The following is a 57,671-nucleotide window of genomic DNA, read 5'->3' as shown; positions in this document are numbered from 1 at the left end:
ATAAAGGAAACCGCAATAATACCCTGCGGGCTCACCGAATCAGCCATCGCCTCCAGCACCTCATCGGTCACCACACGCATAAAGACGCGGCGGCCCTCCTCCGGGGTGGGGGTGCCGTACACCTGCTCCAGCAGCTCTGCAATATCCTCATGACGGTCAAAAGCCGCCTCCGTGACATACACAGCGTCCAGGATGGGGCTCTTCAGGTGCGCCTTCAACGCCTCACGCACAGCCTGCGGGCCTTCCACCAAGAACTGGCCCTTCTTCGTGCGGGCAGCGCGGGTACGCAGCTTCGCAATATCGCGCACACGATCTGCCTGCGGATTGGACATCACAACGGGGGTACTAATACGTTCAAAAAAGTTCACTCTTAAAGGGTACAGGCAAAGGCACACCCCAAAACGCAGAACAGCCACACGCACAACCTCGGATACGCAGAAAGCGGCCGCCCACACTCAAAAGTGCAGACGGCCGCTCATGACGCTTAAGTATCCTACCCCGAACCTAGATCTTCGAGGTAAGAACACAACCTAGGCTAATTAAGCCTTGGGAGCCGAGGTGTCCTCGGGCAGGTTGTTCTTAGCAATCTCAACCAGTGCGTTGAAGGCAGCGGGCTCGTTAACAGCCAGCTCAGCCAGCATACGGCGGTCAACCTCAACACCAGCAGCCTTCAGGCCCTGGATGAAGCGGTTGTAGGTCAGGCCCTGTGCGCGGGAAGCAGCGTTGATACGCTGAATCCACAGGCGACGGAAGTCACCCTTCTTCTTACGACGGTGGTCGTAGCTGTAAACCAGCGAGTGAGTGACCTGCTCCTTAGCCTTACGGTACAGGCGAGAACGCTGACCGCGGTAGCCGGATGCACGATCGAGAATAGTACGGCGCTTCTTGTGCGCGTTAACCGCGCGCTTCACACGTGCCACGTGTGTCTCCTTCGTCTTATGTCCTGAACAGCTCACATATCACGCTGAACAGGAGCGAGTCTTTAATCAGTGCGCACCACTATCGGTGCGCCAGGTGCAGAGAGTAAGCGTTGCTTACTTACCCAGCATCTTCTTGACAACCTTTGCCTGGCCGCCGGTAACGATCTGGTCAGAAGCCAGACGACGGGTCAGACGAGAGGACTTGTGCTCCAGGTAGTGGCGACGGTTCGCCTGCTGGCGCTTAACCTTGCCGCTACCGGTGAGCTTGAAGCGCTTCTTAGCACCAGAGTGGGTCTTCTGCTTCGGCATAGCTGCCGTTCTCCTTACATTCATCCCCCGCCACAACGGCGGGGTAGCTTAGTGGGGTTGAGCGATACACGCATCAGCCCCAAGGACCAAAGGTGAGGCACCCCCAACGAGGTGCCTCGGAACCGGCACCGGGTGAACCCGCAACACCCACCCAACGGTGGAGGCGCGTGCCCATCCTAAAGTGACGACCCGGTTCCCTACTCGGCGGAAGCCTGTGCCTTCAACTCGGCAGGCATAGCGTCTGCCAGAGAATTAGTTACGGGCTTCGCCTTGGTCGTGTCAATACGCTCGCGACCCTTGCGACCGCCGGCGCCCTGCTCACGGCGAGCCTCTGCCTTACCGCGAAGCGGAGCCAGAACCATCACCATGTTGCGGCCATCCTGACGGGGGCGAGACTCAACGGTGCTCACCTCAGCCAGCTCAGCCGCCAGACGCTCCAGCAGACGCACACCCATCTCGGGGCGCTGCTGCTCACGACCACGGAACTGAATCATTGCCTTGACCTTGTCACCACCGGAAAGGAAACGACGAGCGTGTCCAACCTTGGTTTCGTAGTCGTGGGTATCAATCTTCAGGCGGAAACGGATCTCCTTCAGAACGGCATTAGCCTGCTTCTTGCGGGATTCACGAGCCTTGATTGCGGCTTCGTACTTGTACTTACCGTAATCCATGAGCTTGCACACGGGCGGCTTCGCGTTCGGGGCAACCTCGACCAGGTCGAGTTCGGCGTCCTCAGCCAGACGCAGAGCGTCCTTCAGAGGGACAACGCCTACCTGCTCGCCACCGGGACCGACAAGACGGACCTCGGGAACGCGGATACGATCGTTAATGCGTGGTTCGCTAATGACTAGCTCCTGTGCTCTGTGGGTTTCCCCGTGAATACTATCCGTTGCGGGCACTAAAAAAGCCCCCGCAGTTACACAAGCGGAGGCACAAACCAGCGTACGCCGAAAGTAGCGTACGAACCCGTTCACCTCAAAACTCGCAAACTAACGCCTGCGGCGGTCAACCGGGTGGGAGGCATGCTCCACTTGCAAACTGCCTACAACCATACCGCAGAATCCCCGATAGACGCAAGGAAATAGACGCAAAACACCATAAAAATTGCGGGGACTCCCCCAGAAAGTCCACAGAAGCGCCCACTCTTAAGGACGCATTTACCGAAACAAACGAAATATGAGATTCTAGGACTATGAGCACTGAAAACACGAGTTTCCGCTTCACCGCGGAAGAAGAAACCCCCGTACACGGCCACACCGAACTCACCGAAGAGCAGGTCGAAGCCGTCAACGAACAGCTGCGCGACATCGCAGACGTACCCGCCATCGAAATCATCAGCTCCGCAGCCATCCACATGATGAGCGCCGCAGCCGTCAAGTGCGGCCTCGCAGCCGAAGAAAACGCCGACGACCTCAAGGACCTCGACGAAGCACGCAAGCTCATCACCGCACTGGCAGGCCTCGTCACCGCCGCAGCACCCGAAATCGGCTCCCAGCACGCAGCACCCCTGCGCGACGGCCTGCGCACCCTGCAGCTCGCATTCCGCGAAGCATCCCCCTTCCCGGACGAACCCGGCAAGGGCCCCGGCGAAAAGCTCACCGGCCCGGTGTACTAAACCAACTGGTGTACTAAGCCAGGACGTGCGCTAAACCAGCAGGCCTACTAAGCCATATCTGGTGTATGCCATCACGAAGCCCCGCATCCCTCGTATTGAGGAAGACGGGGCTTCGTCATATATAAAACCTATGCGGATAAGAAATCTACGCGGGCTAAAGCAGAGCGGTAGCTTTAGCGGGAGCCAGCGACCTCAAGAGCCTGTTCAAAACTAAAGTTACCCACATACAGCGCCTTGCCAAGCACCACGCCCTCCAAACCATAAGGCACCATAGAACGCAGCTTCACAAGATCAGCCAGCGACGCCACACCACCGGACGCCACCACCCGACAGGCAGTCTGAGCCAGCACCTCATCCAGCAGCTCCGCACCCGGGCCCGCCAGAGAACCGTCCTTACTCACATCCGTGACGATATAGCGGCGCACACCCGCGCTCTCCAGCCACGCCAGCGCCTCCGCCAAATCAGGCCCCGACCAATCGGTACCGCGAGCCACCGTCACCCAGCCCCGCTCGGGGTTATAACGGGCATCGAGGCCAAGAGCCAGAAGATCAGAATCGGCATAATGAGCCAGAACACCTTCAAGCCAGGAAGAATCCGCCAGAGCCGCACTAGTCACGTTCACGCGGTCCGGATTCAGGCTCAGGGCGCGCTCCAGACTCTCAGCATTACGCACACCGCCACTGACCTGAACACGAACCGGAGCGGAGCCGGTCATCCAGGCATTCTCGGCGCGGACAGCGGCAACCACCTCAGCCAGAACCTCAGTATTCGTGCCACGACCAAACGCCAAATCAAGGTCAACCAGGTGAATCCAGCGAGCACCAGCCTTCACCCAGGTCAGAGCCGCCTCAACGGGGTCGAGGCGCTGCTCACCACCGGACAGGGTGCCACCCACCGGGCGCACCGCGTAGCCTTCAGAAATATCAACGGCGGGCAGAAGTTCAAGAACGGGTGCAGACATTAGTTACCTCCCGCAGCAGTAGCGGAGTCACCAGAAGACAGGCGACCGGTCGCCGCCAGGGATGCAACCCAGCGGCGCATAAACTCCGCACCCAGCTCACCAGATCCCACCGGGCAGAACTGCACCGCCGTCAGCGGACCGTTCTCAACCGCCGCGATATAGGCGGGCTCGGTGACAGTCCACGTCACCGCCGGAGGGGCAATATATTCAATGCTCTGATCAAAAGCCCACTCAAAAACGCCGTGCTCAGACTTGAAGTGAGCCTCACCCTCAAGATCCTTGAGCAACGTACTATCGGAGGAAGAACGCAGGGCAGAAGCACCGGGCGCCAGGTCTCGGGCAGAAAGCTCCACGCTCTCACCGGGCCACTCCCCCATGCACTGCACCTGAACCTGCCCCATCTGCGGATGCTCCACCGTCACCGAGTCGAAGAGGCAGCTCAACGCCGCACCGGCAACCAGCACCGGACGACCGCCAGCAACACGGCGACCAATCACGCGCTCAGCGTCCTTAGCTTTCAGGTCTTCGTACGCCTCGAGAGAGCTCACACCGCCGGTCACCACCATGCCGTCAGCTTCACGCAACTGGTCGGGCACAGCGGTCACGATAACGTCCGCCCCCGCATCCTGAAGAAGCTTCACCAGAGGACCACGAGTTCCGGGTTCCCCCAAAACGGCAACCACGGGACGAGCGGGCTGAGTGGTCTGTACAGATTCAGTTTCGACGGGTGTGGTTGCAGCGGGTGTGGGTTCAGCGGGAACAGGCATCGGTGCGCTCCTATTTCATAGGCTCAAGAATTCGACTCAAGCGCTCAGCTTGAGAGATAGCGGGTTCGGAGTCAAGACATCAACCTCATGCAGAAGCCAACCACGTACGTGTCCATGCTTAGCGCTGAGTCTGAGGAATTTCCAGACGCTGACCGGCATCAACAGAGGTGCTGGTCAACGAGTTCAACTCCATAATACGAACCACAGTATCACGGGTGTCACCCTGCGGATCCACCGCCTGAGCAATATCCCACAGGGTCTCGCCATGCTTGACCACAACGACGGTTCGAGTCACCGAAGCGTTCTCCACAGAAGCAGAAGCCGCCGGGCCAAAGAAGCTAATAGCACCGAGCACAATCAGCGCCGCCAAAGTCAGCAGAGGCAGCCCCTTCAGGAAACCGCGCACAGTACCAAGACGACGAATAGAAGCGGGAACCGCGCGCAGAAACTCGCCGCCCTTAGCCAGAAGAACACTCTTCACGCTAGGGGTCTGCGCATCAGAAGCAGTCTGCGCGCCAGAAGCTACAGAGCGAACCGGTGCCTGAATAGAGCCAGCAGGGGCAGAAGCGGCGGGAACACGAGTAGGCTGACCCACCTGAGCGGGGCGAGGCGCATGAGCCGCACGAGAAGAGCGAACAGACTGCGAAGACGCAGGCACACGAGAACGCCCCTGCACGGTGCTGGCGGACGCAGTGCGGGCGGGGTGAAGTACCACCAAACCTGCCGGAAGGTGTGCAGAAGTGTCACGAGAAGCAAGAGGTGTTGCAGTAGTCATTGTGGTTCCTTTCTCTTAGCTCGCCCCGGGGTTACCCCGCGGGTCTAGCAATGCCGAGCGATACCCGCTCGGAGGTCCTAGTTGAGTGATAACTATGGAGTGGTGATTGTTAGGCGATAACTATTGGGTAGTTATTCTCTAGTTAGGTCAGAGCGCCGGATGCACCGGGTTGCGCTGGGTCGCCCCAACACCCCATCCCCTGCGCTCTCTCTTCGCCGGATACTCCCTAGAGCATCCGGGGTAGATCGTGCGAAGAGAGAGGCAGAGGATTCGAATACATTCGAACACTCCTTCACTCGCCCCTCCTGGAAGACTCCGGGTCGAATCTTCGAATATTTTTCGAACATTCACCCGTAAATCCTGAATTTCAGGAGAGATTCAAGAGTATATACGAACTCTTGTTCTAAAGTCTAGCAGAGATGTACTAAAAATTTCTTCGAGTTTCGAAGAAAAAATCTAGAATATTTGTTTGAGTTTTTCGGTGTAGTGTTCTACACTGGTGTCAAGAGACGTTCCACACGCTCCTGATGAGTCCTACTCACAGCAGGTTTCTGTACCCGTTACAGCTTGGTTCTGTATCTAAATGCAGGTGCTGCTGACTGAGTTTTATAGGGCGGAGGCGCATACTCGTTGCCCGCGTATCGCTCCGGCACGGATAGAATTCCTCCACCCCCTGACGAGATAAGACCAATTTCAGCAGAACCAAAAAAATTTTTAGGACACCATCGGAAAACGTGTGAAGCACCCATCCGTGCCCCGACCGGGATACAAGGTCGGAGTACAGACCGAAGGAAAAGAAATGGCAACAGCACCCCGTCCGGCGCTGACCGCGCGCCAGCAGAAGATTCTTGACGCGATCCGCACCGAGATTGAACAAAAGGGTTACCCGCCGTCCATGCGCCAGATTGGTGACATGGTGGGTCTTGCGTCCCTGTCTTCGGTCACTCACCAGCTCGGCCGTCTCGAGACCATGGGCTACATTCGCCGCGACCCCAAGCTCCCCCGCGCCATTGAGGTGCTGGATGAGAACGGCGTCGGCATCCACGGTAGCGCTTCCTCTTCCCTGCCCGAGCTGCCGAACTTCGAAGTCGGCGATGAGGACCTCGTACCCGTTCCCCTGGTTGGACGAATTGCAGCGGGCGGCCCCATTACCGCCGAGCAGTCCGTGGAGGATGTGCTTGCCCTGCCCCGCCAGCTGGTCGGTAGCGGCAAGCTCTTCATGCTCAAGGTCAAGGGCGATTCCATGATTGACGCAGCAATCTGCGATGGCGACTGGGTGGTTGTCCGAGAGCAGCACACCGCAGACAACGGCGATATCGTTGCTGCTCTGCTCGACGATGAAGCAACCGTAAAGGTGTTCCGTCAGGTTGACGGCCACACCTGGCTCATGCCGCGCAACTCTAACTACGAGCCGATTATGGGTGACCGCGCAACCGTTATGGGTAAGGTCGTCTCCGTGCTGCGTAGTCTCTAGAAGATACAAGTCTCTAAAAGTTGCAGTCTCTAGAAGACGCGGGCTCTCAACAGCACAGCTTCTAAAAGAAGCTGGTTCTAAACAGCACGGCTTCTAACAGACATAACCGTTAGGGCTCTTAGCTCTCTATAGAAATCACCCCGGTGATACGTAAACGTTCACGTATCACCGGGGTGATTTCTATATGTCTAAATTTATATGCCCAAAACGGGGCGGCGGCGCGGCAAGGAATGGATCTCGCCCGAGCTAACGCTCAATACTCGCCGAAAGACGAGCCAGCGCACCAATCACGGCTGCCTTATTCTGCGTCGACCACATCGGCGGCATCGCCTTCATCAAGAAACCGCCGTAACGTTTAGTCGCCACACGAGAATCCAGTACAGCCACCACGCCGCGGTCAGACACCGAACGAATCAGGCGGCCCGCGCCCTGCGCCATACGAATCGCCGCATGGTGAGCAGAAACCGCCATAAAGCCGTTACCGCGGTGACGGTTCACCGCCTCCGTACGAGCCTGCGCAATCGGGTCGTCCGGGCGGGGGAACGGAATGCGGTCCATCACCACCAGGCGGCAAGAGTCACCCGGAACATCCACGCCCTGCCATAGGCTCATCGTTCCGAACAGGCATGAGTCAACGTCCTCGCTGAACTCCTCCACCAGAGCCTTGAGCGAAGACTCACCCTGCAGAAGAATGTTCAGGTCGCTATGCTCACGCATGTACTCGGCGGCACGCTCAGCGGCACGCTTCGAGGAGAACAGGCCCAGGGCGCCGCCCTCCGACGCCTCGCACAGCTCACGCAGACGCTCCAGCTGACCCTCGTGCACACCAAATCCCGGAGGCTTCAAATCTCCGGCAACGTACATGATGCCCTGCTTGCGGTAGTCGAAAGGTGAACCCACATCGATACTCGTCCAGCGCGGCGCACCCTCCCCTTGCAGTCCCAGGGCAGCGGCTGCAACATCAAAAGAGTCACCCACCGTCAGGGTCGCACTCGTCAAAATCACGGTGCGGTCAGCGAACAGGCCGTCACGCAACTGCAGGCCAACGCTCAACGGAGCGATATTCAGGGTCGCCGGGTCGGTATCGGAAGCAGCCACGTAGCGGCCGTTCTCCCAACCGCCCTGACGAGAAATCCACAGAACGTCCTGCTCGCCCGAAGCCTCCAGAATGCGGCTGCTCATATCGTGCACCTCAGAGACACGCGAGCGCGCCATCTGCAGGCCGGCGTCAACGTCCTGACCGTCCGGCTTCGTATCGGACAGGGCGGTGCGGGCGGCATCATTGACCGCAGAAATAGCGGTCAAAAGGCGACCGTCCAGGCCCTTCAGCAGGCCCTCGGCAAGACCCTCGAACGCGGTCTCCAGGGTGCCGGCAGCCATTTCCAGTGCGCCGGAATCAGCCTTCGAATGCTTCTTCACGCTACGCGCCGCACGGCGAACCATCGCAACCGTCAAAGAACCAGACACGGCACCTGTCACGCGGTCCACCAGCTCATGAGCCTCATCAATAATGACCGTCTCGTGCTCGGGCAGAACCTTCATGCCCTCGAAAGCGTTAATCGCCAGCAGGGCGTGGTTCGTGATGACAATGTCAGCCTCAGCGGCACGGCTACGCGCCATCTCGCTAAAGCACTCTTCCACCAGCGGGCAGCGGCGGCCCAGACACTCGGCGGCGCTCACCGATACCTGAGCCCAGGCGCGGTCAGAGACGCCGGGCTTCAGCTCGTCACGGTCGCCGGTCTCCGTGCGGTCGGCCCACTCGCGCAGGCGCACCACTTCCTCACCCACGCGGGAGGTCGAAGAAGGCATGTCAAAGAGAGCATCCGGCTCGTCTTCCGGGTAGCCGCCCTCCAGCTTGTGCAGGCAGAGGTAGTTATTACGGCCCTTGAGCAGAGCCACCTGCGCCTGCGACTCCGGGCGCGGCTCCAGCGCTTGTAGAAGACGCGGAATATCGCGGTTCACGATCTGCGCCTGCAGGGCAAGAGTCGCCGTCGCAACCACAATCGGCTGGTCCGACTCCCCCACCCGCGCCAGGGCAGGCACCAGGTAGCCCAGGGACTTACCGGTACCGGTACCCGCCTGGACCAGCAGGTGACGCTGCAGTTCAAGAGCCTGCGCCACATGCGCCACCATGGTGCGCTGACCGGCACGATTCTGACCGCCAGTGGCGGCAACCGCCTCATCCAGCAGGGTCAGGGCATCCTTCGAACCGGGCAGGGTCTCAAGCTCCTGCCCGGTGAATCGGGTGCCGTCGGTCGCCGATCCGGGCACAGTTCCCGGGGCGTTTTTGGGCGCGTTGATGCTCTCGGTCACGCTCATCCGCCCTTAGAGAGCCTCGGAGGTAGAGGACTGCTCGGAAACAGAAGCGGTCGCTTCAGCCAGGGCGTGCGCCTCCGCAAGTTCCTCTTCCAGAACCTCCAGCAGGTCGCCCTCCAGCACATACTCGGACAGTTCGGAGGCGACATCCTCACGGACCAGAGCCACCACGAATGTGCCGTCCGATACGAAATCGGTGCTCTTAATTTCGGCGTCCCACTCGTGCAGGCGCGAAATAATCTCACCGTGCGAGTACGGAATCAGCAGCTTCACCTCAATGGAGGGACGCGGAATGGTGTCCGCAATCTTCTGCTTCAGCTCCTCAATACCCTCACCGGTACGCGCCGAAACGATCACGTGCTCCGGCTCGCGCTGGCGCATACGCTCCAGCACGAACGGGTCGGCGGCATCCGCCTTATTCAGCACAATAATCTCAGGGATATGGCGGGCGTCGACCTCCGCGATGACCTCGCGGACAGCACGAATCTGCCCCTCCGGGTCCGGGTGCGAAGCATCCACCACGTGCAGGATGACGTCAGCGTCAGCGACCTCTTCCAGGGTGGATCGGAACGCCTCGACCAGCTGGGTCGGCAGCGAACGCACGAAACCCACAGTGTCGGAGAGGGTATAGCCGATACCGTCCGGGGTCTGAGCCTTACGGACGGTCGGGTCCAGGGTTGCGAACAGGGCGTTCTCCACGAGCACGCCGGCATCGGTCAGGCGGTTCAGCAGGGAGGACTTACCCGCGTTCGTGTACCCGGCAATAGCCACCGAAGGCACGCGGTTACGGCGGCGGTTCAGACGCTTCGTCTCACGCGCCGGCGCCATCGCAGCGATCTCACGCTTAAGCTTCGCCATGCGAGCGCGCAGGCGGCGGCGGTCCATCTCAATCTTGGTTTCACCGGGACCACGCGAACCGATACCCTCACCGGCTGCGGCGCGGCCACCCGCCTGACGAGACAGGGACGCACCCCAACCACGCAGACGCGGCAGCATGTACTCCAGCTGAGCCAGCTCAACCTGCGCCTTACCCTCGCGGGACTTAGCGTGCTGAGCGAAAATGTCGAGAATCAGGGCGGTGCGGTCAATGACCTTGACCTTCACGATGTCTTCGAGGGCACGACGCTGCGAGGGAGCCAGTTCGGAGTCGACAATGACGGTGTCGGCGCCGGTCGCCTCGACAATGTCCTTGAGTTCCAGCGCCTTACCGGAGCCGAGGAAGGTGCCGGGGTCCGGCTTGAGGCGGCGCTGAACCAGGCCGTCCAGAACCTCGGAACCTGCGGTTTCAGCCAGTGCCGCGAGCTCACGCAGGGAGTTCTCTGCGTCCTCTACGGTGCCTTCAGTCCACAGACCAGCCAGCACCACGCGTTCCAGGCGCAGCTGGCGGTACTCGACTTCGGTGACGTCTTCAAGTTCGGTTGAGAGGTTCGCGGTACGGCGCAGTGCGCGGCGCTCAGCGAGATCTTCCTGGTCACCGTCATATTCGGAGTGTTCGCGCTGAACGTCAGAAATTTCGCGCGCGCGAGTATCCAGCACACGGCGGCTATTGTTGCCGTGGGTGCTGGAAGAGTTATCGCTGTGATGCGCGGTACCGGCGGCGTCATACGTCGTGACGGAGGCGGCCGCCTGGGAGCGGCCCAGAACGCGGTCTACGGTGCGGCGCAGCTGCTCATCGCTGGGCAGCTTTTCGGTATCAGATACGGGGGTGTTCTTAGAATTCATACGATTCTAATTCTACCGCCGTTGCCCGCATCGGGTAGGGGGTTCGGTCGCCTGTGCGCTCAGGGCGTGCAAGCTATTGCCCCACCCGCGCATACTCTGCCCGTGTGCGGCGGGTTCTTGCCCTACCGGTACACTGGATAGCATGAGCGAGCAGCATTATTTCTCTGAAACCCCCGAGACCGAGTTCAAGCCCCGCCCCGTGCAGGTGGAGCTTGCCGGTCGCAAGGTCACTGTCACTACAGCCAACGGCATTTTCAGCCCCTCCGGCATTGATAAGGGCACCGCTATTTTGCTGCAGGAAGCACCCGACCCGCAGGGCGAACGCATGCTCGACATCGGCTGCGGTTGGGGCCCCATTACCCTGACCCTGGCGATGCTCGCACCGGACGCGCAGGTGCACGCGGTGGACGTGAACTCCCGCTCCATTAGCCTGACCGAACGCAACGCCGCCGCTCTCGGCCTGTCCAACGTCACCGGGGGAACCCCCGAATCGGTTGACCCCGAACTGCGTTTTGACACCATCTGGTCGAACCCGCCGATTCGCGTGGGCAAGGAGGTTCTGCACGAGATCCTGCTGACCTGGCTGCCGCGTCTGGCGCCCGGCGGTGACGCCTACCTGGTGGTTCAGAAGAACCTGGGCTCCGATTCACTACAGAAGTGGATGGACGCGCAGCTTGAGGAGCTGCACCCCGGCGAGTTTGAGGTGTCGCGCTATACGACTTCGAAGGGCTTCCGTATTCTGCAGGTGCACCGCTACGAGGACTAAAGCCCCTGGCGCTGATTCCTCTGGCGCTCATTGCTAAAAACGTAAAAGCGGCGGGTGTTTTCTGAACGTGTTATCAGAAAACACCCGCCGCTTTTCTCTATAAAATCTCTGTTCTAAAACAGCACGTTATCGCAGCACGACGGTTGCAACCATCTGCGCCGGACCAGCCAGAACAACATGCTCCAGGTCATCCGGGCCCAGCACGAAAGTCACCGCGAGGGTACCGCCGGGCACATGCACCAGCCACTCATCCGGTGCTTCCTCGCCGCCCCAGAAACGGGTCGCAGCAGCAGCCGCACACGCGCCGGTACCGCAGGACAGAGTCTCGCCCACGCCACGTTCGTGCACGCGCATACGGATAGCGCCCACATGCGCGCCGCTCTCAACGTCCAGGTCGACCGGCACCACAAACTCAACGTTCGTACCGTTGACCGGGGCGGGGCTCACCTGAGGCAGGCTGTGCAGGTCCAGGCCGTCCAGCTTACCGTCAGAGCCGAGCATCACCACGGTGTGCGGGTTACCCATCGAAATGGACAGGCCAGCACGCGGAGTCTTCAGGCCGCGAGCAGACACCAGGCAGTCCTCGCCACCCTCGCGGGCAGCGTCACCGTGAATGAAGCTCCACGGACCCATATCAATCGCGTAGCCCTCTTCGGTACGCGCCACAGTCTTCACGCCGGCACGGGTACCAATCTTGACGGTCTCGCCCACCTCAAGCTCAATCAGGCCCTCAGTGCGCAGGTACTCCACGAACGCGCGCACACCGTTGCCGCACATTTCAGCGATAGAGCCGTCACCGTTGCGGTAGTCCATGAACCAGACAGCGTCCGGGTGCTCCTCGAGCAGCTTCTGGCCCGCGCGGGAGGCGGTGCTGCGGGTAGCACGAATGAAGCCGTCCGCACCAATGCCGAAGTGTCGGTCGCAGGCGCGGGCTACCAGCTCGGGGGTGAGGGCAATTTCTGCGTTCTCGTCCGTCAGAAAGATGAAGTCGTTACCGGTGCCGTGACCCTTGGTGAGGGTCAGGCCTGCCAGCTCGCCCCAGATGGAAGGGTTCTCGCTCATATGCTGTCCTTAAGGTTGGTGACCTGTCCGTTTATGATTTTACCGCGCCGACCGGTTCGAAGGGGTATCGGTTCGGCGACGGCTCGTTATTGTGGCTTATCGGGTGCTTTCGCAGATGATGGCTTCCGCCTCATCTGCAAGGGTGGGTGAGAGCGCATCCAGCCAGTGCACGCGCGGATCCGCGCGGAACCAGGTCAGCTGGCGGCGCGCAAACTGGCGGGTCGCAATGGTCGTATCCTCAATCGCCTGCTCCACGCTATAGTCTTCATCTTCAAGTACGCGAGCAAACTGCGCGTAACCAATCGCGCGGGAGGCGGTCTTACCCTCCTGCAAACCCTGCTCGTTCAGGGTGCGCACCTCGTCCAGCAGGCCGCGCTCGTGCATCAGCTCCACGCGGCGGTGCAGACGCTCGTGCAGCAGGGCACGATCCATATCCAGACCAATCTGAATACTCTCGGTCACGTACTCGCGCACCGGCATGAACGCCGAGAACGGGCGACCCGTCACCTCGAACACCTCCAGGGCGCGAATGATGCGGCGCTCATCCTTCACACGCGCCGCCGACTCCGGGTCCACCTCCGCCAGGCGGGCATGCAGAGCACCGATACCCTCGGTACGTGCCTGCTCCTCCAGACGCTCACGCACCCGCGCATCCGTGCCGGGGAACTCCAGCCTATCCAGGGCGGCACGCACATACAGACCCGAACCGCCCACCAAAATCGGGTAGCGGCCACGGCCGCGAATCTGCTCAATCAGCTCACGGCTACGCTCCTGAAACTCCGCCACGGACGCCTCATCCCGCACATCCATAATGTCGAGCAGGTGGTGCGGAACACCGTGCATCTCCTCCGCGGTGACCTTCGCGGTACCAATATCCATACCCCGGTAGAACTGCATAGAATCAGCGTTAATGCACTCACCATTCAGGCGCAGAGCCAGCTCAATGGCGAGCGCGCTCTTACCGGTGCCGGTCGGGCCCACAATAGCGATAACGGGCAGAGTTTCGGAGATAGTCATGCGCCCCATTCTACCGGTTCCCCCACCCCCACTTGCGGTGAGGATGAGGACCCGAAGAACAGGGCGCATGATTCGATATAGGTTTTAGGGGCGCAGACCGATGGTCGGCATGCCCAGACCCACCGGCGCACCGGGCACCTGGGTGGTGCCGGTACCGCAAGAGTCAGCCTGGGAGCGGTCCCACGCGTCACCGGCGCGGGTGCGGCGCAGCTGGTACTGCTCGGCGGTCGGGTCAGAAATCAGGTGGAAGGAACCAGCCTCGGTAATCGGCACGGTCACCATGTCGCCGGGGCGCGGAGTCTCGCAACCTTCGGGCACGGAGAAGTGCACGAGGCGCTGGTCCGGGCCGCGGCCCGAGAGGCGGTGAGTCTGCTCAGCCTTACGACCTGCCTCGGCAACGACCATCAGCTCAACGGTCTTACCGAGCTGCTTGCGGTTCTCTTCGCCGGCGATGCGGTCCTGCAGGGCAATCAGACGCTCGTAGCGTTCCTGCACGACCTCCTTCGGGATCTGGTTCTCCATGGTCGCCGCGGGGGTGCCGGGGCGGATTGAGTACTGGAAGGTGAACGCGGAGGAGAAACGAGCCTGCTCCACAACCTTCAGGGTGTCCTGGAAGTCCTCTTCAGTCTCGCCGGGGAAGCCCACAATGATGTCGGTGGTAATCACGGCGTTCGGGATGCGCTCGCGCACCTTGTCCAGAATGTTCAGGAACTTCTTGGAACGGTAGGAGCGGCGCATGTCCTTGAGCACCTTGTCGGAGCCGGACTGCAGCGGCATGTGCAGCACGGGCATGACGTTCGGGGTTTCCGCCATCGCGTCAATCACGTCGTCGGTGAACATTGCCGGGTGCGGGGAGGTGAAGCGTACACGCTCCAGGCCCTCAATCTCGCCGCAGGCGCGCAGCAGCTTAGAGAACGCCTGACGGTCGCCGAACTCCACGCCGTAGGAGTTCACGTTCTGACCGAGCAGGGTCACCTCAATGGCGCCATCATCAACCAGCGCCTGAACCTCAGCGAGAATGTCGCCGGGGCGGCGGTCCTTCTCCTTACCGCGCAGGGACGGCACGATGCAGAAGGTGCAGGTGTTGTTACAGCCAACGGAGATGGACACCCAGCCGGAGTACACGTGATCGCGCTTAGTGGGCAGGGTGGAGGGGAAAACTTCGAGGGATTCGAGCAGTTCTGCCTGCGCCTCGTGGTTGTGGCGGGCACGCTCCAGTAGCGCCGGCAGGGAACCAATGTTGTGGGTACCGAACACGACGTCAACCCAGGGCGCCTTCTCGATGATGGCGTCCTGGTCTTTCTGCGCCAGGCAGCCGCCCACGGCGATCTGCATGCCCTTGTGGGCGCGCTTGACCGGCGCGAGCTGGCCGAGGTGACCGTACAGGCGGTTGGAAGCATTTTCGCGAACCGCGCAGGTGTTGAACACGACCAGGTCGGGCTGGGTGCCTTCCTCAGCGCGAACGTAGCCGTTAGCCTCCAGCAGGCCGGACATTCGTTCGGAGTCGTGCACGTTCATCTGGCAGCCGAAAGTGCGCACTTCGTAGGTGCGGGGGCTGGTTTCGGGGGTCTGGGCGGAATCGCTGAGGGTCGAAGTCATGCCCTATAGGGTATCCGATGGGGGATAATGGCTCTATGCAGGTTTCCCTTAGTAGTAACTTTCCGGCTCTGTCACCGAACGATTCTTCCGCTCCCGCCCCTGACGGGGAGCTTCTGAGCGCCCTCATTGAGGAGGCAATCACCGCCTACTCCCCCGTGCCGCCTCAGGCGAGCGCCGATTCTGCCTCGATGCGTCAGAACCTGATGCAGCTGCTCTGCTGGGCGCATTCCCTGGAGCAGGTGGCTGGGCGCACGGTTGAGCGCGTGCAGATTCTGGGTACCGGTATGCGTTCCGTTGTGGTGCGTGTGGCGTATGAGCCTGCGGCCGAGTCTGCCCAGTCTTTCGAGTCTGCACAGTCTTTGCCGACCTCGATTATTGTGAAGCGTTACCGCCGTAAGGATTCGACGGTGAACGCGGGCGGTTTCGGGTACCTGCGTGAGCGCTACGGTTTGGAAGCGCTGAACCAGCAGGTTCCGGGTCTGTTCCCGCAGCTTTACGGTGCGGATGCTGAACTGCGCGTGCTGGCACTGGAGGATGTGAGCGACGGAACCGTGGAGGGCGAGCAGTATTCGGTCGCCCACGCCCTGCTGGAGGGCACCGAGGAGCAGGCGCTGGATGCGCTGAACTACTACATTGAGGCGTACCGTTCCCTTGCCGCCAGCGGCATTATGGGTGAGGCGGTCGAGGATTACCGCCTGAACCTGGCGCGTGCCGACCGCAAGGCGCAGTTCCCGGGTGCTATCGCCTCGCCGGGACTGGCTGAGCGCGGCTTGAAGAAGCTGTACGGTGTGGCTGATGAGGCGCGCGCACCCGAGCAGGGTGCTGACTCTAGCCCCGTCTCTGCCTCCGCTGAGCATGAGGATGCGCCCGTTCTTCCCGCCGCAGTTGAGGAGCTGTCCTTCCGCTTCCGCCGTGTTCTGCAGCCCTTCTTCACCAAGCGCCCGCCCGTGCCCGAGCAGTTCAAGCTCAACCGTGGACGTGTCTATATGCTCTCGTCGGGCGATTTTTCGCCGCAGAACGTGCTGATTGGTTCAGCGGACGGCGCGCAGGTGCGCATGGTCGATGCGGAGGGCACCTGCCTGCACCACCGAGGCTTCCCCTTCGTTGAGGCGATGCTGGGATTCCCCTCCTCGCCGGAGTACCCGCGCTACCGTGTGGACCGCAAAAAGGCGCTACCGGCGCTGTACTCTGCCCTCTTTGAGGACGCCCCGCTGGATGAGCACCTGGCGGAGGATTTGGCGGTGTGCACGGCGGTGACCGTGTGCGCCCTGTTGGAGCTGTACTTTTCTTCGGCACGTTCCGATCTGTTGCCTCGTATTCGCCGTGAGGGTGCGCAGCTGATGCGCTTGCTGTTGGAGATCGCCGGTTCTCAGGATGCAACCCTCGCCGAGTTCGCGAACCGTCTGGGGGCCGTTGAATAAGCAGCAGAGTAAACAGCGGATATAGCCTTCGACAAGGCTTTTTATAAGGATCAAAAACGTAAAGGGTGAGCCCGCCACAGAGTGTGTCTGTAGCGGGCTCACCCTTTATAGTGCCTATTTTCTCGGTCACCCCGGCATGGGTCTATCCGTGCGTGCGGAATGTATTACTTCGCTCTCTACCAGAGCTCGTCCTCTGCACCGTAGGCGGCGAGTTCCTCACGAATCACCGACATCGACACCGAGGAGGAGTACCCGCGGCGAGCCAGCATCCCCAGCAGTCGGCGAGTCACCCTATCCTTTTCAGCGCGGTCGCTCAGATCCATGCCGGGGCGCAGCTTCTTACGCACCAGATCGGCGGCGTCCTCACGTTCCTGCTCGTCGGTGCGCTGAGCCAGGGCATTCTCCGCCTCTTCACCGCGCACCCCGCGTTCAGCGAGCTCACGGCGCAGCGCGGCGCGGGAGAGCTTCTTGGTGCGGCTCTTCTGCGCCACAAAGCTTTGGGCGTATTCGGCGTCGTCAATGAGTTTTGCCGCCTCGAACTTATCGAGCAGCGGCTCAATGAGCTCCGCATCGAAGCCTTCTGCCTGCAGCTTCTTCCGCAGCTGACCTCGGGTTTTTGCCGAGTACGCCAGCTGGTTGTACACGATGGTTTTAGCGCGTGTGTAGGGGCCTGTTTCTTCCGCGGCTCGGGCGGCACGCACCTTCTGCTTCCAGGAAGGCACGTTACTTTCCGGTTGTGAGGAAGCATGTCCCATCTGAGAGCCGCCCGGTTGGGAGCCGCGTGCTCGAGAACCGCCCTTTGGGGATCCAGCCGAAGCGGCACGGCGCTTTCCGGTACCAACGCCCTGCGCCTCCTCCTCGGCAATACCGCGGATGAGTGCTTCTTCGGCGGGGGTGAGTTCTTCGTTCAAACTACTTCCCTCCCTAAATAGGTTGCTCCCCGAGCCGCGGCCCGCAGGACTCTTGCGGGTTTCCTCGTCGTCACTTCGAGCCCCAAAGGCGGGCGCGTAGGGCGAACGGCTCCGCATTTTCTCTTGCTGCACCGCGCTCATGCGGCGGAACCCACGCTTGTAGTCGGTGTTCTTGGAGGCACGCGAAGATTTGCGTTTCTTCTGCTTATCCCGCTGAGCGGCTTGCCTCTCGATCTCTTCCTTCTCTTCGGCAGTGAGCCCCGATCCGATGGAGGCGGCACCCGCTCGACTCATGCGCCCCGCCGCCATAGGGCGCGGCTCGGCACCGCCGGGGGTGAAGGCACGAGCGGGCGCTTCGTCAATGGAGACGGCGGGCAGGTTCGGGTCAACGAGCAGGCTGCGGCGCGGTGATTTACCGTCTTCCTCAGAGCTGCCACCTTCAGAGTTGGCGGGCACAGCCTGCAGGGGTAACTCGGGTACGCGGAACTCACCGGCGTAGTCGCCGCCGTTATCCCGAGCAATGCTTTCTTCGATAAAGCCGTGTGCGGCGGGGTGCCAGTCCGGGAACTCCTCAGTGGCTACCTGCTCTGCGACCTTGTTCCGCGCCCACTTTTTGGGTGCAGCCTTTTCGGTCTGCCGCGCTTTCTGCGCAGGCTTTTGGGGAGAGGCTTTTGCGGGCGCGGGCTTCTCCGCTTCTGCGGGTGCCGCTTCGTCTGAGGGCACCCACCCCGCGTACTCTGCTTCAGGGTAGGGAGGCTCGTCCAGATACGGGGGCTCTTCCGAATACGGTGGTTCGTCCTCGTACGGGGGCTCTTCAAGACTCGGAGGCATCTCCGGGTACGACGGTTCTACCGCCTGCGGCACAGCGGGCACGGGCTCCAGAACAGCAGAGGTAGACTGCGGCACCTCCCAGTTGAGGGTGGGCTCCGCCAGGGCGGCGGGCGCCTCAAAATTGAGCGCCTCGAAGCCGCCAACTTCAACCGGCGGGGCAGCGGGCTCAAACGAACCAGGAGTTTCAAAGGAAATAGACGCTGAGAATACAGCGTCACCAAGAGCCGAGGAACCGAAGTGCGGTTCGGTCGCATCCAGCGCCGCAAAACCGGCGTCGCCGTCACGCGCGCTGTTTTGCGCATGCTCTTCATGACCGTGCTGTTCCGTTATGCGCTGCTCCGTCATGTTCAGTTCCTCCTCTCCCCTGTGTTGGCTCGCTTGATGACCCGTGCGCCGGGCTATACGGCGCTCCCCCATTGTAACGAGGCGTTGTCCCGGCACCCGCTGGTACTTCATGTAACGCGCTCCCGTTAACGACAGATTGCCGTGCACCGTGCGGAATGCACAGCACACGGCAATCAGTCGTGGCGTTAGCAAGAAGCTACGCGGGCCGGATTAGAACTCCTCAGCCAGCTCGTCCAGCGGGTCGTTGCCCTCGGACTCAGCGGCTGCCTGCTCGTCAGCTTCTTCCTCAATGATGCCCAGCTTCACCAGAACCTTGTACTGCAGTTCCTCGGTGAGCTCGGGGTTGTCCTTGAGCAGCTTACGAACGTTCTCGCGGCCCTGGCCCAGCTGCTCACCGTCGTAGGTGAACCATGCGCCGGACTTCTTGACGATGTCGTTCTCCACCGCCAGGTCAAGGATGCCGCCCTCAACGGAGATGCCCTCACCGTAGAGGATGTCGAACTCAGCCTGCTTGAAGGGCGGAGCCATCTTGTTCTTCACGACCTTGGCGCGGGTGCGGTTACCGATCGGGTTAGCGCCGTCCTTGAGGGTCTCAATGCGGCGGATGTCGATACGGACCGAAGCGTAGAACTTCAGCGCCTTACCACCGGTGGTGGTTTCGGGGGAGCCGAAGAAGACACCAATCTTCTCACGCAGCTGGTTGATGAAGATTGCGGTGGTGCCGGTTGCGGAGAGGCGACCGGTAATCTTACGCAGAGCCTGGCTCATGAGGCGAGCCTGCAGACCCACGTGGGAGTCACCCATGTCGCCTTCAATTTCGGCGCGGGGTACCAGCGCGGCAACGGAGTCGACGACCACGATATCAACGGCGCCGGAACCAACCAGCATGTCCATGATTTCCAGTGCCTGCTCACCGGTGTCGGGCTGAGAGACCAGCAGCTGGTCGATGTCCACGCCCAGCTTTGCCGCGTAGATCGGGTCCAGTGCGTGCTCGGCGTCGATGAACGCTGCCACGCCGCCTGCCTTCTGAACGTTCGCTACCGCGTGCAGTGCGACGGTAGTCTTACCGGAGGACTCGGGACCGTAAATCTCGATGACGCGACCGCGGGGCAGACCGCCAATGCCCAGAGCTGCATCCAGAGCGATAGCGCCGGTGGAGATAACCTCGGTCTTGGTGGTTTCCTTATCACCCAGGCGCATGACTGCACCCTTGCCGTAGTTCTTGTCGATCTGTGCCATCACGGCTTCAAGTGCCTTGGCGCGGCCCTCTTCGGGAACGCGAGCTACGCTCTGAGACTTGGTGTTCTTAGCCACGGTAGTACCTCGTTCTTTGTGTTGTCAGTGGTTGACGGGAGTAATGTTTCTTCGGAATCGGTGGGACTCGTAATCGAGACCTTGAAGGTTTTGGCCTACCGGTTCCTTCTGAGACTACTCTAGGGTCACAGCCTGACAGGATAAGGCCATTTTTTAAAATCTGTGGAAAACTTTGAAGATTTTTCCGAAAAATTCCTGATGTGGAAAAGTCTAGCACGAGTCGAACAAAATTACGACCCAGTTTCGAATGAATCGGATAGGGTTTCGGCATATATTTTCGAAAAACCCCGGAATCCCGGCTAATTATTCGAAAATACCGCCCGCACGAGCGCTCATACTCGAACAAACGGCAGGGCTCGAACAAACCCGACGCACGCGCCAGAAAACTCCAGCCCCGCTACTTAACGCAGCGGATCCTTATCCGGACCCAAACGGCGCTCCTGCGGAATCTCCTGCTCCTCGCAGATCGCAAGCCACACATCCTTCGGGTTAACCCCCTGGTCCAGCGCCTCCGCAGCGGTCACATGCCCCAGAGAGCCCAGCACCAAGTCCCGCGCCAGCACCGGCGCATACCCGGCACCGAACTCATACTCCATGCATGCCCAAAATTCGCTCAGCTTCACAAGCACTCCTTACGCTTCACCGCTAGTTCGCTTCATAATTCGTCACATCACCCCAGAACTAGTCCAGAGTAAACCCAAGAATAAGCGATGCCGCACATCCACCTTACGGGGATGCACGGCATCGCTTCACGTTTAGCGCGGCATGTGCCGCCTCGCATTACTTCGAGAGAACGTAGTAATCGCTCTTGTACTGCTCAGACATCTCAGCCGGAACAGTATCCGGAATCTGAACGCCCTCGAGAACCGCCATACGGTCGGCAACCTCACGCAGCATCTGGGACATCGGAATATCCAGAGCCTGGCAAATCCACGCCAGCAATTCGGAGGAAGCTTCCTTCTGACCGCGCTCAACTTCGCTCAGGTAACCGAGGGAAACACGGGCACGCTGGGAAACCTCACGCAGGGTGCGGCCCTGACGCTGACGAACATCGCGAAGAACCTCACCGATTGCCTGTCGCAGGGGAACAACCTTAGCTTCCTCAACGACCGGGGCGACCTGTCGGGGGGTCTCCTCGATTTCCTTCCACTTAGTAATGCCATTAATCGATACGCGCTGCTTAGCCATGAGCTTCTATATCACTTTCCTGAGTAGGTATTCCCGACCTGCGGGACTGTACAGAGTTAAGCCTAACTGATTTTTGAGGCGCGAGCTAGGAGCCTCGCCATTTTCGTCCTCTTCTTACGGCTTGTATCTATTCAAACAGGCGAACCTATGCCTTTATTCCTGCGGAGCTGAGAGAACCCTGTGAATATATTTGAACCGTAAAACTTTTTCTCAGATAGGTACCGTACAGCCCTGCACGCTACGCCAGCTCGTCCTTCAGAACCCCACCGGCACCGCCACGCACCGCACGCGCCAGCAGAGCAATCGCATCCGCGCTCGCCGCCGCACGAATCTGCGCGCGATCCCCCGAATAGTGGCGCTCAAACACCTCAGAACCACCCGGGGAACACACGCCAATATAGACCGTGCCCACCGGCTGCCCATCCGCAGGATCGGGACCGGCAACACCCGTGGTCGACACCGCATAATCGGCACCGCACACACGCGCCGCACCGACCGCCATCTGCACCGCCACCGCAGGATGCACCGCACCCTCACGCGCCAGCAGCTGAGCATCCACTCCCAGCACCTGCGCCTTCACCTCGTAGGCGTAGGAAATCACGCCGCCACGGTAATACGCGGATGCGCCCGGCACCGTACAAATCGTGCCGCCAACATCCCCGCCGGTCAGCGACTCAGCCGTCGCCACCTGCACCGGGCCTTCCTGGGAGGCACGCAACCGCACCGCATCACGCAGCAGCAGCGCCGCCGCCTCCGGGGTGCCGGAGAAAACCTCAGCGGAGGAAAGCCCAGCGGACAGAGCATCTTCAAGTACGAGGGGAACCATCATTCTCTCCTTTCAGCGGCGCACCGCCGCCCGAACCTTACGCGGTACACACCGCACCGCAGGTACAGCGAAGGGGAGCAGCACACGCCACTCCCCTCGCCTCTAGTTACCGCCGCCCTGGGAGGCCTGAGCCTGCAACCAGTTACGACGCAAAATATACGCATCACGCACATACACCAGACCGGTCCACACGGTAATCGCGGTGACCGCGCCCATCAGAACCCAACCCGGAATCAGCCAACCGATACCCAGCTGCCCCAGCGGCAGAAGCATCAGCACCAGCGCCACCGTCTGCAGCACGGTCTTAATCTTGCCGCCCTTACTAGCGGCCATCACACCGTACTTAATAACGAACAGACGCATGATCGTAATGCCCCACTCGCGCAACAGAATCACAATCGTGACCCACCACCACAGCTCACCCAGCGCCGACAGCACAATGAACGCCGCGCCAGTGAGGAACTTATCGGCAATCGGGTCAGCAATCTTACCGAAGCTCGTAATCAAGTTACGCGAGCGCGCCAGGTAGCCGTCCGCCCAGTCCGTGAGCATGGCAAGAATGAAAATAATCCACGCGAGCCAGCGGTGCGTCGGATCAGCGGCACCAAAGGTACCGCCCGCGACTAGGGCAACGATGAAGAAAGGAACCGCAATAATACGCAGAACCGTCAACACATTCGGCACGTTCCAGTTCGAAGGCTTCGCTGTGCTGACCGCACCGGCGGGTGCGGAATTGCGAGCTTCACTCATATCGGCTCCTTACGGGTAGATGGCTTTCGACGGTGAGAGACCGCATACGCACCGACACCTAATCGTATCGGGGGTACGCAAACACCCCGTACCGTCCATTATACGTGTGCCGTAGCAGACATCACGGGGACGATACGGGGTGTATGTCGCGCACTCACTCAGCCGAGTGGACTCAGCCGAATGGATAGGGCGCTGAAAGGCTAGCGGCCGGTCAGCTGCCAGGCGTCCTCCGAGCCCTCATCATCGGGCTCATCGAAATAGTCGGTGACCGGCTCGCCCGGGTCCACCGCGTTCGCGTACGGGTCGACAGCCGGAGGCTCCTCACCGCGAATACGAGCCAGGGTCGCCTGCAGGTCATCCGGGCGGATGAGTACCTCACGTGCCTTCGAGCCCTCCGAGGGGCCCACCACACCCTGCGACTCCAGCAGGTCCATGATGCGGCCAGCCTTCGCGAAGCCCATGCGCAGCTTACGCTGCAGCATCGAGGTCGAACCGAACTGGGTCGTAATCACAATCTCCGCCGCCTGCAGCAGATCGTCGAGGTCATCGCCGATTTCCTCATCAATCTGCTTCTTCGCGGCAGAGACCATCACGTCCTCACGGTAGATGGTCGGCGCCTGCTTCTTCACGTGCTCAACCACGGCGTGAATCTCAGACTCAGACACCCACGCACCCTGAACACGCATCGGCTTCGAGGCACCCATCGGCAGGAAGAGCGCGTCACCCTGACCAATCAGCTTCTCAGCGCCGGGCTGGTCCAGCACCACGCGAGAGTCAGTGACCGAGGAAGTCGCAAACGCCATACGAGACGGAACGTTCGCCTTAATCAGACCGGTCACCACGTCCACCGACGGACGCTGGGTCGCTAGCACCAGGTGAATACCCGCCGCACGCGCCAGCTGCGTAATACGAACAATCGCCTCTTCCACGTCACGCGGGGCGACCATCATCAGGTCGGCGAGCTCGTCAACAATCACCAGCAGGTACGGGTACTCGTGCACCGTGCGCTTGCTACCGGGATCGGGCTGAATCTTACCCTCACGCACCGCCTTGTTGAAGTCGTCCACGTGCTTATAGCCGTAATGGGCGAGGTCATCATAGCGGGCGTCCATCTCACGAACCACCCACTGAAGAGCCTCAGCAGCCTTCTTCGGGTTCGTGATGATGGGCGTAATCAGGTGCGGAATCCCCTCATAAGCGGTGAGCTCCACGCGCTTGGGGTCGACCATCACCAGACGCACCTGGTCGGGGGTTGCGCGCATCAGAATCGAGGTAATCATCGAGTTCACGAACGACGACTTACCGGCACCGGTCGCACCGGCGACCAGCATGTGCGGCATCTTCGCGAGGTTCGCCAGCACAAAGCCGCCCTCAACGTCCTTACCCACACCCATGACCATCGGGTGGTGGTTCGCGTGAGCCTGCGGGGAACGCAGCACATCACCCAGGGCAACGGTCTCACGGTCCGTATTCGGAATCTCAATACCAATCGCGGACTTACCCGGAATCGGGGACAGAATACGAACATCCGGGCTCGCCACAGCGTACGCAATGTTCTTGCTCAACGCCGTCACACGCTCAACCTTCGTGGCGGGACCCAGCTCAATCTCATAGCGGGTCACGGTCGGGCCGCGCGAGAAGCCGGTGACCTGCGCATCCACCTTGAACTGCTCCAGCACATTCGTCAGAGCCTCAACCACGTGCTCGTTGACCTCGGAAGATTCCTTGGCGGGAGGACCAGCAACCAGTATCTCCTCCGAGGGCAGCACATAGGTGCCGCGGGAGGACTGCACAACCTGCTCGCCGCGCGCCTGCTCGGTGGTCGCCACCTGAGTGTTGTTCTGCAGCGGGCGGGATGCACCAGCCTCGGGCGCTCGCGAAGCCGCGGGAGCCGCGTTCTTCGGGTGCGCACCCGGCGAGTGCATGCGGGTCGGAATCGGCGGCTGCGCCGCTGGTGCGGCAGACTGTGCAGAGTTCACCACCTGGTGCGGCTTAGTCTGCGGTGCAGCTTCCTCAGAAGCGCCGAAGCCGTCATATGCCTCAACGTCAAAGAGGGGCTCCTCGCCAGGAATACGGTTCACGCGGCCGTTCGCCACGGCGGCACGCTGCACCTGATCCAGGCGGGCTGCGGGTGCATCCGACGCCTCAACGTCGAAGAGGTCAGGGCTGCTCGAATAAGCACCGTTCTGTGCAGAAGTACCCTGGGCGGACGTACCCTGCGCGGCCGGTGCCTGGTTGAGGCGACCGGGCAGACGGGACAGACGGTTCGGCTTAGCCGCCGGGCGCGTCTGCTGAGCGGATCCCTGCGCAGAATCCTGTGCAGAGTCCGCCGGCTGTACCGGCATCTGCGTGGTCTCCGGGTGAGTCTCATCCACCACGGCACTCACGAATGCTTCATCACCGGCGTACTCGTCCAGGGAAGAATCGGTCGAGGCAGCGGGAGCAATGCCCAACCAACCGCGCAGACGAGAGAACAGGCCGCCAGACTTCGGAGCCGTACGCGCCGGCTTCTCATCCTCGTACAGGTAGCTACGGTCGTGCTCCTCAGCGTTCAGATCCACGGTCTGAGTCGCATCCGAAGGGCTATCCTTCGCGGAGGTTCGAGTCGTGCCGTTAGGCTTCTCACCCAAAGCCAAACCGACCAGGTGCAGGGTACGCGGCACCACCTGACGAATCGGAGTGTTCGTCAGAACCATCAGACCGGCAATACCCAGTAGCAGGTGAATCAGAATCTCAACGAACGCAATACCCCCGCTCAAACGCACAATGGGGGTGCCCAGCAGCACGCCAGCCACGCCACCACCAGCCCAGACGGCGTCAAAACCATCCGCGAACGTCGGGTGACCCGCATGGCGTGCAAAGAACAGGGATGCCGCCACCAGGATGATGAAGGAGCCCAACGCCACGCGGTTATTACGTTTAATCAGGTCGGGTCCACGGAAAACGCACCACGCCATGATGAAGCAGAGCACCGGAATCAGCAGGGCGCCCTGACCGAAAATACCGCCCAGCATCGTGTGCCAGGCGTCCAGGGGCGCACGCAACAAACCAAGGGAGGTGTGGGCACGCCAGTTGTACCACTCCACCCCGGCGCTAATCAGGCCGAACAGCAGGATGGTGAGCGCGCCACCGTCACGGCGGTCTTCGGGCGCAAGGTCGGTGCGCACCGCGCCAATGGAGCGGAACAGCCCACCGATAGCGTGAGCGATGCTCAGCCAGACGGAGGAGATAGCGCCCGCTACAGGGTTCGCCGCGTTGGCACCGCGCTGGGCACCGCCTCGGGAGGTGGTGCGCTTGCGGGTGGTCTTCTTAGTGTTTGCTTTAGTAGAGGTCGTGTTACGACCCTTCGTGGTCCGTGGAGCCATACCTTTTAGGGTATCAACCTTCCCGTTAATGTACCGATTCTTTCGTTATCAGTGAGCGTAAAACTGCGCCTATTCTGGCGCCCCGCCCGGCGTCTATGACAGCGCTGACGAGGCACTTCTCCCCCGCTGTGTTCATTTCTCGCAGGTACACAGCAGGCGGGGCCGACACCAAGTATCGACCCCGCCTTTTCGCTATGACAGGCATTTAGCCTCGCGCAGAGTATTAGTTCTTCGCAGCCTTCGAGGTATTCTCAACAACCACGGGAACAATCATGGGCTTGCGGCGCAGACGGCGAGAAATCCAGGCACCGATGGTGCGGCGCACAATCTGCTGCAGCTGCTGCACGGTGTGCACCTTCTCCGGTGCGCGGTGCAGAGCATCCTCCAGAGCGGCAGTAATCTTCGGAACAATCTCGTCGAAGACCGAGTCGTCCTCAGCAATACCGCGGGCGTGAATATCCGGGCCGGTCACCACGCGCTTGGTGGCGCGGTCCACCACGGTCACGATGGACACGAAGCCCTCTTCACCCAGGATGCGGCGGTCCTTCAGGTCGCTCTCGGTGACCTCACCGACGGAGCGGCCGTCAACGTACAGGTACTCGCAGGGAACCTCGCCCACCACGGACGCCACGCCATCGCGCAGGTCCACGACGGTGCCGGACTCGCAGAGCAGCACGTTCTTCTTCGGAACGCCGGTCTCCATCGCCAGGTCGCCGCTGGCAATCAGGTGGCGAACCTCGCCGTGAACCGGCATAACGTTCTTCGGCTTGAGGATGTTGTAGCAGTACAGCAGCTCACCCGCGGCAGCGTGACCGGAAACGTGAACCTTCGCGTTGCCCTTGTGCACCACGTTAGCGCCCAGCTTCATGAGGGCGTTGATGATGCGGAAGACGCTGGTCTCGTTACCGGGAATCAGCGAGGAGGCGAACACCACGGTGTCGCCGGGCTCAATCTGAATCTTGTGGTCACCGTTCGCCATGCGCGACAGTGCCGCCATCGGCTCGCCCTGCGAACCGGTGCACATCATCACGATCTGGTCGGGGCGGTAGTCGTCAACCTTCTTCAGGTCCACCAGCACGTTGGCGGGAACCTTCAGGTAGCCCAGCTTCTCAGCAATGGTCATGTTACGCACCATGGAGCGGCCCACGAGCACAACCTTGCGGCCACGCTCAGCGGCTGCGTCCAGCACCTGCTGCACGCGGTGAACGTGCGAGGAGAAGGAAGCCACAATGATGCGGCCGCTTGCGTCACGGAAAACGTTCGACAGCACCGGACCGATGTGCTTCTCGGTCGGGGTGAAGCCGGGAACCTCAGCGTTGGTGGAGTCCGGCAGGAACAGGTCCACGCCCTCCTCGCCCAGGCGAGCAAAGTGGCGCAGGTCGGTCAGGCGACCATCCAGCGGCAGCTGGTCCATCTTGAAGTCACCGGTGTGCAGAACCTTGCCGGCCTTGGTGCGGATGTAGACAGCCAGCGCATCCGGAATCGAGTGGTTCACAGCAACGAACTCACACTCGAACGGACCGAAACGCTCCACCTGGTGCTCCTTCACCGCGAGGGTGTAGGGCTTGATGCGGTGCTCGGCGAGCTTCGCCTCAACCAGTGCCAGGGTCAGTTCGGAACCGACCAGGGGGATGTCGGGGCGGCGGCGTAGCAGGTAGGGAACCGCGCCGATGTGGTCCTCGTGGCCGTGGGTCAGCACCATGGCAACCACGTCGTCCAGACGGTCGACAATGTAGCTGAAGTCGGGCAGGATCAGATCCACGCCGGGCTGGGACTCTTCGGGGAAGAGCACGCCGCAGTCAACAATCAGCAGCTTGCCGTTAATTTCGTACACGGTCATATTACGACCGACTTCGCCCAGGCCGCCCAGGGGCACCACGCGCAGGGTGTCCTTCTTCAGGCGGGGAGGGAGGGGAAGATTCGCTTCAAAGACGCTCATCGTGTGTCTCCTCTTTCTTCTATGTTTTCTTGTGATGTCTGTGATTCGTAGGCGACGCTTCGTACCGCATGCGCTCCCGCCGGTTCGGCTCTCATGTGCCGAGGCGGAGGTGCTGCCGGTGCGTCCAAATCACCGAAAGTATTTAAAAGTATTGGGGGCGTACTGCGCGGGTGCCTCTGCCTAAGTTACGTCCCTGTCTGAGTGGGGGCCGAATCATTGGGCGGTAAACCGTGGCAATACGCCAGAGCGGACCCCTCACCCATTGCTAGGTGTGGAGTCCGCATCCGTTGACTACATCATGCGCCCCAAAAGCGGGGTGTGACGGTAGCCTAAGTCCTCTATATATACGCGCTCTGCACGATAAGTTGTGCAGGTTCTGCGTTAAAGTTTAGGCGTTCTTCAGGGTGTGAGCGATACTCGAGGAGAGCAAGTCAGCTCGCATAGCCTGGGCAACCTCCGGTTCGGAGAGTACGTGCGGCAAGCGAACGACGGGCTCATCCAGCACACCCTGCCAGGAAAGGATTTCCTTGGCAGCAACGCAACCGGGGGCACGACCCATGGTTGCTCGGACAATCGGAGTCAGTTCCAGGTGAAGACGCTGAGCCTCCACCAGGTCCTGTGCAACGACAGCATCAATCAGGGCACGGAAGAGTGCAGGTGCCACGTGTGCGGTCACCGAAACGAGGCCGACGGCGCCCATTGCCATCCAGGGAAGGGTCAGTCCGTCGTCGCCGCTGTAGTAGTGCAGGTCGGTGGTTGCCATGACCTCGGTTGCGGCACCGAAGTCTGCCTTGGCGTCTTTCACCGCTACAATACTATCAATTTCTGCAAGGCGACGGTAGGTTTCGGGTGCGATGGGGATGCCCGCACGACCCGGAATATCGTAAAGCATGACGGGGGTCTCAGTTGCCTGCGCAACGGTCGCAAAATGGGCGTAGACACCCGGCTGAGTCGGCTTGTTGTAATAGGGGGTCACAACCAGCAGGCCGTCCACACCAATCTTTTCGGCACGGTGCGCCAGCTCAATAGTATGCGCCGTATCGTTCGAACCAACACCGGCAATAATCTTCGCGCGAGAACCGACGGTATCCTTCACAATCTGGAAGACGCGCTCGTTCTCGTCATCGGTCATGGTGGAGTATTCACCGGTGGTACCGCAGACCACCAGACCATCGTGGCCGTTCTCCACAAGGTAGTTCGCCAGGTCTGCGACCTGCTTTTCATCAACGGAGCCGTCCTTCGCGAAGGGGGTCACCATTGCGGTCAGGAGGCGACCGAAGACGGGTTCAACAAAAGTACCGGGGTTCGAAAGGTTCTCAGACATATGTCCAGAGTACGCCCGAAATGCAGATTTTTCCGTTAGAACGCATAAGTTTTCATGCGTGTTCTACTATTCGGACTCTTTCAAACCCGCGGTACTTCCACGAGAGCCTATGAAACCGGGCACATAGCCTCGGCGTTATCAGTCTCATACCGAAAATAAATGTGGCATTGACTAGGGATCGCAGGGTCAGAGCCTAACGCATGCCCTTCGCCTGACCGCCCGAACGCAACGCCCACGCGTTGCGCATCGCCGCACGGGCACGCTTGCGTTCACCACCGGCATCGTACATGCACGCCAGGTTGAACCACACCTTCCAGTTCTCGGGGTCCTGCTCAACCGCCGCCGCAAAGCCTTCAAACTCCACCGCCGCCGCCTCACGGTCCACACGACCGGAGGGGGTGCGCGGCAGGGTATCCTCCGCCAGCTCACCCGAAGCAGCCAACTCCTGAGCCATACGCTGAATACGAGCACCGAAAAGCACCTCACGCACCAGCGCCCACGCACCCAGAATCGGCAGCAAAATCATACCCGCGCCAAGCACAATGCCAGCCACCGAACCGGAGGTGAGCATCACGAACCCCTGCTGCGCAATGTGTACCAGGTACAGGGTCAGCAGCGCGCAAGTCAGTGCCGCGAAGGTCTTACCCCAGCCGCCGGCATCCACCGTCACAAAGACGGCACTAAAAATCAGCACGCCCAGGATAGAGGCACGCGCCGCCAGAGGCAGCGGCAGAATCAGCACGGTCAGCACCATCAGCACGCAGGCGCAGACAGTCCACAAACGTAGCGAAGTCCACCAGGGGCTACGAGCCTCGGAAGATACCGGCGAGGTGTCGGGTGAAGTCTGTTCAGACAATATTCTCTCCTAGGACAAATCCATGTAGGCGTCCAAGCCCACGCTCAAACCCGGATGCGCCGCCACCTCACGCACACCCAACAGCACGCCGGGCATGAAGGAGACACGGTCAAAGGAATCGTGACGAATCACGAGCTGCTGACCGGGATCGCCCAGCAGAATCTCCTGATGCGCCACCATGCCGCGCAGACGCACCGCGTGTACGTGAATATCGTCGACCACGGCACCGCGCGAGCCCAAAGGATCGGAGGTGGTGGCGTCCGGGCTTGCACCCACGCCAGCCTCCGCGCGGGCGGCGGCCACCTTGCGGGCGGTGTGCACCGCGGTACCGGAGGGGGCATCCACCTTATTCGGGTGGTGAATCTCAATGATTTCTACAGACTCAAAGTAGCGCGCAGCCTTCGCCGCGAACTCGGTCGCCAGGATCGAACCAATCGCGAAGTTCGGGGCGATGAGCACGCCCACCTCGGGGTGCTCAGCCAGCAGCTCGCGCAGGGAGTCCAGACGTTCGGGGGTCCAGCCGGTCGTACCCACCACAGCGTGCATGCCGTGCTCCACTGCGAAGCGCACGTTCGCCTCGCTGGATTCGGGAACGGTCAGGTCAATCACGATCTCGGCACCAGCATCGACCAGCTCCTGCAGGTCGTCGCCGCGGCCCAGTGCCGCCACCAGGTCCATATCAGCGGAGGTGTTGACGGCGCGCACCGCCTCGGAACCCATACGCCCCGCGGCACCGAGTACCGCTACCTTCCAGATTTTTTCGTCAACCTCGTGGGCCATCTTCTCTCCTCCGTAGCTTTTGTGCACCCCGACTATGGGGCAGACGCTGTGACGTACAGCCTCTATTATCCCCCGTGTGGGCGCGGTGCACGCCATCGCACACGCTGGGTGAGATACCCCGCGGAACCTCAGCGGTCTAAAAAGCGAAGTAATCTAACCGTCATACAAGCCGTTTAATACGCTATCTAAAGTTAGCAACCATATAATTAGGAAGTATTTCTATAATTTCCATCCTACGGAGTGCTTTGACAGTATGAAGTCCCTCTTTACCTCCTCCGTGCGTCCAGATGAGGCTAACCGGCGTTATATTCTGCCGGGTCTGGACGGTCTGCGAGCAATCGCCGTGCTCCTCGTGATGGTGTACCATTTCTGGCCCACCGTACTACCCGGCGGCATGATTGGCGTGGATATTTTCTTCGTCATCTCCGGTTTCCTGATTACCTCCCTGCTTCTGCGTGAAGGTGCTCTCACCGGCAAAATTGCCCTGGGCAATTTCTGGATCCGACGTGCCCGCCGTCTGCTTCCCGCCATTACCCTGCTGATTCTGGTCATGGGACCGGTCAGCCTGCTCATTGGCGGCGATATTCAGGTGAACCTGGGCCGTCAGCTCGCTGGTGCGGCGACCTTCTCGTCCAACTGGATTTCTATTTTTGCCGGTAACGACTACTTCACGCAGACCTCCCCGGAGCTCTTCACGAACTTCTGGTCCCTGGCGGTGGAAGAACAGTTCTACGTGGTGTGGCCGCTGCTGATTGTTGCGGCTGGTCTGTTGCTGCGCCGCCGCTGGCGTCGTTTTAGCGTGGTCATGGTGCTGGGTATTATTGCGTCGCTGAGCACCGCCACCGCTCTTCTGATGTCTGGCGCACCCATTAGCCGCGTCTACTACGGTACCGACACGCACCTGTACGGCCTGCTGCTCGGCGCCCTGCTGGCGTTCGCGCGCCCCTGGTCGCTGTACCCGCCGCTGCAGCAGTCCGTACTGTACCGCGTAGCCCAGCCCTTCGGTCTGGTCGCGTTCGCCCGCGTCATGATTAGCTGGTTGTCCCTGTTCGCGCTGATTCCCTACGCGATTCTGGTTCCCGAGTCGGCACCCGGCGCGATTCCCTGGGGTCTGTTCGGCGCCTCCCTGCTGGCGCTGGGCGTGATTCAGGGTATGCTCCCCGATATGCTCGCTGGTGCCTCCGAGATGCTGCGCCGCCTGCTGAACTTCGCTCCCCTGCGCTGGGTGGGCGAACGTTCCTATGGCCTGTACCTGTGGCACTGGCCGCTTGCCGTGGTCATGCACTACCTGCTGGGTGCGGACCGTTCCCCGCTGGTGAACGTGGGTGTTCTGGTGGCGACCTTCGCCATTGCGGAGATGTCGTACCGCTGGGTTGAGACCCCGATCCGCCGCTACGGTTTCCGCGGTAGCGCTAACCGTGCGGTGGCGGCTTTCCAGTCCTCTCGCACCAAGTTCCTGCCGGTTTCGGTGGCTCTTGCCGCTGTTGTGGCGGCTGCTTCGACCGGTCTGGCGGTACACACCGCTCCGGCGATGACCACCGCCCAGCAGTCCGTTGAGGACGGCAAGCGTGCCGCCGCTGAGCGTCTGAAGGCACGCCAGGAGGCGCAGGCTGCGAGCGCATCTGCAAGCCCGAGCGCTGCGGGCAAGGACGCGAAGGCTTCGGCAAGCCCCTCGGCTTCTAAGGCTGCTACAGGTTCGGTGGATTCTTCGAAGGTGACCATTGTGGGTGACTCCATTGTGGTGGCGGTTTCCCCCGAGCTGTACGACAAGATGCCCGAGGCATCTATCGATGCGGCTGAGGGACGAACCATTGCTAAGGCCCTGCCGATTATTAAGTCTATGGGTTCCAACGGCCAGATTCGTAAAACCTTCGTGCTGTCGGTGACCGCGAACTCGACCATTCTGGATGGTCAGCTCGACGAGGTTCTGGCGGCTATGCCCGCCGATTCTAAGCTGGTGCTGGTCACCGGTTACGGCCCGCGCAACCTGACCTGGATTGACTACTCGAACGGTAAGATTCGTGAGTTTGCGGCTCAGCATTCTGATCGTGTGATCATTGCGGATTGGAACTCTACGATCCGCCAGGCTCTGCAGACTCAGAGTGGTCTGCTGGCCTCTGACGGTGTTCACCCTGAGGTTGCTGGTCAGGAGCTCTACGCCCAGGTGCTGATGGAAGCTATTGCCAAGGCACAGAAGTAGTAGCTCTCAGCGGTAGCTTTTTCGGTTCTGCCGCTCATGCTGAGCGTCAAGAGCATGGGCGGCAGAACACTCGGAAGCACTTCTTGGAAGTATCTCTTCGTAGATACCGATGCACACAAAATGCCCGTTCCCTCCCCCGCTTTGGTGGGGTGTGGGAACGGGCATTCTATGCCTTACCAGCGTTGTACGTTAGGGATGTTCAGGGGTTAGCGCACGATGGTGGTAATCATCTGCTGCTGCCCCAGGTACGCCGCCAGGTCGCGAACCTCCTCCAGGGAGACCGCGCGAATCTTCTCCAGCAGCTCATCGGTGCTGGTGAACAGTCCAGAGTCCAGCTCGGCGCGACCCAGGCGGGACATGCGCGAACCCGAATCCTCGCTACCGAGCACGGTAGAGCCAGCCAGCTGGCCGCGGACCTTCGTCAGCTCCTCCTCAGTAATACCGGCGGTGGCGAGCTTATCGAACTCGTAGCCCATGACCTCACGCACCTGCTCGGTCTTAGCGGGCAGGCAGCCCGCGTACATGCCGAAGTAGCCGGCATCCGAGTACGCACCGGAAAACGCGAACGTGCTGTAGGCCAGGCCGCGCTTCTCACGAATCTCCTGGAACAGGCGCGAGGACATGCCCGCACCGAATGCGCTGGTCAGCACGCTCATCGCGTAGCGGCGGTCGTCACCGGCGATAATGCTCGGGCAGCCCATCACAATGTTGGTCTGTTCGAAGCCCTTCTCCACCTCACGCAGCTCGCTCAGCGGAACAATGCCGCTGTCGGTGCGTACACGACGCGGTGCCGGTGCCACGCCCTCCTGCAGGTTCCAGCCGTAGCGGGTCAGCGCCTCCAATACGAGGCGGACCATGGTGCTGTGCTCCAGCGAACCAGCGGCAGAAATGACCAGGCGGTCCGGGGTGTAGTAGCGCTTGTAGTGCTCCCACACGGCGTCACGCGGCACCTCGGTAATCTCCTGCGGGGTACCGCCGATGGGGCGGCCCAGCGGGTTCTCTCCCATGAGCTGCTCCACGAAGTTCTCGAAGGCAACGTCGGTCGGGTCGTCCTGGTCCATGGCGATCTCTTCGAGGATCACGCCGCGTTCCTGTTCCAGGTGAGCCGGGTCCAGCAGGGCGTTGGTGACCATGTCGGTGATGACGTCCACCGCCATGGGTGCGTCATCGTCGAGCACACGCGCGTAGTAGCAGGTGTGTTCCTTAGCAGTCAGCGCGTTCGATTCGCCGCCCACCGCGTCGAAGGAGGATGCGATGTCCAGGGCGGTGCGGGCGCCGGTGCCCTTGAACAGCAGGTGCTCCAGGAAGTGGGTGGAGCCGAGCATGCCGGGGGCTTCGTCGCGGGAGCCGACTCCCACCCAGAATCCGATGGATACGCCGCGGGTACCGGGCATTTTTTCGGTAATCACGCGTACGCCACCAGGCAGGATGGAGCGGCGCACCTCGTTACCGCCTACACCCTCGTAGATGAGGCGGCCGTGCTCGTAGTTGAGCTCTTCGGCGATTGCCTCAAGCTCGACGGGCAGGGAAATAGACATAGAGAGAAGAACCTTTCAACAGGTACGTCTGAAGGTAAGCATTCCCGCCCCACTACCTGTAGGCAGTCCCACAGTTGGTGGGCGGGTGAGCATCAAAAGATGCAGGGCAAGCACAGCGAAGGGGCGCCCGGCACACCCGGCGGGGAATGAACCGCACCGGGTGCGCCGAACGCCCCTCATCACTTAGCGGGGGTTACGACTACTCGTCGTCGCCACCCTCAACGACCGGTGCCAGCGAGAGCTTGCCACGGTCATCAATCTTGGTGATCTCCACCTGGACCTTCTGGCCCACGGAGACAACGTCCTCAGCGTCAACAACGCGCTTGCCGCCGTTGAGCTTACGCATCTCGGAGATGTGCAGCAGGCCGTCCTTACCGGGGGTCAGCGAGATGAACGCGCCGAAGTCGGTCACCTTCACCACGGTACCCAGGTAGCGTTCGCCCACCTCGGGAACCTGCGGGTTAGCGATAGCGTTCACTGCCGAACGTGCAGCCTCGGCGGAGGGGCCGTCAGCTGCGCCGATGTACACGGTGCCGTCGTCCTCAATGGAGATGTCTGCGCCGGTGTCTTCCTGGATCTGGTTGATCATCTTACCCTTGGGGCCGATGACCTCACCGATCTTGGCTACCGGGATCTTCACGGAAATAATGCGCGGTGCGAACTCGCTCATCTCATCCGGTGCGTCAATCGCGCTGACGAGCACCTCGAGGATGTGCAGGCGAGCCTCACGTGCCTGGGTCAGTGCGCCAGCGAGCACGGATGCGGGGATACCGTCGAGCTTGGTGTCCAGCTGGATAGCGGTCACGAACTCGGAGGTACCTGCAACCTTGAAGTCCATATCGCCCAGTGCGTCTTCCGCGCCGAGGATGTCGGTCAGGGCTGCGTAGCGGGTCTCGCCGTCAACCTCGTCAGAGACCAGGCCCATTGCGATACCTGCAACGGGTGCGCGCAGCGGCACACCGGCGTTCAGCAGGGACAGGGTCGATGCGCAGACCGAACCCATGGAGGTCGAGCCGTTGGAGCCCAGAGCCTCAGAGACCTGACGGATTGCGTAGGGGAACTCTTCGCGGGAGGGCAGCACCGGGGTGATTGCGCGTTCTGCGAGTGCACCGTGGCCGATTTCGCGGCGCTTGGGCGAACCCACGCGGCCGGTCTCACCGGTGGAGTACGGCGGGAAGTTGTAGTGGTGGATGTAGCGCTTGGACTTGACCGGGTGCAGGGAGTCCAGCTGCTGCTCCATCTTGAGCATGTTCAGGGTGGTGATACCCATGATCTGGGTTTCGCCGCGCTCGAAGAGAGCGGAACCGTGAACGCGGGGCAGGATTTCAACCTCAGCGGTGAGCTGGCGGATGTCGGTCAGGCCGCGGCCGTCGATACGGACCTGCTCGGTGAGGATGCGCTGGCGAACCACGTGCTTGGTCAGGGCAGCGAATGCTACGGAGACCTCGTTGGAGCGCTCTTCGAATTCCTTACCTTCGCCGGTCAGGGCCTCCCTGAGGTCTTCCTTCAGCTCAGCTGCTGCTGCTTCGCGCTCCTGCTTACCAGCGATGGAGTACACCTCGACCAGGCGGTCTGCGGCGAATTCCTTCACGGCTGCGTCCACGTCCTCGCCGTGGCCGCCGAAGAAGGGCAACTCAAGAGCGGGCTTGCCGGCGCGGGAGGCCAGGTCAGCCTGGGCCTTGCACAGGGCGGCGATGAAGGGCTTAGCGGCTTCCAGACCCTGGGCGACGACCTCTTCGGTGGGGGCGGTCTGGCCGTCTTCCTTGATGAGCTTCCAGGAGTTGTCGGTGGCCTCAGCCTCGACCATCATGATGGCGACGTCTTCGGTACCGTCAGCCTTGGTGACGATACGACCGGCAACAGCCATGTCGAACACGGCGTTTTCCAGCTGGGAGTACTTGGGGAAGCAGACCCACTGGCCGTCAATCAGTGCCATGCGCACACCACCGATGGGGCCGCTGAAGGGCGCGCCGGAGAGCGTGGTCGATGCCGAAGCCGCGTTGATCGCGAAGGTGTTGTAGATTTCGTCCGGGTTGTAGGTCAGGACGGTCACGACGACCTGCACCTCGTTGCGGATGCCCTTGGTGAAGGCGGGGCGCAGCGGGCGGTCAATCAGGCGGGCTGCCAGAATGGCCTCGGTGCTGGGGCGGCCTTCGCGGCGGAAGTAGGATGCCGGGATCTTGCCGGCTGCGTACATGCGCTCTTCCACGTCCACGGTCAGCGGGAAGAAGTCGAAGCCATCGCGGGGAGACTTGCCGACCACGGTTGCGGAGAGCAGGGTGGTCTCGTCATCGATAGTGACGAGCACCGAGCCGTTAGCCTGCTTGGCGAGACGGCCGGTTTCAAAGCGCACGTGGCGCTTACCGTGAATGCCGTTGTCGATTTCGACTTCAGCAAACTTGATTTCGGGACCTTCCACGGTTCCTTCTTTCTTCTTGGCAGGCCGTACGGCGCACGAGTCGGCCTTCGATAGGAAACCACGGCACCTCTCCCCCGCCTTTTCGTGTGCTCGACGTGTGTCGGCACGGTTGTGGGGGTGGTGTTGTTCCGTAATTCGCTACCGAGGACCGCGGCGTGTGTGCCGGTACGGCCCGTGTTCTTTCTTTCAGGTGAGGCGGCATCTTCTCGCGCAGCTTTGGAATCTAGCCCAAAAACCTAGCGCAGGAATCTAGCTAGCGGAAGATGCGCCCCTCAACGCGGCAGTACGGACGCGCTGGCGCTACCCGCCTCCGAAATGGAGGGCTGGTAGTGCTGACAGCACGTCCGCACACACCGCCTAAAGGCGATTAATCACCACAAAAGCGTCAAGACGCTCCTGTTTTATCGGCGCAGACCCAGGCGCTCGATCAGCGAACGGTAACGCTCGATGTCGACGCTCTTCAGGTAGCCGAGCATGTTGCGGCGACGACCAACGAGGATCATCAGGCCACGACGGGAGTGGTGATCGTGCTTGTGGAACTTCAGGTGCTCGGTCAGGTCGGCGATACGACGAGACAGAACTGCAATCTGAACCTCGGGCGAACCGGTGTCGCCCTCGTGGGTTGCGTATTCCTTGATGATTGCCTGCTTGACAGCGGGATCCAGTGCCACTTTTAACTCCTAGAGTTAGTACCGCATACGTCCCGTACGGACGGTTGCCGCCGGGTGGTGGGCTTACGCCCTGTAATACACGTCGTCTGCTGCGGACTGCAGACGCGTTCTTCCCATTCTACGCTACCGGGGCGCTTTCGTGGAAGGGTGAGCAGAAGCCCGGCGACAGGTAGCTCATCACACTACCGGTCGCCGGGCTTTGCAGTCGGGTTCTCACACCGGGTTCTCACGCCGAGTCCTCGCACCGGGCTCTACGTTTATTCAGTGGCTCTACGTTTATTCGGTGTCTGCGCTTCTACTCCCTATGCTTCTGCTGCTTCAGCGCGAGCGCGGACCACCACGAGGCGGTAGTAGACCAGCAGGAACAGGCACCAGATTGCGCCCATCACCAGCGCCAGCTGGGTGTCGGCGAAGCACCCGAAGAGCACCACGATAAAGATCATGAACGCCAACGCCAGGTAACTCAGCCACAGGGGCTGGCGTACCGGCTGCGCCTCGGTATCGGCGCCGCTACGCTTGAAGGCAATGTGCGCCAGCAGAATCATGACCCACACGAATACGGTCGCGAAGGTTGCCAGGGAGGCGACCACCTCGAACGCGTTCTCGAAGAGCACGTTCACGATTACGCCGACCGCCATAACCAGCACCATGATGAGGGTGGTCATCCAGGGCGCACCGTTCTTGGTAACCTTCGCGAAGGATGCAGGGGCGAGGCTCTGCTTCGCCAGGCCGTACATCATGCGGCCGGCACCGTACACGTCCGCGTTCAGCGCAGAGATGGCAGCGGTAATAATGACCACGTTCAGAATCGAAGCAGCCGCCGGAATACCCAGGCCCTCAAAAATCTGCACAAACGGCGAGTTCGCCTTCGTCACCGAGTACCAGGGGTACAGGGACATGATGACCGACAGGGTCAGAATGTAGAAGATGAGGATGCGGAACGGCACCGTGCGAATCGCCTTGGGAATCGAGGTGCGCGGGTCCTTCGCCTCACCGGCGGCAATACCGATGTTCTCGATACCGCCGAAGGCAAACATCACCACGGTAAAGCAGGCGAGGAAGCCGGTAAAACCGTTCGCGAAGAAGCCGCCTTCAAGCGCCCAGAGGTTCGTGACGGAGGGTGCCACAGAGTCGTGCGCCTGCACACCCACGAAGAGCAGGGCGATACCGCCAACAATCATGGCGATAATGGCGCTGACCTTCACGAGCGTGAACCAGAATTCGGTCTCACCAAACGCCTTGACCTTCGCCAGGTTAATGGCGAGCAGAATCAGCAGAACCGAGACGATCCAAATCCAGGAGGGGCTGTTCGGGAACCAGAACTTCATGTACACGGCAAAGGCGGTGACGTCCGCAATGGCAACCAGCGCCATTTCCAGGGCGTAGGTCCAGCCGGTCACAAAACCTGCCCAGCGTCCGAGGTAGCGGGTGGCGTATTCGGAGAACGCTCCGGAGACCGGGTGCGCCAGGGCGAGTTCGCCCATTGCGCGCATCACCATGAACACTGCCGCGCCGCCAATAACGTAGGCAAGCAACACGGAGGGGCCCGCCAGCTGAATGGCGGATGCCGAGCCGTAGAACAGACCGGTGCCGATGGCGGAGCCGAGGGCGATGAACATGATGTGACGCAGGGAGAGTCCACGCGCTAGCTGCGGGCTCTCGGAGGTAGCCTCAGCTACGCCCTGCTGTACCGGGGATGAGTCCGGAATGGTATTCATCTTCTTCTTTTCCTTTACCTCGTGGGGTGTACCCGCCGGTGGCGGGGAAACTTATCGGGCGGTGCCGCGGCTCAGCAGGTGGCTGAGAGCGGTACCGGTGATTCACTCCCCATCGAGTGATGGGGCGTTGCGAGAAGGTGTTGCCTTCGCGCGTCGCCCCGGCGCATCCGCTCCCAACCGGTACGGTGGGTGGGAACGCAAAAGACGGCGGGAAGGCAACGTTGCCTTTCCGCCGTCTTTTCGTCAAAGACTACTTCTGTCGCTTACGTCCAATGACGATAGAGCACAGAGCGGTTGCAGCAGTCACAGTGTAGACTGCAGGCCACGCGCCAAGCTTCTTGGCGAGCGGATGAGCGGCGCCGAACGCGCCGAGGTAGAGAGCGGTGAGGAAGGTGGCACGGCCTGCGCCAGCCTTACGCTTCCAATTCTTGTAAGCCACGGCACCGCACAGTGCCAGGACAGCGCCACCGAGCGGGCGGATGCCGGTGCTAGATGCAACCTTGTAGCCACCGAGCAGACCGGTGACGGAGGCGAGAGTCGGGCAGAACTTCACGACGTACTCCTCTGTGAGATCGGACAGTTTCCACATTCATAGTACTCCACGACACACAGAATGTATATTCACCACGGTTAATATTTCTGCGTTTCTCGCGGTTCAGGCGTAAAACCGGGCGCAGAGACCGGTACAAAAAGACCGGGGCGTGAACCCATCGGTTCACGCCCCGGCACTTCCTCCGGCATTTCAAACAGCGGGCTCAGATTCGTATCCCGCCGCAGTCTTACCGCGTGTTCTAGAGGTTTAGAGAGCCAGATCCAGCGCCTCCAGCTGCGCTTCGGTCCACAGCTCAGCAGCCAGCTGCAGAGCGTAACGAGCCGAACGAGGGGCCACTACGTCCATGGAGAGGTGGAAGTCCTGGTCAGCCTCCGGGCCGCACAGATCAGACACGCAACGCACACCGATAAACGGAATCTCGTAGTTGTGGCAGACCTGCGCAATAGCGGTGGTCTCCATGTCGGTGCTGATGGCGCCCTCGAACGCCTCGCGGGTGTCCTTCACGTTGTGGGCGGTTACGAAGGAGTTACCCGCCAGCATCTGGCCGCGGCGCACCTCCCACGCGTTCTCAGCTTGCTCACGCACCGGCTCCAGCGCGGCGAGCGCATGCTCCAGGGCATCCTGCCACTCGTTCGCCTGACCGTCGTAGCTTTCGGGCATGCCCGGAACCTGGCCGCGCGCGTAACCGAACGCGGTCGCGTCGGCGTCAGTGTAGGTGTAGTTCTCGCCAATCAGCACGTCACCCACGTTAATGCCGCGAGCCAAACCACCGGCGGTACCTGCGCTAATGACGCCCAGGCAGTTCGAGGAGTAGCTGATCGCCTCGGTGACGGCGCTCGCTGCGTTCACCAGACCAATCTTGGAGCGAACCAGCAGCAGCGGAACCTGGTCCTCGCCCACCTGCAGGTAACGCGGATGGAATACCGCCGCACCCTCGGTGAAGGACGGCTGCAGCTCCTCGGTCACCTTCAGGAAGGGCGCGAGCTCCTCATCCATAGCCACCTGAATGATGATGGCGTTAGACATGCCGTCCATCAGCTCAAACATGCTGTTGAACGCCTCAGCCGGGTCGAAAGCGTTCGGGTCAAAGTCCACCGGGTTGAAGGCGGATGCGAAAGCGTCAGGGATCTGTGCGCTCATTACGCCATCACCTGCGCCCACTCATCGCGTGCCGCGAGGAACTCGCGAGCCGCAGCCTGCGCACCTTCGAGGGTGTGGTTGGCGCCCCAACCGCACTGCACCTCGTTCGCCGCCGGAACCTCGGTCGCGTTGAGGATATCGTTGAGGGTTGCTTCCAAGATGGGGAAGAACTCCTCGGGCTCCAGGCCCAGGGTCAGCGCGTAGAAACCGGTCTGGCAGCCCATCGGGGAGAAGTCAATCAGACGGTCGGTGTGGTTGCGCATGTGCTCGGCGCTCAGGTGCTCGATGGAGTGCACGGTCGGCATTTCCAGGTGCGCGGTGTTCGGCTGGGTGAAGCGGATATCGTACTTGATGAGGGTGTCGCCACCGGGCAGGACCTTGCGATCTGCGATACGCACGTAGGGTGCTGCTACGGCGCGGTGGTCGAGGTTGAAGGATTCGACGTTCATTTTTTCCATGACTCTATCTTCTCTTAAAACGGGGGCGACTAAAACAGGGGTGCCGTACGGCAGGTAGCCGCTCCGGCGCATAGGGGCGGGTACGCAAAGGCCCCGGGGCAGATCCGAAAATCTACCGCCGGGGCTTCAAAGCCGTTAAAGGCAAAAGCTATGAGCGCAGGCTGTTGCTCTTAGAGGCCGGGCTGCTTCACTTCCGCCTGCACCGGGCACTCCGGCGGGCAGTAGTTCTTCGCATCCTCAGCCAGCACCTCGCGGGTCTGCACCACGTCATCGTTAATCTGCTCAATCAGCGCTTCAACGCCGGTGTACGCCACCATGGGGCGCAGACGCTTCACGAACTCAATCAGCACGCGCTGACCGTACAGGTTGAAATCCTCCACGCGCTCCTCGGGGCGGTCAATCACGTGCGCCTCAACCTGACGGTGCTCAATACCGTCAAAAGTCGGGTTCGTACCCACCGAAATAGCGGAAGGATGACGATTACCGGACTCGTCCACGAGCCAGCCGGCGTACACGCCGTCGGCGGGAATCAGGCCGCGCGCCTCAAGCTCAAGGTTCGCGGTCGGGAAGCCCAACTCGCGACCGCGCGCCAGACCGTGTACGACCTCACCAGCCATCATGTGGTGGCGGCCCAGCAGCTCGGTTGCGGCGGGCATATCGCCCTCCAGCAGCAGCTGGCGGATGCGGGTCGAGGAGCAGCGGGTGTTCTCATCCACCATCAGGTCCTCAACGACAACCACCTCAAAGCCGTACTTCTCCCCCAGCTCACGCATGGTGTTCAGGTCGCCGGAGTTGTTCTTACCAAAGCGCACGTCGTCACCGATGACCACGAAACGCGCGTTCAGCGCATCCACGAAGGTGGACTTCACGAACTCCTCGGGGGTCTGCGCAGCGAACTCCAGGTTGTAGTTCAGCAGCAGGTAGTCGTTCAGACCCAGCAGGCACATGAAGTAGCGGCGCGAACCCTGACCCATAATGTCGTGGTGGGCCGCCTCAGGACGGTGCACCTGCATCGGGTGTGGGTCAAAAGAGACCGCGATAGAGCTCAAACCGTGCTCTTCAGCAAGGGAGACCACGCGCGAAATCACGCGGGCATGTCCACGGTGCACGCCGTCAAAATTGCCGATGGTCACGACCGAGGGGCCGTAGCCGGCGGGGACCTCGCTCAAAGCGGTGTAGAGGGTCACGGGCTCTCCTGAAAAAGATAAATGTACCTAACCATCCTAGACCACAGGCGGCAGGATGCAGAATTCAAAACGGGAATCAACAGGGAATGGAACGGTGCCCCTCGCAGGCGGTGCTCTCTCCCCTACCTTTGCGGATGCGGCGGGGTATCTGGCACGCAACTGTGCAGCCTCCGCACCTGGAAAATCCATGCGCAGCACCCGCCCAGAAGAAAGCCCGGGCAGGCACCCCACCGTGCGGCAGGAACCTTCCCGGGCGTTACGACTACTTACGAGCCTGGTTACGAGAAGCCTTCAGCATCTCCTCGCGAATCTTATTGGACTTGTTAATCCAGCCGTACCACACCAGCAGGCACGGAGGAATCACAAGCTCAGTCACCATCAGCACAATCAGCGACCAGTGCGGGGTGCCGAAGAACGCCCACGACAGGATACGACCCACGCCGCCCAGAAAAACCACCAGGCAGGAGAACACGAGCATGTTCACCCACTTGAACTTCAGGGCAATGAACACGAAGGACAGGCCCACACCCACATAGGCTGCCGCGAAGAACACGTAGTTCGACTGCACCGAGGCGTTCGCAAAGTCCTGAGGCGCATCCGGAATGACGCGGACACCGCCCAGAACCTGCCACACACCGTACGCAATCATGAACAGACCGTACAGCGCCACCGCCGCGCGGAACGCCGCACGGTTCTGAGGCTTAGCCGCCTCCTCAAGGCTCTTGGGGCGGGCAAACGCCTCGCGGGTTGCCTTCTTCTCAGCCTTCTTATCGGCCTTCTGCGACGCCTTATCGCCGGACGCCGGTGCGGCTACGCGAACACCCTCGGGTGCCTTCGCCGCAGAAATAGGCTCAGCGTTCTTAGCACCGGCAGCCTTCGCGGCACCGCTCTGAGTAGCAGCCCCGGTTACGGTAGCTTCAGCCTGTGCAGACTCCACGCGGGGTACCGGCGCGGTACGAGGCTCACTCGCCTTCTTAGCAGAGCTCTGGTTCTCGCTCATCTTCTCTCCTTCAGCAGGGCCGGGCGGCACCCGCACGAGTAGTCATGTGTGTTCAGGGGTTGTATATACGTTAGCGCATTGAATGAATAGGGGGCACCTTCAACAGGGCGCTGAATCAGATAGATTTGGGCAAACCAGGTTTGGGCAGGCGCAAACACCGAACCTTCTTCGCCTATCATAAGCCTTCAACGCCTAGTTGAAGGAACGATTCGCCTCAAAAACCAGCACCGGGGCGGCCAGCACCTTCCCGCGCTGCTTCTTATTCTCCAACAGGGCTACCAGGGTACCGTCCGGGGCGAAGCCCGCCACAATACCCTCAACGCTGGCATGCTGCACCGCGCCGGACTCATCCGCGCTCGCGTGCACGGAACGCTTCACCACGGAACCGTCACCGCTGGGGCTAATACGGCGCCCGTAGGAAATATCGCTCGCCTCCGCGGCGGAGAGCTCACGCGCACCAAAGATGCGGCGTGCCGCCTCCTCCAGGGGAAGTAGCGGCAAATCTTCCAGCGGTGCTTCCGACTCTTCACGGCGCTGCTTCAACTGCGCCAAATCGGCGGCATCCTCAAGCACCACCGCGCCCACACGGGTACGGCGAAGAGCCGTCAGGTGGCCACCGGTGCCCAGAATCTTGCCCAAATCACGCGCCAGGGCACGAATATAGGTGCCCGAAGAGCACGAAACCGTCACCTTGCAGTCAATCACGGGAACCGAGGTTGCCGCGTGTTCGCCCTCATTCTCGGGGTCCTCAATCACGTACTCGGCAAAACCAGGGTTGATGGAATGTACCGTGAACTCGCTAATCGTCACCGGACGCGCCGCCAACTCAACCTGCTCACCGCTACGCACACGCGCATACGAACGAACACCGTTGATCTTGATAGCAGACACCGCAGAAGGAACCTGCAGAATATCGCCGCTCAGCTGCGCCACAGCCTCCAGGATGCGCGCACGCATCTGCTCAGCGTCCAAACCGGTCAGCGCCTCGACGGCATCAGGATGCGCGGCGGTGTGTTCACCCTCGGCGTCCTCGGTCAGCGTCTCAAGCCCTAAGCGAATCGTCGCGTCATAGGTTTTATCCTGACCGACCAGGTAGGTCAGCAGCTTCGTCGCCTTATTGATGCCCAAAATCAGCACGCCGGTCGCGGCGGGATCCAGCGTACCGGCGTGACCGACCCGCCGGGTGCCAGCAATACGACGCATCTGAGAGACTGCGTCGTGGCTGCTCATCCCGGCGGGCTTATCAATGACCATCAGGCCGGACGGGCCCTGAGGTTGCTTCTTCGCCACTTAGGCGTCCTCACCCTCGGCAGGTTCGTCCTTCTTGTAGGGGTCAGCCTCACCAGCGTACTCGGCACCCTCAGCTGCAGCAGCCAGGGCGGCGTCGCGCTCGCGAGTCTCACGCAGAAGCGCCTCAATGTGGAAGGCGTTCTCGGGAACCTCGTCAGCGACGAAAGTCAGGGTGGGGGTCAGGCGGGCAGTGATGTTCTTACCCACCTCGGCGCGCAGAATACCCTTAGCGGATTCCAGCGCCTTCTTGGTGTTTGCGGCGTCCTCTTCGGAGCCGAACACGGTGTAGTACAGGGTTGCGTGCTGCAGGTCGTTGGTCACGCGGGCATCGGTAATGGTCACAAAACCGAGGCGGGGATCCTTAACACGACGCTCCAGCGCCTTCGCCACAATTACCTTGATGCGGTCGGCAAGTCGTGCCGCGCGGGCTGCATCAGCCATGTGTTTCTCCTTGAAATCTCGTGGTGCTTCCGCGAACACTCGGGGTGTTACGGAGGCGTTCCAGGTAATGCGGAAGCGCCCGCCCCGCCAGCGTCCGCCCCGCAGGCTCCAGTTTTAGAAGCCTGCGGGTGCGGGAACACTAGCGGGTGACGGGCGCATCAGCGTGTGAGTCTTAGACACGCGGCTTTTCGCGCATCTCCCAAGTCTCGATAATGTCGCCTTCCTTGATGTCGTTGAAGGAGCCGAGGCCAATACCACACTCGAAACCTTCGCGAACCTCGGTAGCGTCGTCCTTGAAACGGCGCAGCGACTCGATGGTGAGGTTGTCTGCCACCACGGAACCGTCGCGCACCAGGCGTGCCTTGGCGTTGCGCTTGATGATGCCGTTCTTGACGATCGAACCTGCGATGTTGCCCCACTTGGAGGAGCGGAAGACCTCGCGGATCTCTGCGGAGCCGAGCTCCACTTCCTCGTACTCGGGCTTGAGCATACCCTTGACGGCCTGCTCAATTTCCTCAATCGCACGGTAGATGACCGAGTAGAACTTCATCTCGACACCTTCGCGGTCGGCAAGTTCTGCAACGCGCTCTGCCGGGCGGACGTTGAAGCCGATGATGACCGCGTTGTCCACGGTAGCCAGGTTCACGTCGTTCTGGGTAATAGCACCCACACCGCGGTGGATGACGCGCAGCTGAACCTCGTCGCCACCGACGTCGATCTTCATCAGGGACTCTTCCAGCGCTTCGACAGCACCGGAGACGTCACCCTTAATGATCAGGTTCAGGGTGTCCATCTTGCCCTCAGCCACAGCGGCATCGAAGGACTCGAGGGTCACGCGCTTACGACGCTTAGCCAGCTGAGCGTTACGATCAGCAGCCTCACGCTTCTCAGCGATCTGACGAGCGGTACGCTCTTCCTCGGTGGAGAGGAAGGTGTCGCCTGCACGAGGAACGGTGGACAGACCCAGCACCTGAACGGGGCGGGACGGGCCAGCTTCCTTCACAGCCTGACCGTTCTCATCGAACATTGCACGAACGCGACCGTGAGCAACACCGGCAACGATAGCGTCACCGACGTGCAGGGTACCGGACTGAACCAGGACGGTGGAAACCGCACCGCGGCCCTTGTCCAGGTTTGCTTCAATAGCAACGCCGCGTGCTTCCTTGTTCGGGTTAGCGGTCAGTTCGAGCACGTCAGCGGTCAGGGTGACAGCCTCAAGCAGCTCGTCGATGTTGGTGCCGTTGCGAGCGGAGACGTCCACGAACATGGTGTCGCCACCGTACTCTTCGGGGATCAGACCGTACTCGGTGAGCTGGCCGCGGATCTTGTCCGGGGACGCGCCTTCCTTATCGATCTTGTTCACAGCAACCACGATCGGCACGTTAGCTGCCTGTGCGTGGTTCAGTGCCTCAACGGTCTGGGGCATAACGCCGTCATCCGCTGCGACCACGAGGATTGCCACGTCGGTGACCTTCGCACCACGGGCACGCATAGCGGTGAACGCCTCGTGACCGGGGGTATCGATGAAGGTAATCGCGCGGTCTTCACCCTCAACGGTGGTGTGGACCTGGTATGCACCAATGTGCTGGGTAATGCCGCCGGCCTCACCCTCAATGACGTTGGTGTTACGGATAGCGTCCAGCAGGCGGGTCTTACCGTGGTCAACGTGACCCATGACGGTAACAACCGGGGGACGAACCTCCAGAACGTCCTCGCCCTCAGCTTCTGCTTCGGCTTCGAGGTTGATGTCGAAGGACTCGAGCAGCTCGCGCTCCTCATCCTCCGGGGAAACAATCTTGATGACGTAACCCAGTTCGGCACCCAGCAGCTCGAAGGTCTCCTCGTCCAGGGACTGAGTCTGGGTAGCCATCTCACCCAGGTGGAAGAGAACCGTAATCAGCGATGCCGGGTTTGCGCCAATCTTCTCAGCGAAGTCCATGATGGACGCGCCGCGGCGCAGACGAATCTCGGTCGAGCCGTCGCCGCGAGGAACAACCACGCCGCCGGGTGCCGGTGCGTTCAGCTGCTCCTGCTCATGGCGGCGAGCTGCCTTGGACTTGCGGCCCTTACGCTTGGAGCCGCCGCGACCGAATGCACCCTGTGCGTTGCCGCGACCGCCGGGGCCGGGACGACCCGGACCGCGGTTGAAGCCGCCGCCGGAACCGCCGCCGCGACGTGCGCCGCCACCACCGTTACCGCCGCCGTTGTTGGAACCGGACGCGCCGCCACCAACGTTGGAAACCTTGGGCATCATCGAGGGGTTCGGGCGTGCGCCGCCGCCACCAGCCGGACGGGGTGCACCGGGACGTGCGCCACCTGCAGGGCGGGGACCGCCGTTACCGCCGGGGCGTGCGCCACCGTTGCCACCGGGACGACCGTTACGTGCCGGACGGGGACCGCCGGAACGCTGGGAGTCGCCGCCGCCACGCTTCATACCCTGCTGGGATGCGAAGGGGTTGTTACCGGGGCGAGGACCGGGCTTGGGGCCGGGCTTCGGAGCGGCAGGCTTGGGTGCTGCCGGCTTCGGTGCAGCCTCGGGGCGTGCCATGCCCTGCTGGGATGCGAAGGGGTTGTTACCCGGGCGGGGGCCGCCGGGCTTGGGTGCTGCTGCCGGCTTTGCGGCGGGCTTAGCTGCTGCAGGCTTGGGAGCTGCGCTCTCAGCTGCGACAGGCTTAGCTGCAGGCTTAGGTGCCGGCTTAGCGGCAGGCTTTGCCGCTGCGGGCTTGGGGGCTGCCGCAGGCTTAGCGGCGGGCTTTGCTGCTGCGGGCTTGGGTGCCGGCTTAGCGGCAGGCTTAGCTGCCGACTCCGCGGGTGCTGCCTTTGCGGCAGGCTTAGCGGCTGCGGCGGGGAATTCCGCGCGCAGCTTCTTCAGAACCATGGGGTTCAGGGTGGAAGAGGAGCTCTTAACGAACTCGCCCATATCCTTAAGCTTGGCAATAACTTCCTTGGAAGGTACGCCTACTTCTTTAGCAAACTCGTGTACTCGAGGCTGAGCCAAATTTTCTCCATTCCCGGTCCGCACCGGGAATGGTGCGGACACTAATGTTTACGGGGTGCACGCCCGAAGGCGCGCCAATTCGTGAAATTGCCGGTGGGTGAGCACGAAAGGGTACTCATTTCGCGGCACTCATTAGATATCCATCAGTTTTCTGACTCGCTTTCAGATAAGAAGTCGTCAAACTCGTTGACTTACAGAGGGCATATACCCGAAAAGCGTCTACGAGGGGGTCGAGTCCGCAATCACGGCTCGAATCTGCTCGCAGCACGCCTGCAGCTGGGCTGCAGGGACCGCTTTTTTGAAGGCGCGCGCCAGACCGTTCTTTTTCTGCAGAGCGGCTACGCACTTTTCGCTCGGATGGATCCAAGCGCCTCGTCCGGGCATAGTTCCCGCCGTATCGGGCTGATAGGGCGGGGTTTCCGCCTGCTCGGTAGCAGACGTGACGGGTGTGCGGGCGATGCGCAGCAGGTTGCGCTGTTCATCGCGGGCACGGCATCCGATGCAGGTGCGGACCGGTCCTTCAAACGCTTCGGAGGTTGCGGTGAGGTCGTGATTGCTCATGGTCCTCTCCCCTCTCTAGCGTGTGTGCAGAACCGCGTTCGCAGTACATTCGTGATGTTCTATCCGGTGTGTGCGAGGGCGCGTTAAAGCGCCCGGTTACACACCGGCACATCTTAATAGTGTATCCCGTTTTTAAGAATCATGGGCAAAACTGTGACGCAGGCGCAAGAACACCGGGCACGTTGCTGCCCGATATCTTGCGCCTGCATCAAAAGGATATGCCGCGGGATACGCCCCTCACCGGGGCTAATGCTTATTCAGCGTCCTGTGCGGACTCTTCTGCTGCCTCTTCAACTGCAGCTTCTTCAGCCAGGCTACGAGCCACGCGAGCTGCAACCTCTTCCTCGGCACGAACCTGAGCGTACTTGGACTCGGAGAGAATATCGATACGCCAGCCGGTCAGCTTCGCTGCCAGACGCGCATTCTGACCCTCACGGCCGATAGCCAGGGACAGCTGGTCATCCGGAACCACGGCACGAGCGGAGTACTCACGCGGGTTCGCGATAATGACCTCGGTAACCTTCGCCGGGGACAGCGCCGCAGCGATGAAGGTTGCCGGATCGGTCGAGTAGTCGACAATGTCAATCTTCTCGTCGTTCAGCTCGGCAGCAACCGCACGCACGCGGGCACCCATATCGCCGATGCACGCACCCTTCGCATTAATGGTCGGGTTCTTCGCAGACACAGCAATCTTGGAGCGGTGGCCAGCTTCACGTGCGATGGAGTTAATGGAAACTAGGCCCTCAGAAATTTCGGGAACCTCGTGTTCGAACAGGCGCAGAACCAGGTTCGGGTGCGAACGAGAAACCACAATCGAGGGACCCTTGGGGCCGCGGCGAGCCTCAACCAGGTAGGCGCGCAGGCGGGTACCGTGCAGGTACTTCTCGCCCGGAACCTGCTCGTTGCTGGGCAGAACAGCCTCAACGGTGCCCAGGTCAACCTGAACCATACGCGGGTTGTTGCCCTGCTGAATCACGCCGGACACCAGGGTGCCCTCACGGTCCTTGAACTCGCCCAGAACGGATGCGTCCTCAGCGTCACGCAGACGCTGCGAGAGCACCTGACGGACGGTTGCGGCAGCGATACGGCCAAAGTTGTTCGGGGTATCGTCGAACTCATCAATCTTCTGGTTGTCCTCATCAAGCTCAGGAGCCAGAATGACGAACTCGCCGGTGGTGCGGTCGATGACGGCACGAGAGCCCTTAATAGCGCCGGGCTGCTTCATGTACGCGAGCAGCAGGGCGTTCTCAACCAGGGTGAAGAGCTCCTCCATGACGAGAGAGCGCTGCTTCGCCAATGCGCGCAGTGCGCCCAGGTCAATAGTTTTAATATCCTCCACGCTTTTCAGCCTTTCCCAGTTAGCACGGCGCCGGGACGCTTAGTGCGCCCCGGCTCCCGAACGGTATATACCTGGCACGGAGCACCCCGTGCCTGAAGCTTTAATAACTCTATTCTACCGGCTCAGCAGGCGAATTGAAGTCAATCTCGACGTGAGCAGAAGCAATATTTTCCCAGGGAAGCAAAGACGGCTCGTGGTACGACTCCTTCTGACCCTTCTTCGTGTTCTTCTTACGAGCCAGCACCGGACCCTCATCCTGCACCTCGTGCAGACGCGCCAGGTACTCGGTGCCGTCGGGTGCGGTGACCGCAATCAGGCGGGTGCGGGCACGCTCCCAGTGGCGGCGCTCGGTCAGGGCGCGGGTAGCGCCGGGCGAGGACACCTCCAGCTCGTAGGGGAAGAACTCGTCGTTTTCATCCGCACGATCCAGGGCGCTCGAAATCGCACCGGAAATCTCCGCGAGGGAATCCAGCGACAGCGAATCGGTACGCTCAGCGGTGTAGTCCACCGTAATCTTCACGGTGCGGTTCGCCGCCGGGCCCGAAATCTTCAGGCCCTCCAGCACCAGCGAGAATTCGGAGATAACCGGGGCAATCGCCTCGGCAACTTCTTCCTCACGGATCGCGCGGGTACCCACGCGCACCGGTGCCTCCACCACGGGCTCACTCTCAACGCGAGTGCGGGGAGTGTTCACACCATTCGCCACGCGGGATGCGGCACGGCGAGCGCGCGCATTCGGGGCGCTCTTCTTAGAGCCAGAACGCTTCGGCTTATATGCCATAGTTCTCTTCTTTCATTCTTCCGCCGCTACCCTGCCCCACCTCCTGGGAGGCGGAGCAGGTGGCGACGGTTTTACGTTTTTGCGGGCTAGTGGCGTGCCTTAGGCGCCGCGCACCTCAGCGATGACCTCAGCCACCGCGTTCTCGACGGACACCTCGCGAGCCTCACCGCTGCGGCGGTCCTTCAGCTCCAGCACGCCGTCCTTGAAGCCGCGACCAATCACCAGGATGGTGGGCACGCCCAGCAGCTCAGCGTCGCCGAACTTCACGCCGGGGCTGGTCTTCGGGCGGTCATCCAGCATGACCTGCAGACCGGCGGATTCCAGGGATGCGCTGAGCTCTTCAGCGTACTCGTGGGATGCTGCATCCTTGCCGGTGATGACGATGTGCACGTCTGCCGGTGCCAGGTTACGCGGCCAGATCAGGCCCTTCTCGTCGTGGTTGCCCTCGGCGATAGCAGCCAGTGCGCGGGTCACGCCCACGCCGTAGGAGCCCATGGTCACGGTCTGCAGCTTGCCGTTCTGGTCCAAGACCTTCAGGCCCAGTGCCTCAGCGTACTTGCGACCCAGGGCGAAGATGTGGCCCATCTCGATGCCGCGGGCTGCGACCAGTTCGCCGGAGCCGTCCGGTGCCGGGTCGCCTTCGCGCACCTCGCACGCCTCGATCACGCCGTCGGCGGTGAAGTCGCGGCCGAAGACCAGGTTCGCCACGTGCTTGCCCTCTTCGTTTGCGCCGGTCACCCAGCGGGTACCGCGCACCACGCGGGGGTCAACGAAGAAGGGAATGCCGGTTGCGGAAGCTACCGCATCCTCGTCCTCGGTGTGCGCACCGAACAGGGGCGCATCCAGGCTCAGGCCGGGGCCAATGTAGCCCTTGACCAGCTGCGGGTATGCCTTCAGATCCTCTTCGCTGGCTGCCTCGACCTCGACCTCGCCGCCGATGCCCAGCAGGGCGCCGATGTTGACCTCAACGCGGCCCAGGTCCACGGCACGGTCGCCGGGAACGCCCACGGCGAAGACCTTCCGCTCGCCGGAGGGCGTGATGACGGTGCCCAGGAAGCACTTGAGGGTCTGCGAAGCTTCCAGGGCGCCGCCGGTAACCTCGGAGTGCAGCTCGTTCATGCGCTCCACCAGGGTCTCAATGGTGGCGGAGTCGGGGGTGTCCACGACGATTGCCGCCGGGGTGTCCTCGGTGATTTCGATTTCCTCGGGAACCACGGTGGTGACGGCCTCAACGTTTGCCGCGTAGCCGCCCGCGGAACGCACGAAGGTGTCCTCACCGATGGGGGTCGGGTGCAGGAACTCTTCGCTGCGGGAGCCACCCATCGCGCCGGACTGTGCGGTCACAATGACAATCTCCAGGCCCAGGCGCTCGAAAATGCGCTGGTAGGCGGCACGGTGCGCCATGTACGCCTCGTTCAGGCCCTCATCGTCAATGTTGAAGGAGTAGGAGTCCTTCATGACGAACTCGCGGCCGCGCAGCAGGCCCGCGCGGGGGCGTGCCTCATCGCGGTACTTGGTCTGAATCTGGTACAGGTAAACCGGCAAATCCTTGTAGGAGGAGTACAGGTCCTTCACCAGCAGGGTGAACATTTCCTCGTGGGTGGGTGCCAGCAGCATGTCTGCACCCTTACGATCCTTGAGGCGGAAGAGGTTATCGCCGTACTCGTCCCAGCGGTTGGTTGCCTCGTAGGGTTCGCGGGGCAGCAGTGCGGGGAAGTGAACTTCCTGCGCACCAATGGCGTCCATCTCTTCGCGGATGATGTTCTCGACCTTGCGCAGTACCTTCAGGCCCAGGGGCAGCCAGGTGTACACGCCGGGGGCTGCGCGGCGGATGTAACCGGCGCGGACCAGCAGCTTGTGGCTGGCGACCTCAGCGTCTACGGGGTCCTCGCGCAGAGTGCGCACGAAGAGGTTGGAAAGGCGAAGTACCACGATTCTCCTTGAAAGGTCGATAGGTTTAGGTAGGGTGCCCGAGGCTCACCGGGTGAGCCGTGAAAAAGGCACAGCCGTCTTTAATTTTATAGCGTTTTAAGGTTCGGCGTGTTTAGCGCTCAAAAATGATGGTCGAGAACTGCCCAATCTGCTCCCAACCAGTCCCCCGGTACATGGCAAGAGCACGGGCGTTGTAGTCGTTCACGTACAGGCTCAAATGCGGGTAGTAGCGCTGCAGAATCTGCGCGGCGGCGGCAAAGAACGGCTTAGCCAGACCGTAGCCGCGGTAGTCCGGATGCAGCCACACGCCCTGCACCTGCGCGGCGTCCAGGTTCACGATGCCCGCATCCGCCTTGAAGATAACCCGCCCATTCACGTCGGTGACAATGGCGCTGCGCTGGCCGGCTATGAGCGTGCGCAGGCGCGCCGCATAGCCGTCACCGTAGCGAGCAATCGGGTCGAAGCCGACCTCCTCGGTGAACATGGCGGCCGCGGCGGGCAGAAGCTCCCCCAGGTCCGCGGAGGTGGCAAGGCGCGCATACCCGGCAGCCTCACCGCTGAATTGGACAGCACCGGCGGGGGCTTCGGCAGGTTTGAAGAGCGCGGGCAGGTGAGCCGGCAGCTCAGGAAGCTCCACAGCGTAGAAGCGGGTGAGGTCCTTCTCCGGCGGCAGATACAGCAGCGGCTGATTGGGACGCTCCGACAGAACCCGCGCACGGTGATCGCAACCGTCACCCAGGCTCGGCTGCAGCATCTGCAGTAGCGGGCTCTTACCGCCGCGAGTCTGCTCGCACAGCTCCTGCATGCGCGTCCACAGGGGCATCACGAAGGCGCTCTCACCGAACATGGAATCCAGACGAGAACCCACCTGCAGTAGCAGCTGAGCCAGCGCGTCACGATGCGCGAGCGCCGTAGCATCCAAGGTGGGGGCGTCCAGGGTGGGGGCATCAGAGGCTTCTACATGTTCGGCAACATCATGTTCAATTGCGGCACCGCACAGCCGCACCGGCACCACATTCGAACCCAACAGCAGCACACAGCACAACTGCCCATCGCGCTCACAACCCACAAAACCCTGATAGTAATGCAGCGGAATACGCGGGGACCTCACCGGAAGAGGGCACGCCAAATAATGCTCAATGGAGTACAGATTCGGGACCGGGTCACTGAACAGGACCTCCTCCAGCTCATCGCACCACCGAGCATCCAGAGCAAAAACGTGTTCCTTCACGCGATCAGGCATAGGGAAAGAATCCATCGACGAAACAGCAGCAGACGAAACAGCAGCACGCCGGGCACGATTAGCCTTACGGCGGCGAGAAAAAAGAGTGAACATGACCTGTTGAGTGATAGAGAAAGAGCGACAAAAATAAGTGAAAATACGGGGACACGCACCCCCGAAAAAGCAACCGGATCCTGCGGCCACAACCGGCAGCGGCAAGCACCAAGCCTGCCACCACCATAACCAGACATAACCGGAAAAGCGCGGAGGCGCCCTCACCAGGGCGCCTCCGCGCACAAAAGCTAACTAGCTCACCGAAACAGCCGGGGAACCCTCGGGAACGTACTCGCCCGAAGCCTCCATCTCAGCAGCAATACGGGTCGCCTCTTCAATCAGAGTCTCAACAATCTGATCCTCAGGCACGGTCTTAATGACCTCACCCTTCACGAAAATCTGGCCCTTACCGTTACCGGACGCCACACCCAGGTCAGCCTCACGAGCCTCACCCGGACCGTTCACCACGCAACCCATCACGGCAACACGCAGCGGAACCTTCATGTGCTCCAGGCCCTTAGTCACGTTCTCAGCAAGCTCCCACACGTTCACCTGCGCACGACCGCACGACGGGCAAGAAACGATATCCAGCTTGCGGGGGCGAAGGTTCAGCGACTCCAGGATCTTGGTGCCCACCTTCACCTCCTCAACCGGAGGAGCAGACAGCGACACGCGAATAGTATCGCCGATACCCTGAGACAGCAGAGTACCGAACGCCACCGAGCTCTTAATAGTGCCCTGGAACGCCGGACCAGCCTCAGTCACACCCAGGTGCAGGGGCCAGTCACCGCGCTCAGCCAGCTGACGGTACGCCTCCACCATCACCACAGGGTCATTATGCTTCACAGAAATCTTGAAATCGCGGAAACCGTGCTCCTCAAAGAGCGACGCCTCCCACACAGCAGACTCAACCAGAGCCTCCGGAGTAGCCTTACCGTACTTCTCCAACAGACGCTTATCCAGCGAACCAGCATTCACACCAATACGCAGAGAAACGCCGTGGTCCGAAGCCATCTGAGCGATTTCCTTCACCTGGTCATCGAACTTACGGATATTACCCGGGTTCACACGCACAGCACCGCAACCAGCCTGAATAGCCGCATACACGTACTTCGGCTGGAAGTGAATATCAGCAATCACCGGAATACGGGACTGCTTCGCAATAATGGGCAGAGCCTCCGCATCCTTATCAGTCGGGCACGCCACACGCACAATATCGCAACCGGCAGCGGTCAACTCAGCAATCTGCTGCAGAGTCGCACCAATGTCGTGGGTCTTAGTGGTCGTCATCGACTGCACCGAAATCGGAGATTCAGAACCAACACCGACAGAACCCACCTTAAACTGGCGAGTCTTACGACGCGGGGACAGAACCGCGGGAGCGGGCTTCGGCATACCAAGGCTGACCGACAAGGTTTTCCTCCATACATGGGTTATGAAGGACGTACGACGCATCCTTCGTTCAACTTTTTATTGTGCCACTGACGCGAAAGAAAGCACTAATACGGGTACCCTTACCGCGCGTGACAACACACTAAAACAGGGTGATGGGCTTAACAATATCCGCCACAATCAGGATGACAGACATCACAATAAACGCGCCCGCCACCACATACGTCAACGGCAACAACTTCACCGGATCAAACGGACCCGGATCCTTACGCCCAGTCAAACGTGCAAAGAAACGACGCACACCCTCCCAGAGCGCGCCCAACACGTGGCCACCATCCAGCGGCAAAAGCGGAATCAGATTAAACGCAAAAAGCATCAAATTCATATTCGCCACCAGCGAGACCAACATCGCAGCCTTCGCCTTCACATCAATACGGTCAGTAGCCGTCACCTCACCAGCAATACGACTCACACCAACCACAGACACCGGCGACTCAACACTACGCTCACCACCAGTCACCAAAGTCACCGTCAACTCCCACACACGCTGCGGCAACGACAACATCGACGAACCCACACGCGAGAGCGTATCACCCACCATCGCAGGCACCTCAGTAATAGAACCAGGCACCAACTCACTCGACGGCGAAACACCCACAAAACCGCCGCGAGTCGTCGCAATCGAACCGTCCGCAGCACGCGCATACTGGCCCTTACCGTCAGAAACCGGGCGGATCATCTCAACCGGAGTCACCGACAAATCCAGACGCTGACCATTACGCTCCACCGTCAAAGTGCTCGGGTGAGAACCCGCCGCACGAATCGCCGAAGATACAGCCTCCCACGAACCCGTCGACGCACCATTCACAGCAACCACACGGTCACCCACCTGCACACCAGCAGCCTTTGCAGGCGACGGGGTGGACTTATCCGTACACTCGCCATAGCTAATCGAATCATGAGTGACATTCACGCTCGGCACGCATTCAGACACCGCCGACACCTTATTCGTCACCTGCGCCGTACCAAAACCACAAATCAGCACAGCAGTACACACCACACCAATCAGCAGGTTCATGGTCGGGCCACCCAGCATAATCACCATGCGCTTGAGCACCGGCAACTTATAGAACAGGCGGTCCTCATCGCCGGGCTTCAGGCGCTCAGCATCCGCCGCACGAGCCTCCTCAGCCATGGACGCAAACGGGCTGGTACTGCCCGAATGGCCCTCCTCATGGTGCTCCTTCACCTCAGCAGGGCTCGGCGGGTACATACCAATCATCGAAATGTAACCGCCCAACGGGATCGCCTTGAAACCGTACTCAGTCTCGCCGCGGCGGAAAGAGAACACGGTCTTACCGAAGCCAATCATGTACTGCGGAACGCGCACATTGAACAGCTTCGCGGGCACCAGATGCCCCACCTCGTGCAGGGCAATCGAGACGGCAATAGCGATTGCCATGAGGATAATGCCCACAGCGTACAGCAGGATTTCCACGCTTTTTCTCGTTTCGGTTCGGGGATACGAAGCTTCTAGGATACTCGCTTAGCCTGTGAAGGCGCCTTCCCCCGCCTCATATGACTATGCAGGACGGTGTGGGTGGGTACGCTATACCCTTCCTC

General features: G+C 61.1%; 47 protein-coding genes (1 of these 47 only partly in view). 5 read left to right on the top strand and 42 right to left on the bottom strand.

The window, feature by feature from the left end:
- From HMPREF2971_RS06890 to infC, 4 genes are all read right to left on the bottom strand, one after another.
- Positions 1–422 carry the 5' end (the start) of a TrmH family RNA methyltransferase gene (locus tag HMPREF2971_RS06890; protein WP_070692073.1) on the bottom strand. 580 nt of this gene lie to the left of the window's left edge, so 422 of the gene's 1,002 nt are visible here — the first part of the coding sequence; it begins with the start codon at positions 420–422; its stop codon lies beyond the left edge, outside the window.
- Positions 423–539: 117 nt separating this feature from the next.
- Positions 540–920 (bottom strand): 50S ribosomal protein L20, encoded by a 381-nt coding sequence (rplT, locus tag HMPREF2971_RS06885; protein ID WP_005507127.1) that lies wholly within the window; start codon positions 918–920, stop codon positions 540–542.
- Positions 921–1,034: 114 nt separating this feature from the next.
- Complete coding sequence (gene rpmI / locus HMPREF2971_RS06880; protein WP_004006287.1) at positions 1,035–1,229, bottom strand: 50S ribosomal protein L35; 195 nt, start codon at positions 1,227–1,229, stop codon at positions 1,035–1,037.
- A gap of 197 nt (positions 1,230–1,426) precedes the next feature.
- Positions 1,427–2,128 carry a translation initiation factor IF-3 gene (gene infC / locus HMPREF2971_RS06875; protein WP_005507875.1) on the bottom strand — a complete coding sequence of 234 codons (702 nt, stop codon included), beginning with the start codon at positions 2,126–2,128 and terminating at the stop codon, positions 1,427–1,429.
- 293 nt (positions 2,129–2,421) lie between these two features.
- On the opposite strand from infC, the gene HMPREF2971_RS06870 reads away from it, so the two are divergent.
- Positions 2,422–2,844, top strand: coding sequence for a DUF1844 domain-containing protein (locus tag HMPREF2971_RS06870; protein WP_070594146.1), 423 nt, complete (start codon positions 2,422–2,424; stop codon positions 2,842–2,844).
- Positions 2,845–3,017: 173 nt separating this feature from the next.
- Here HMPREF2971_RS06870 and HMPREF2971_RS06865 read toward each other — a convergent pair whose 3' ends face one another.
- The 3 genes from HMPREF2971_RS06865 to HMPREF2971_RS09110 form a co-directional block, all read right to left on the bottom strand.
- Positions 3,018–3,806: a HisA/HisF-related TIM barrel protein gene (locus tag HMPREF2971_RS06865; protein ID WP_049350157.1), complete on the bottom strand. Its 789-nt coding sequence runs from the start codon at positions 3,804–3,806 to the stop codon at positions 3,018–3,020.
- Complete coding sequence (locus tag HMPREF2971_RS06860; RefSeq protein WP_080977156.1) at positions 3,806–4,573, bottom strand: type 1 glutamine amidotransferase family protein; 768 nt, start codon at positions 4,571–4,573, stop codon at positions 3,806–3,808. Before HMPREF2971_RS06860 ends, HMPREF2971_RS06865 begins: the two co-directional genes overlap by 1 nt.
- 118 nt (positions 4,574–4,691) lie before the next feature.
- Positions 4,692–5,348, bottom strand: a complete 657-nt coding sequence (locus HMPREF2971_RS09110; RefSeq protein WP_049361758.1) for a LysM peptidoglycan-binding domain-containing protein — start codon at positions 5,346–5,348, stop codon at positions 4,692–4,694.
- A 799-nt stretch (positions 5,349–6,147) separates the two neighbouring features.
- On the opposite strand from HMPREF2971_RS09110, the gene lexA reads away from it, so the two are divergent.
- The gene (gene lexA / locus HMPREF2971_RS06850) at positions 6,148–6,822 is read left to right on the top strand and encodes a transcriptional repressor LexA (protein ID WP_005507880.1); all 675 of its coding nucleotides are present in this window, start codon (positions 6,148–6,150) and stop codon (positions 6,820–6,822) included.
- A 246-nt stretch (positions 6,823–7,068) separates the two neighbouring features.
- On the opposite strand, the gene HMPREF2971_RS06845 is transcribed toward lexA, so the two are convergent.
- The gene (locus tag HMPREF2971_RS06845; RefSeq protein WP_070692059.1) at positions 7,069–9,141 is read right to left on the bottom strand and encodes an ATP-dependent DNA helicase; all 2,073 of its coding nucleotides are present in this window, start codon (positions 9,139–9,141) and stop codon (positions 7,069–7,071) included.
- Between the two features lie 6 nt (positions 9,142–9,147).
- Positions 9,148–10,860, bottom strand: a complete 1,713-nt coding sequence (gene hflX, locus HMPREF2971_RS06840) for a GTPase HflX (protein ID WP_070692057.1) — start codon at positions 10,858–10,860, stop codon at positions 9,148–9,150.
- A gap of 142 nt (positions 10,861–11,002) precedes the next feature.
- Here hflX and HMPREF2971_RS06835 point away from each other — a divergent pair, with 142 nt between their 5' ends.
- Entirely contained in the window at positions 11,003–11,626 is a 624-nt protein-coding gene (locus HMPREF2971_RS06835) for a class I SAM-dependent methyltransferase (RefSeq protein WP_070692055.1), read from the top strand.
- Between the two features lie 126 nt (positions 11,627–11,752).
- On the opposite strand, the gene dapF is transcribed toward HMPREF2971_RS06835, so the two are convergent.
- The 3 genes from dapF to miaB all read right to left on the bottom strand — a co-directional run bounded on the left by dapF (position 11,753) and on the right by miaB (position 15,304).
- Positions 11,753–12,688, bottom strand: coding sequence for a diaminopimelate epimerase (gene dapF, locus HMPREF2971_RS06830; protein ID WP_070692053.1), 936 nt, complete (start codon positions 12,686–12,688; stop codon positions 11,753–11,755).
- Positions 12,689–12,784: 96 nt separating this feature from the next.
- Complete coding sequence (gene miaA / locus HMPREF2971_RS06825; RefSeq protein WP_070692051.1) at positions 12,785–13,705, bottom strand: tRNA (adenosine(37)-N6)-dimethylallyltransferase MiaA; 921 nt, start codon at positions 13,703–13,705, stop codon at positions 12,785–12,787.
- An 84-nt stretch (positions 13,706–13,789) separates the two neighbouring features.
- Positions 13,790–15,304, bottom strand: coding sequence for a tRNA (N6-isopentenyl adenosine(37)-C2)-methylthiotransferase MiaB (gene miaB / locus HMPREF2971_RS06820; protein ID WP_070692049.1), 1,515 nt, complete (start codon positions 15,302–15,304; stop codon positions 13,790–13,792).
- A 35-nt stretch (positions 15,305–15,339) separates the two neighbouring features.
- Here miaB and HMPREF2971_RS06815 point away from each other — a divergent pair, with 35 nt between their 5' ends.
- A complete protein-coding gene (locus tag HMPREF2971_RS06815) occupies positions 15,340–16,725 on the top strand; it encodes a hemin ABC transporter substrate-binding protein (protein ID WP_070692047.1) in 1,386 nt (461 codons plus the stop codon).
- A 176-nt stretch (positions 16,726–16,901) separates the two neighbouring features.
- Here the strand turns inward: HMPREF2971_RS06815 and HMPREF2971_RS06810 are convergent, their stop codons facing one another.
- The 11 genes from HMPREF2971_RS06810 to dapB form a co-directional block, all read right to left on the bottom strand.
- Positions 16,902–18,812 carry a regulatory protein RecX gene (locus HMPREF2971_RS06810; RefSeq protein ID WP_070692045.1) on the bottom strand — a complete coding sequence of 637 codons (1,911 nt, stop codon included), beginning with the start codon at positions 18,810–18,812 and terminating at the stop codon, positions 16,902–16,904.
- Between the two features lie 210 nt (positions 18,813–19,022).
- Positions 19,023–20,126: a recombinase RecA gene (recA, locus tag HMPREF2971_RS06805; protein WP_070643892.1), complete on the bottom strand. Its 1,104-nt coding sequence runs from the start codon at positions 20,124–20,126 to the stop codon at positions 19,023–19,025.
- 401 nt (positions 20,127–20,527) lie between these two features.
- Positions 20,528–20,749 carry a DUF3046 domain-containing protein gene (locus tag HMPREF2971_RS06800; RefSeq protein WP_070643888.1) on the bottom strand — a complete coding sequence of 74 codons (222 nt, stop codon included), beginning with the start codon at positions 20,747–20,749 and terminating at the stop codon, positions 20,528–20,530.
- A 157-nt stretch (positions 20,750–20,906) separates the two neighbouring features.
- Positions 20,907–21,314: a helix-turn-helix domain-containing protein gene (locus HMPREF2971_RS06795; RefSeq protein WP_070633927.1), complete on the bottom strand. Its 408-nt coding sequence runs from the start codon at positions 21,312–21,314 to the stop codon at positions 20,907–20,909.
- Positions 21,315–21,552: 238 nt separating this feature from the next.
- The gene (locus tag HMPREF2971_RS06790) at positions 21,553–22,143 is read right to left on the bottom strand and encodes a CinA family protein (RefSeq protein ID WP_070633926.1); all 591 of its coding nucleotides are present in this window, start codon (positions 22,141–22,143) and stop codon (positions 21,553–21,555) included.
- 99 nt (positions 22,144–22,242) lie between these two features.
- Complete coding sequence (gene pgsA / locus HMPREF2971_RS06785) at positions 22,243–22,890, bottom strand: CDP-diacylglycerol--glycerol-3-phosphate 3-phosphatidyltransferase (protein WP_049356045.1); 648 nt, start codon at positions 22,888–22,890, stop codon at positions 22,243–22,245.
- A 200-nt stretch (positions 22,891–23,090) separates the two neighbouring features.
- Positions 23,091–26,255 (bottom strand): FtsK/SpoIIIE family DNA translocase, encoded by a 3,165-nt coding sequence (locus HMPREF2971_RS06780; protein ID WP_070692043.1) that lies wholly within the window; start codon positions 26,253–26,255, stop codon positions 23,091–23,093.
- 223 nt (positions 26,256–26,478) lie between these two features.
- Positions 26,479–28,194 carry a ribonuclease J gene (locus HMPREF2971_RS06775; RefSeq protein ID WP_070692041.1) on the bottom strand — a complete coding sequence of 572 codons (1,716 nt, stop codon included), beginning with the start codon at positions 28,192–28,194 and terminating at the stop codon, positions 26,479–26,481.
- A 388-nt stretch (positions 28,195–28,582) separates the two neighbouring features.
- A complete protein-coding gene (gene dapA / locus HMPREF2971_RS06770; RefSeq protein WP_005507104.1) occupies positions 28,583–29,518 on the bottom strand; it encodes a 4-hydroxy-tetrahydrodipicolinate synthase in 936 nt (311 codons plus the stop codon).
- A gap of 193 nt (positions 29,519–29,711) precedes the next feature.
- Positions 29,712–30,374: a tetratricopeptide repeat protein gene (locus tag HMPREF2971_RS06765; RefSeq protein ID WP_070692039.1), complete on the bottom strand. Its 663-nt coding sequence runs from the start codon at positions 30,372–30,374 to the stop codon at positions 29,712–29,714.
- Between the two features lie 9 nt (positions 30,375–30,383).
- Complete coding sequence (dapB, locus tag HMPREF2971_RS06760; protein ID WP_070692037.1) at positions 30,384–31,154, bottom strand: 4-hydroxy-tetrahydrodipicolinate reductase; 771 nt, start codon at positions 31,152–31,154, stop codon at positions 30,384–30,386.
- A gap of 253 nt (positions 31,155–31,407) precedes the next feature.
- Between dapB and HMPREF2971_RS06755 the strand changes: the two genes are divergently transcribed.
- A complete protein-coding gene (locus tag HMPREF2971_RS06755) occupies positions 31,408–33,354 on the top strand; it encodes an acyltransferase family protein (RefSeq protein WP_070692035.1) in 1,947 nt (648 codons plus the stop codon).
- A gap of 206 nt (positions 33,355–33,560) precedes the next feature.
- Here the strand turns inward: HMPREF2971_RS06755 and HMPREF2971_RS06750 are convergent, their stop codons facing one another.
- The 19 genes from HMPREF2971_RS06750 to HMPREF2971_RS06660 all read right to left on the bottom strand — a co-directional run bounded on the left by HMPREF2971_RS06750 (position 33,561) and on the right by HMPREF2971_RS06660 (position 57,546).
- The gene (locus tag HMPREF2971_RS06750) at positions 33,561–34,892 is read right to left on the bottom strand and encodes a M16 family metallopeptidase (protein WP_070692033.1); all 1,332 of its coding nucleotides are present in this window, start codon (positions 34,890–34,892) and stop codon (positions 33,561–33,563) included.
- 199 nt (positions 34,893–35,091) lie between these two features.
- Entirely contained in the window at positions 35,092–37,311 is a 2,220-nt protein-coding gene (locus HMPREF2971_RS06745; protein WP_070692031.1) for a polyribonucleotide nucleotidyltransferase, read from the bottom strand.
- Between the two features lie 401 nt (positions 37,312–37,712).
- Positions 37,713–37,982, bottom strand: coding sequence for a 30S ribosomal protein S15 (rpsO, locus tag HMPREF2971_RS06740; protein WP_005507098.1), 270 nt, complete (start codon positions 37,980–37,982; stop codon positions 37,713–37,715).
- 302 nt (positions 37,983–38,284) lie between these two features.
- Entirely contained in the window at positions 38,285–39,700 is a 1,416-nt protein-coding gene (locus HMPREF2971_RS06735; RefSeq protein WP_070692029.1) for an amino acid permease, read from the bottom strand.
- A 250-nt stretch (positions 39,701–39,950) separates the two neighbouring features.
- A complete protein-coding gene (locus HMPREF2971_RS06730) occupies positions 39,951–40,289 on the bottom strand; it encodes a hypothetical protein (RefSeq protein ID WP_070507722.1) in 339 nt (112 codons plus the stop codon).
- Between the two features lie 210 nt (positions 40,290–40,499).
- Complete coding sequence (gene mtnN, locus HMPREF2971_RS06725; RefSeq protein ID WP_070692027.1) at positions 40,500–41,393, bottom strand: 5'-methylthioadenosine/S-adenosylhomocysteine nucleosidase; 894 nt, start codon at positions 41,391–41,393, stop codon at positions 40,500–40,502.
- On the bottom strand, positions 41,393–41,851 hold the full coding sequence (locus HMPREF2971_RS06720; protein ID WP_005507094.1) for an S-ribosylhomocysteine lyase: 459 nt from the start codon (positions 41,849–41,851) through the stop codon (positions 41,393–41,395). The genes mtnN and HMPREF2971_RS06720 overlap by 1 nt, the downstream gene beginning before the upstream one ends.
- Before the next feature lie 170 nt (positions 41,852–42,021).
- On the bottom strand, positions 42,022–43,038 hold the full coding sequence (locus HMPREF2971_RS06715) for a bifunctional riboflavin kinase/FAD synthetase (RefSeq protein ID WP_049356032.1): 1,017 nt from the start codon (positions 43,036–43,038) through the stop codon (positions 42,022–42,024).
- 262 nt (positions 43,039–43,300) lie between these two features.
- Complete coding sequence (locus HMPREF2971_RS06710) at positions 43,301–44,038, bottom strand: DUF4345 domain-containing protein (RefSeq protein WP_049338490.1); 738 nt, start codon at positions 44,036–44,038, stop codon at positions 43,301–43,303.
- A 192-nt stretch (positions 44,039–44,230) separates the two neighbouring features.
- Positions 44,231–45,328, bottom strand: a complete 1,098-nt coding sequence (gene truB, locus HMPREF2971_RS06705; protein WP_070692025.1) for a tRNA pseudouridine(55) synthase TruB — start codon at positions 45,326–45,328, stop codon at positions 44,231–44,233.
- The gene (gene rbfA, locus HMPREF2971_RS06700; protein ID WP_005507090.1) at positions 45,329–45,769 is read right to left on the bottom strand and encodes a 30S ribosome-binding factor RbfA; all 441 of its coding nucleotides are present in this window, start codon (positions 45,767–45,769) and stop codon (positions 45,329–45,331) included.
- Between the two features lie 172 nt (positions 45,770–45,941).
- On the bottom strand, positions 45,942–48,767 hold the full coding sequence (gene infB / locus HMPREF2971_RS06695) for a translation initiation factor IF-2 (protein WP_070692024.1): 2,826 nt from the start codon (positions 48,765–48,767) through the stop codon (positions 45,942–45,944).
- A 219-nt stretch (positions 48,768–48,986) separates the two neighbouring features.
- On the bottom strand, positions 48,987–49,328 hold the full coding sequence (locus HMPREF2971_RS06690) for a YlxR family protein (protein WP_070629115.1): 342 nt from the start codon (positions 49,326–49,328) through the stop codon (positions 48,987–48,989).
- Positions 49,329–49,581: 253 nt separating this feature from the next.
- Positions 49,582–50,667: a transcription termination factor NusA gene (gene nusA, locus HMPREF2971_RS06685; protein ID WP_070692022.1), complete on the bottom strand. Its 1,086-nt coding sequence runs from the start codon at positions 50,665–50,667 to the stop codon at positions 49,582–49,584.
- Between the two features lie 109 nt (positions 50,668–50,776).
- Positions 50,777–51,448, bottom strand: a complete 672-nt coding sequence (rimP, locus tag HMPREF2971_RS06680) for a ribosome maturation factor RimP (RefSeq protein ID WP_049341694.1) — start codon at positions 51,446–51,448, stop codon at positions 50,777–50,779.
- Between the two features lie 99 nt (positions 51,449–51,547).
- Positions 51,548–53,380 carry a proline--tRNA ligase gene (locus HMPREF2971_RS06675; protein WP_070692020.1) on the bottom strand — a complete coding sequence of 611 codons (1,833 nt, stop codon included), beginning with the start codon at positions 53,378–53,380 and terminating at the stop codon, positions 51,548–51,550.
- A gap of 112 nt (positions 53,381–53,492) precedes the next feature.
- Positions 53,493–54,716 (bottom strand): GNAT family N-acetyltransferase, encoded by a 1,224-nt coding sequence (locus tag HMPREF2971_RS06670; protein WP_246825072.1) that lies wholly within the window; start codon positions 54,714–54,716, stop codon positions 53,493–53,495.
- Positions 54,717–54,908: 192 nt separating this feature from the next.
- On the bottom strand, positions 54,909–56,051 hold the full coding sequence (gene ispG, locus HMPREF2971_RS06665) for a flavodoxin-dependent (E)-4-hydroxy-3-methylbut-2-enyl-diphosphate synthase (RefSeq protein ID WP_044142245.1): 1,143 nt from the start codon (positions 56,049–56,051) through the stop codon (positions 54,909–54,911).
- A 139-nt stretch (positions 56,052–56,190) separates the two neighbouring features.
- Positions 56,191–57,546 carry a M50 family metallopeptidase gene (locus tag HMPREF2971_RS06660; RefSeq protein ID WP_070633914.1) on the bottom strand — a complete coding sequence of 452 codons (1,356 nt, stop codon included), beginning with the start codon at positions 57,544–57,546 and terminating at the stop codon, positions 56,191–56,193.
- Positions 57,547–57,671 lie beyond the last annotated feature (125 nt).

Origin of the sequence: Rothia sp. HMSC066G07 (assembly GCF_001814485.1) — a bacterium.
In the GTDB taxonomy this organism is placed as follows: domain Bacteria; phylum Actinomycetota; class Actinomycetes; order Actinomycetales; family Micrococcaceae; genus Rothia.
The sequence above is the reverse complement of the archived record's forward strand: the minus strand, read 5'-3'. Positions and strand labels throughout refer to the sequence as shown.

Excerpts from the sequence above, each read along its gene's own strand:
- HMPREF2971_RS06670 (WP_246825072.1), bottom strand. The coding sequence starts at position 54,716 with ATGTTCACTCTTTTTTCTCGCCGCCGTAAGGCTAATCGTGCCCGGCGT.
- HMPREF2971_RS06750 (WP_070692033.1), bottom strand. The coding sequence starts at position 34,892 with ATGTCTATTTCCCTGCCCGTCGAGCTTGAGGCAATCGCCGAAGAGCTC.
- HMPREF2971_RS06775 (WP_070692041.1), bottom strand. The coding sequence starts at position 28,194 with ATGAGCGTCTTTGAAGCGAATCTTCCCCTCCCTCCCCGCCTGAAGAAG.
- HMPREF2971_RS06690 (WP_070629115.1), bottom strand. The coding sequence starts at position 49,328 with ATGAGCAATCACGACCTCACCGCAACCTCCGAAGCGTTTGAAGGACCG.
- rbfA (WP_005507090.1), bottom strand. The coding sequence starts at position 45,769 with ATGGCTGATGCAGCCCGCGCGGCACGACTTGCCGACCGCATCAAGGTA.
- HMPREF2971_RS06815 (WP_070692047.1), top strand. The coding sequence starts at position 15,340 with ATGCAGGTTTCCCTTAGTAGTAACTTTCCGGCTCTGTCACCGAACGAT.
- HMPREF2971_RS06860 (WP_080977156.1), bottom strand. The coding sequence starts at position 4,573 with ATGCCTGTTCCCGCTGAACCCACACCCGCTGCAACCACACCCGTCGAA.
- HMPREF2971_RS06730 (WP_070507722.1), bottom strand. The coding sequence starts at position 40,289 with ATGTGGAAACTGTCCGATCTCACAGAGGAGTACGTCGTGAAGTTCTGC.
- HMPREF2971_RS06755 (WP_070692035.1), top strand. The coding sequence starts at position 31,408 with ATGAAGTCCCTCTTTACCTCCTCCGTGCGTCCAGATGAGGCTAACCGG.
- HMPREF2971_RS09110 (WP_049361758.1), bottom strand. The coding sequence starts at position 5,348 with ATGACTACTGCAACACCTCTTGCTTCTCGTGACACTTCTGCACACCTT.
- dapA (WP_005507104.1), bottom strand. The coding sequence starts at position 29,518 with ATGTCTGAGAACCTTTCGAACCCCGGTACTTTTGTTGAACCCGTCTTC.
- miaA (WP_070692051.1), bottom strand. The coding sequence starts at position 13,705 with ATGACTATCTCCGAAACTCTGCCCGTTATCGCTATTGTGGGCCCGACC.
- ispG (WP_044142245.1), bottom strand. The coding sequence starts at position 56,051 with ATGCCGAAGCCCGCTCCCGCGGTTCTGTCCCCGCGTCGTAAGACTCGC.
- HMPREF2971_RS06790 (WP_070633926.1), bottom strand. The coding sequence starts at position 22,143 with ATGATGGTTCCCCTCGTACTTGAAGATGCTCTGTCCGCTGGGCTTTCC.
- HMPREF2971_RS06845 (WP_070692059.1), bottom strand. The coding sequence starts at position 9,141 with ATGAGCGTGACCGAGAGCATCAACGCGCCCAAAAACGCCCCGGGAACT.
- HMPREF2971_RS06735 (WP_070692029.1), bottom strand. The coding sequence starts at position 39,700 with ATGAATACCATTCCGGACTCATCCCCGGTACAGCAGGGCGTAGCTGAG.
- HMPREF2971_RS06810 (WP_070692045.1), bottom strand. The coding sequence starts at position 18,812 with ATGACGGAGCAGCGCATAACGGAACAGCACGGTCATGAAGAGCATGCG.
- HMPREF2971_RS06780 (WP_070692043.1), bottom strand. The coding sequence starts at position 26,255 with ATGGCTCCACGGACCACGAAGGGTCGTAACACGACCTCTACTAAAGCA.
- HMPREF2971_RS06835 (WP_070692055.1), top strand. The coding sequence starts at position 11,003 with ATGAGCGAGCAGCATTATTTCTCTGAAACCCCCGAGACCGAGTTCAAG.
- rimP (WP_049341694.1), bottom strand. The coding sequence starts at position 51,448 with ATGGCATATAAGCCGAAGCGTTCTGGCTCTAAGAAGAGCGCCCCGAAT.
- HMPREF2971_RS06720 (WP_005507094.1), bottom strand. The coding sequence starts at position 41,851 with ATGGAAAAAATGAACGTCGAATCCTTCAACCTCGACCACCGCGCCGTA.
- pgsA (WP_049356045.1), bottom strand. The coding sequence starts at position 22,890 with ATGAGTGAAGCTCGCAATTCCGCACCCGCCGGTGCGGTCAGCACAGCG.
- miaB (WP_070692049.1), bottom strand. The coding sequence starts at position 15,304 with ATGACTTCGACCCTCAGCGATTCCGCCCAGACCCCCGAAACCAGCCCC.
- HMPREF2971_RS06795 (WP_070633927.1), bottom strand. The coding sequence starts at position 21,314 with ATGGCTAAGCAGCGCGTATCGATTAATGGCATTACTAAGTGGAAGGAA.
- mtnN (WP_070692027.1), bottom strand. The coding sequence starts at position 41,393 with ATGAGCGCACAGATCCCTGACGCTTTCGCATCCGCCTTCAACCCGGTG.
- dapB (WP_070692037.1), bottom strand. The coding sequence starts at position 31,154 with ATGGCCCACGAGGTTGACGAAAAAATCTGGAAGGTAGCGGTACTCGGT.
- dapF (WP_070692053.1), bottom strand. The coding sequence starts at position 12,688 with ATGAGCGAGAACCCTTCCATCTGGGGCGAGCTGGCAGGCCTGACCCTC.
- rpmI (WP_004006287.1), bottom strand. The coding sequence starts at position 1,229 with ATGCCGAAGCAGAAGACCCACTCTGGTGCTAAGAAGCGCTTCAAGCTC.
- HMPREF2971_RS06870 (WP_070594146.1), top strand. The coding sequence starts at position 2,422 with ATGAGCACTGAAAACACGAGTTTCCGCTTCACCGCGGAAGAAGAAACC.
- HMPREF2971_RS06710 (WP_049338490.1), bottom strand. The coding sequence starts at position 44,038 with ATGAGCGAGAACCAGAGCTCTGCTAAGAAGGCGAGTGAGCCTCGTACC.
- hflX (WP_070692057.1), bottom strand. The coding sequence starts at position 10,860 with ATGAATTCTAAGAACACCCCCGTATCTGATACCGAAAAGCTGCCCAGC.
- HMPREF2971_RS06865 (WP_049350157.1), bottom strand. The coding sequence starts at position 3,806 with ATGTCTGCACCCGTTCTTGAACTTCTGCCCGCCGTTGATATTTCTGAA.
- lexA (WP_005507880.1), top strand. The coding sequence starts at position 6,148 with ATGGCAACAGCACCCCGTCCGGCGCTGACCGCGCGCCAGCAGAAGATT.